Source organism: Streptomyces bungoensis (assembly GCF_001514215.1).
GTDB classification, from domain to species: domain Bacteria; phylum Actinomycetota; class Actinomycetes; order Streptomycetales; family Streptomycetaceae; genus Streptomyces; species Streptomyces bungoensis.
This window is the reverse complement of sequence record NZ_KQ948879.1, coordinates 1-56,227: the sequence shown is the minus strand read 5'-3', so window position 1 is coordinate 56,227 and position 56,227 is coordinate 1. Positions and strand designations below refer to the sequence as shown.

The 56,227-nt window shown below is 73.4% G+C and carries 53 protein-coding genes, 1 pseudogene and 1 riboswitch (1 of these 55 cut by a window edge); of the genes and pseudogenes, 37 read left to right on the top strand and 17 right to left on the bottom strand.

What is annotated here, in order from left to right; genetic code table 11:
* The 8 genes from AQJ66_RS34780 to AQJ66_RS34745 form a co-directional block, all read left to right on the top strand.
* Positions 1 to 367, top strand: partial view of an RsmB/NOP family class I SAM-dependent RNA methyltransferase gene (locus tag AQJ66_RS34780; protein ID WP_061930328.1) — the final stretch only. It extends 1,052 nt beyond the left edge of the window; the window shows 367 of its 1,419 coding nt (coding positions 1,053–1,419); the start codon falls outside the window, past its left edge; its stop codon occupies positions 365 to 367.
* A gap of 145 nt (positions 368 to 512) precedes the next feature.
* Positions 513 to 1,199, top strand: coding sequence for a ribulose-phosphate 3-epimerase (gene rpe / locus AQJ66_RS34775; protein ID WP_061930324.1), 687 nt, complete (start codon positions 513 to 515; stop codon positions 1,197 to 1,199).
* A gap of 90 nt (positions 1,200 to 1,289) precedes the next feature.
* Positions 1,290 to 2,333, top strand: coding sequence for a sugar-binding transcriptional regulator (locus tag AQJ66_RS34770; protein WP_061930321.1), 1,044 nt, complete (start codon positions 1,290 to 1,292; stop codon positions 2,331 to 2,333).
* 209 nt (positions 2,334 to 2,542) lie between these two features.
* A complete protein-coding gene (locus tag AQJ66_RS34765) occupies positions 2,543 to 3,985 on the top strand; it encodes a GuaB1 family IMP dehydrogenase-related protein (protein WP_061930341.1) in 1,443 nt (480 codons plus the stop codon).
* Positions 3,986 to 4,340: 355 nt separating this feature from the next.
* Positions 4,341 to 5,831, top strand: a complete 1,491-nt coding sequence (locus AQJ66_RS34760; protein ID WP_061930318.1) for an amino acid permease — start codon at positions 4,341 to 4,343, stop codon at positions 5,829 to 5,831.
* 27 nt (positions 5,832 to 5,858) lie between these two features.
* A complete protein-coding gene (locus tag AQJ66_RS34755) occupies positions 5,859 to 6,311 on the top strand; it encodes an Lrp/AsnC family transcriptional regulator (RefSeq protein WP_030343799.1) in 453 nt (150 codons plus the stop codon).
* 274 nt (positions 6,312 to 6,585) lie between these two features.
* On the top strand, positions 6,586 to 7,374 hold the full coding sequence (locus tag AQJ66_RS34750) for a carbon-nitrogen hydrolase family protein (protein WP_061930315.1): 789 nt from the start codon (positions 6,586 to 6,588) through the stop codon (positions 7,372 to 7,374).
* A 58-nt stretch (positions 7,375 to 7,432) separates the two neighbouring features.
* The gene (locus AQJ66_RS34745; protein WP_061930312.1) at positions 7,433 to 9,130 is read left to right on the top strand and encodes a flavin monoamine oxidase family protein; all 1,698 of its coding nucleotides are present in this window, start codon (positions 7,433 to 7,435) and stop codon (positions 9,128 to 9,130) included.
* Between the two features lie 22 nt (positions 9,131 to 9,152).
* Here AQJ66_RS34745 and AQJ66_RS34740 read toward each other — a convergent pair whose 3' ends face one another.
* The gene (locus AQJ66_RS34740; RefSeq protein WP_061930310.1) at positions 9,153 to 9,839 is read right to left on the bottom strand and encodes a DUF5995 family protein; all 687 of its coding nucleotides are present in this window, start codon (positions 9,837 to 9,839) and stop codon (positions 9,153 to 9,155) included.
* Positions 9,840 to 9,939: 100 nt separating this feature from the next.
* Positions 9,940 to 11,331 carry a uracil-xanthine permease family protein gene (locus tag AQJ66_RS34735; protein ID WP_061930307.1) on the bottom strand — a complete coding sequence of 464 codons (1,392 nt, stop codon included), beginning with the start codon at positions 11,329 to 11,331 and terminating at the stop codon, positions 9,940 to 9,942.
* Positions 11,332 to 11,523: 192 nt separating this feature from the next.
* Between AQJ66_RS34735 and AQJ66_RS34730 the strand changes: the two genes are divergently transcribed.
* Entirely contained in the window at positions 11,524 to 11,982 is a 459-nt protein-coding gene (locus AQJ66_RS34730; RefSeq protein WP_061930304.1) for an acyl-CoA thioesterase, read from the top strand.
* Here AQJ66_RS34730 and AQJ66_RS34725 read toward each other — a convergent pair.
* Positions 11,942 to 13,156: an MFS transporter gene (locus AQJ66_RS34725; RefSeq protein WP_061930301.1), complete on the bottom strand. Its 1,215-nt coding sequence runs from the start codon at positions 13,154 to 13,156 to the stop codon at positions 11,942 to 11,944. The two genes, AQJ66_RS34730 and AQJ66_RS34725, sit on opposite strands and share 41 nt — an antisense overlap.
* A 133-nt stretch (positions 13,157 to 13,289) precedes the next feature.
* On the opposite strand from AQJ66_RS34725, the pseudogene AQJ66_RS40480 reads away from it, so the two are divergent.
* The 11 genes and pseudogenes from AQJ66_RS40480 to AQJ66_RS34675 form a co-directional block, all read left to right on the top strand.
* Positions 13,290 to 14,192: pseudogene (locus AQJ66_RS40480) on the top strand (ROK family transcriptional regulator); the annotation flags it as partial.
* Positions 14,178 to 15,023 (top strand): ROK family protein, encoded by an 846-nt coding sequence (locus AQJ66_RS41095; RefSeq protein WP_425264328.1) that lies wholly within the window; start codon positions 14,178 to 14,180, stop codon positions 15,021 to 15,023. The pseudogene AQJ66_RS40480 and the gene AQJ66_RS41095, both read left to right, overlap by 15 nt.
* Positions 15,024 to 15,279: 256 nt before the next feature.
* Positions 15,280 to 15,410, top strand: a riboswitch (FMN riboswitch).
* 163 nt (positions 15,411 to 15,573) lie between these two features.
* Complete coding sequence (locus AQJ66_RS34715) at positions 15,574 to 16,179, top strand: riboflavin synthase (protein ID WP_061930296.1); 606 nt, start codon at positions 15,574 to 15,576, stop codon at positions 16,177 to 16,179.
* The gene (locus AQJ66_RS34710) at positions 16,176 to 16,817 is read left to right on the top strand and encodes a nicotinamide mononucleotide transporter family protein (protein WP_061930294.1); all 642 of its coding nucleotides are present in this window, start codon (positions 16,176 to 16,178) and stop codon (positions 16,815 to 16,817) included. The genes AQJ66_RS34715 and AQJ66_RS34710 overlap by 4 nt, the downstream gene beginning before the upstream one ends.
* Positions 16,814 to 18,115, top strand: coding sequence for a bifunctional 3,4-dihydroxy-2-butanone-4-phosphate synthase/GTP cyclohydrolase II (locus AQJ66_RS34705; protein WP_061930291.1), 1,302 nt, complete (start codon positions 16,814 to 16,816; stop codon positions 18,113 to 18,115). The genes AQJ66_RS34710 and AQJ66_RS34705 overlap by 4 nt, the downstream gene beginning before the upstream one ends.
* Positions 18,116 to 18,138: 23 nt before the next feature.
* A complete protein-coding gene (gene ribH / locus AQJ66_RS34700) occupies positions 18,139 to 18,624 on the top strand; it encodes a 6,7-dimethyl-8-ribityllumazine synthase (protein WP_061930288.1) in 486 nt (161 codons plus the stop codon).
* A gap of 34 nt (positions 18,625 to 18,658) precedes the next feature.
* The gene (locus tag AQJ66_RS34695) at positions 18,659 to 18,931 is read left to right on the top strand and encodes a phosphoribosyl-ATP diphosphatase (protein WP_061930286.1); all 273 of its coding nucleotides are present in this window, start codon (positions 18,659 to 18,661) and stop codon (positions 18,929 to 18,931) included.
* A 56-nt stretch (positions 18,932 to 18,987) separates the two neighbouring features.
* Positions 18,988 to 19,836 carry an ATP phosphoribosyltransferase gene (gene hisG / locus AQJ66_RS34690; protein ID WP_061930283.1) on the top strand — a complete coding sequence of 283 codons (849 nt, stop codon included), beginning with the start codon at positions 18,988 to 18,990 and terminating at the stop codon, positions 19,834 to 19,836.
* A gap of 15 nt (positions 19,837 to 19,851) precedes the next feature.
* Positions 19,852 to 20,307: a PH domain-containing protein gene (locus AQJ66_RS34685; protein ID WP_061930280.1), complete on the top strand. Its 456-nt coding sequence runs from the start codon at positions 19,852 to 19,854 to the stop codon at positions 20,305 to 20,307.
* Between the two features lie 224 nt (positions 20,308 to 20,531).
* Positions 20,532 to 21,866: a hemolysin family protein gene (locus tag AQJ66_RS34680; protein ID WP_061930273.1), complete on the top strand. Its 1,335-nt coding sequence runs from the start codon at positions 20,532 to 20,534 to the stop codon at positions 21,864 to 21,866.
* Positions 21,863 to 22,945, top strand: a complete 1,083-nt coding sequence (locus AQJ66_RS34675) for a hemolysin family protein (RefSeq protein ID WP_061930271.1) — start codon at positions 21,863 to 21,865, stop codon at positions 22,943 to 22,945. Before AQJ66_RS34680 ends, AQJ66_RS34675 begins: the two co-directional genes overlap by 4 nt.
* Before the next feature lie 7 nt (positions 22,946 to 22,952).
* Here the strand turns inward: AQJ66_RS34675 and AQJ66_RS34670 are convergent, their stop codons facing one another.
* Positions 22,953 to 24,809, bottom strand: coding sequence for an AAA family ATPase (locus AQJ66_RS34670; RefSeq protein ID WP_061930268.1), 1,857 nt, complete (start codon positions 24,807 to 24,809; stop codon positions 22,953 to 22,955).
* Between the two features lie 430 nt (positions 24,810 to 25,239).
* Positions 25,240 to 25,923: a uridine kinase family protein gene (locus AQJ66_RS34665; RefSeq protein WP_061930264.1), complete on the bottom strand. Its 684-nt coding sequence runs from the start codon at positions 25,921 to 25,923 to the stop codon at positions 25,240 to 25,242.
* 189 nt (positions 25,924 to 26,112) lie between these two features.
* Here AQJ66_RS34665 and AQJ66_RS34660 point away from each other — a divergent pair, with 189 nt between their 5' ends.
* From AQJ66_RS34660 to AQJ66_RS34640, 6 genes are all read left to right on the top strand, one after another.
* Positions 26,113 to 27,069, top strand: a complete 957-nt coding sequence (locus AQJ66_RS34660) for a hypothetical protein (protein WP_061930261.1) — start codon at positions 26,113 to 26,115, stop codon at positions 27,067 to 27,069.
* A 107-nt stretch (positions 27,070 to 27,176) separates the two neighbouring features.
* A complete protein-coding gene (locus AQJ66_RS34655) occupies positions 27,177 to 28,661 on the top strand; it encodes an amino acid permease (protein WP_208611523.1) in 1,485 nt (494 codons plus the stop codon).
* 559 nt (positions 28,662 to 29,220) lie between these two features.
* Positions 29,221 to 30,573: a peptidase C39 family protein gene (locus AQJ66_RS34650; protein WP_061930255.1), complete on the top strand. Its 1,353-nt coding sequence runs from the start codon at positions 29,221 to 29,223 to the stop codon at positions 30,571 to 30,573.
* Between the two features lie 100 nt (positions 30,574 to 30,673).
* Positions 30,674 to 30,814, top strand: coding sequence for an SCO1431 family membrane protein (locus tag AQJ66_RS38630; RefSeq protein ID WP_107119134.1), 141 nt, complete (start codon positions 30,674 to 30,676; stop codon positions 30,812 to 30,814).
* 80 nt (positions 30,815 to 30,894) lie between these two features.
* Positions 30,895 to 31,548: a TetR/AcrR family transcriptional regulator gene (locus AQJ66_RS34645; RefSeq protein WP_061930252.1), complete on the top strand. Its 654-nt coding sequence runs from the start codon at positions 30,895 to 30,897 to the stop codon at positions 31,546 to 31,548.
* A 249-nt stretch (positions 31,549 to 31,797) separates the two neighbouring features.
* Positions 31,798 to 32,970, top strand: a complete 1,173-nt coding sequence (locus AQJ66_RS34640; RefSeq protein ID WP_061930249.1) for an acyl-CoA dehydrogenase family protein — start codon at positions 31,798 to 31,800, stop codon at positions 32,968 to 32,970.
* Between the two features lie 358 nt (positions 32,971 to 33,328).
* On the opposite strand, the gene AQJ66_RS34630 is transcribed toward AQJ66_RS34640, so the two are convergent.
* Positions 33,329 to 33,760 (bottom strand): hypothetical protein, encoded by a 432-nt coding sequence (locus AQJ66_RS34630; RefSeq protein WP_061930244.1) that lies wholly within the window; start codon positions 33,758 to 33,760, stop codon positions 33,329 to 33,331.
* Between the two features lie 234 nt (positions 33,761 to 33,994).
* Here AQJ66_RS34630 and AQJ66_RS34625 point away from each other — a divergent pair, with 234 nt between their 5' ends.
* From AQJ66_RS34625 to fxsA, 4 genes are all read left to right on the top strand, one after another.
* Complete coding sequence (locus AQJ66_RS34625) at positions 33,995 to 34,435, top strand: Lrp/AsnC family transcriptional regulator (RefSeq protein WP_004002750.1); 441 nt, start codon at positions 33,995 to 33,997, stop codon at positions 34,433 to 34,435.
* Between the two features lie 60 nt (positions 34,436 to 34,495).
* Positions 34,496 to 36,106 carry an amidohydrolase gene (locus AQJ66_RS34620; RefSeq protein WP_061930241.1) on the top strand — a complete coding sequence of 537 codons (1,611 nt, stop codon included), beginning with the start codon at positions 34,496 to 34,498 and terminating at the stop codon, positions 36,104 to 36,106.
* 533 nt (positions 36,107 to 36,639) lie between these two features.
* The gene (locus AQJ66_RS34615; protein WP_061930238.1) at positions 36,640 to 37,434 is read left to right on the top strand and encodes a polyprenol monophosphomannose synthase; all 795 of its coding nucleotides are present in this window, start codon (positions 36,640 to 36,642) and stop codon (positions 37,432 to 37,434) included.
* A gap of 64 nt (positions 37,435 to 37,498) precedes the next feature.
* The gene (gene fxsA, locus AQJ66_RS34610) at positions 37,499 to 38,059 is read left to right on the top strand and encodes an FxsA family membrane protein (RefSeq protein WP_061930235.1); all 561 of its coding nucleotides are present in this window, start codon (positions 37,499 to 37,501) and stop codon (positions 38,057 to 38,059) included.
* A 92-nt stretch (positions 38,060 to 38,151) separates the two neighbouring features.
* Here the strand turns inward: fxsA and AQJ66_RS34605 are convergent, their stop codons facing one another.
* The 4 genes from AQJ66_RS34605 to yczE form a co-directional block, all read right to left on the bottom strand.
* Positions 38,152 to 38,526, bottom strand: coding sequence for an RNA polymerase-binding protein RbpA (locus tag AQJ66_RS34605; RefSeq protein ID WP_003977404.1), 375 nt, complete (start codon positions 38,524 to 38,526; stop codon positions 38,152 to 38,154).
* Positions 38,527 to 38,803: 277 nt separating this feature from the next.
* The gene (locus AQJ66_RS34600; RefSeq protein ID WP_061930232.1) at positions 38,804 to 40,150 is read right to left on the bottom strand and encodes an MFS transporter; all 1,347 of its coding nucleotides are present in this window, start codon (positions 40,148 to 40,150) and stop codon (positions 38,804 to 38,806) included.
* A gap of 59 nt (positions 40,151 to 40,209) precedes the next feature.
* The gene (locus tag AQJ66_RS34595; RefSeq protein ID WP_061930229.1) at positions 40,210 to 40,986 is read right to left on the bottom strand and encodes a glycerophosphodiester phosphodiesterase family protein; all 777 of its coding nucleotides are present in this window, start codon (positions 40,984 to 40,986) and stop codon (positions 40,210 to 40,212) included.
* Complete coding sequence (gene yczE / locus AQJ66_RS34590; RefSeq protein WP_061930226.1) at positions 40,983 to 41,636, bottom strand: membrane protein YczE; 654 nt, start codon at positions 41,634 to 41,636, stop codon at positions 40,983 to 40,985. The genes AQJ66_RS34595 and yczE overlap by 4 nt, the downstream gene beginning before the upstream one ends.
* Before the next feature lie 103 nt (positions 41,637 to 41,739).
* Here yczE and AQJ66_RS34585 point away from each other — a divergent pair, with 103 nt between their 5' ends.
* Positions 41,740 to 43,245, top strand: coding sequence for an SCO1417 family PLP biosynthesis transcription factor (locus AQJ66_RS34585; protein WP_061930223.1), 1,506 nt, complete (start codon positions 41,740 to 41,742; stop codon positions 43,243 to 43,245).
* Positions 43,246 to 43,353: 108 nt separating this feature from the next.
* On the opposite strand, the gene AQJ66_RS34580 is transcribed toward AQJ66_RS34585, so the two are convergent.
* Together AQJ66_RS34580 and AQJ66_RS34575 are read right to left on the bottom strand one after the other, a co-directional pair.
* Entirely contained in the window at positions 43,354 to 44,955 is a 1,602-nt protein-coding gene (locus tag AQJ66_RS34580; RefSeq protein WP_061930220.1) for a P-loop NTPase family protein, read from the bottom strand.
* Between the two features lie 40 nt (positions 44,956 to 44,995).
* Positions 44,996 to 45,190: a hypothetical protein gene (locus AQJ66_RS34575; protein WP_061930217.1), complete on the bottom strand. Its 195-nt coding sequence runs from the start codon at positions 45,188 to 45,190 to the stop codon at positions 44,996 to 44,998.
* 265 nt (positions 45,191 to 45,455) lie between these two features.
* Between AQJ66_RS34575 and AQJ66_RS34570 the strand changes: the two genes are divergently transcribed.
* The 5 genes from AQJ66_RS34570 (at position 45,456) to AQJ66_RS34550 (ending at position 51,020) form a co-directional block, all read left to right on the top strand.
* Positions 45,456 to 45,848, top strand: coding sequence for an ankyrin repeat domain-containing protein (locus tag AQJ66_RS34570; protein WP_061930214.1), 393 nt, complete (start codon positions 45,456 to 45,458; stop codon positions 45,846 to 45,848).
* 300 nt (positions 45,849 to 46,148) lie between these two features.
* Positions 46,149 to 47,567: a hypothetical protein gene (locus AQJ66_RS34565; protein WP_061930211.1), complete on the top strand. Its 1,419-nt coding sequence runs from the start codon at positions 46,149 to 46,151 to the stop codon at positions 47,565 to 47,567.
* 188 nt (positions 47,568 to 47,755) lie between these two features.
* Positions 47,756 to 48,886, top strand: coding sequence for a glycosyltransferase family 4 protein (locus tag AQJ66_RS34560; RefSeq protein WP_061930208.1), 1,131 nt, complete (start codon positions 47,756 to 47,758; stop codon positions 48,884 to 48,886).
* Positions 48,883 to 50,064: a glycosyltransferase gene (locus tag AQJ66_RS34555; RefSeq protein WP_061930205.1), complete on the top strand. Its 1,182-nt coding sequence runs from the start codon at positions 48,883 to 48,885 to the stop codon at positions 50,062 to 50,064. Before AQJ66_RS34560 ends, AQJ66_RS34555 begins: the two co-directional genes overlap by 4 nt.
* Positions 50,061 to 51,020, top strand: coding sequence for an SGNH/GDSL hydrolase family protein (locus tag AQJ66_RS34550; protein WP_079060593.1), 960 nt, complete (start codon positions 50,061 to 50,063; stop codon positions 51,018 to 51,020). The genes AQJ66_RS34555 and AQJ66_RS34550 overlap by 4 nt, the downstream gene beginning before the upstream one ends.
* Here the strand turns inward: AQJ66_RS34550 and AQJ66_RS34545 are convergent.
* The 5 genes from AQJ66_RS34545 to AQJ66_RS34525 are packed head-to-tail and all read right to left on the bottom strand — an operon-like array spanning position 50,921 to position 55,364.
* Positions 50,921 to 51,790, bottom strand: coding sequence for a 5-oxoprolinase subunit C family protein (locus AQJ66_RS34545; protein WP_061930203.1), 870 nt, complete (start codon positions 51,788 to 51,790; stop codon positions 50,921 to 50,923). The two genes, AQJ66_RS34550 and AQJ66_RS34545, sit on opposite strands and share 100 nt — an antisense overlap.
* Positions 51,787 to 52,404: a 5-oxoprolinase subunit PxpB gene (gene pxpB / locus AQJ66_RS34540; protein ID WP_061930200.1), complete on the bottom strand. Its 618-nt coding sequence runs from the start codon at positions 52,402 to 52,404 to the stop codon at positions 51,787 to 51,789. The genes AQJ66_RS34545 and pxpB overlap by 4 nt, the downstream gene beginning before the upstream one ends.
* A complete protein-coding gene (locus AQJ66_RS34535) occupies positions 52,401 to 53,159 on the bottom strand; it encodes a LamB/YcsF family protein (protein ID WP_061930197.1) in 759 nt (252 codons plus the stop codon). The genes pxpB and AQJ66_RS34535 overlap by 4 nt, the downstream gene beginning before the upstream one ends.
* 49 nt (positions 53,160 to 53,208) lie before the next feature.
* Positions 53,209 to 54,045: a putative hydro-lyase gene (locus AQJ66_RS34530; protein ID WP_107119132.1), complete on the bottom strand. Its 837-nt coding sequence runs from the start codon at positions 54,043 to 54,045 to the stop codon at positions 53,209 to 53,211.
* Positions 54,045 to 55,364, bottom strand: a complete 1,320-nt coding sequence (locus AQJ66_RS34525) for an MFS transporter (protein WP_061930195.1) — start codon at positions 55,362 to 55,364, stop codon at positions 54,045 to 54,047. The genes AQJ66_RS34530 and AQJ66_RS34525 overlap by 1 nt, the downstream gene beginning before the upstream one ends.
* Positions 55,365 to 55,529: 165 nt before the next feature.
* On the opposite strand from AQJ66_RS34525, the gene AQJ66_RS34520 reads away from it, so the two are divergent.
* A partial coding sequence (locus AQJ66_RS34520) for a GntR family transcriptional regulator (protein WP_061930192.1) occupies positions 55,530 to 56,227 on the top strand: 698 nt, incomplete at its 3' end.

Genomic DNA, 56,227 nt, shown 5'->3' with positions numbered 1-56,227 from the left:
CCGGGTGCTGATGGACGTGCCCTGCACCGGGCTCGGCGCCCTGCGCCGCCGCCCCGAGGCCCGCTGGCGGCGCCGCCCCGAGGACCTGGAGAACTTCGGGCCGCTGCAGCGCGGCCTGCTGCGCACCGCGCTGGACTCCGTGCGGGTCGGCGGAATCGTCGCGTACGCCACCTGCTCGCCGCACCTCGCCGAGACCCGGGCGGTCGTCGCCGACGTGCTCAAGCAGTACCCGGAGACCGAACTGATCGACGCCCGCCCGCTGCTGCCCGGTGTGCCCGCGCTCGGCGAGGGGCCGGACGTGCAGCTGTGGCCGCACCTGCACGGCACCGACGCGATGTACCTGGCGCTGGTCCGGCGGACCGGCTGACGGCAGGCGGTAAGGGGCGGCGGGCCGGGACGGTGCCGACCGGGGCTGTCCACAGGCGTGCGTAAATCGTCGTACAAGTGCGATGAACTGTCTCGCCTGTGGACCGGCGCGAACATCCGTGCCCCGGACATGGCAGGCTTGGGTCATGGCCGTGCAGATCAACCCCAGCATCCTGTCCGCCGACTTCGCCCGCCTCGCGGACGAGGCGCGGGCGGTCGAGGGAGCCGACTGGCTCCATGTCGACGTCATGGACAACCATTTCGTCCCCAACCTCACGCTCGGCGTGCCGGTCGTGGAGTCCCTGGCGCAGGCGACCGGCACCCCGCTGGACTGCCATCTGATGATCGAGAACCCCGACCGCTGGGCTCCGCAGTACGTGGAGGCCGGGGCCTCGTCCGTCACCTTCCACGTGGAGGCGGCCGCCGCGCCCGTGCGGCTCGCCCGGGAGATCCGCGCCAAGGGCGCCCGCGCCTCCATGGCCCTCAAGCCGGCGACGGCGATCGAGCCGTACGAGGACCTGCTGCCCGAACTCGACATGCTGCTGGTCATGACGGTCGAACCGGGCTTCGGCGGCCAGGCCTTCCTCGACATCATGCTCCCGAAGATCCGCCGCGCCCGGCAGCTGATCGACAAGCACGGTCTGCAGCTGTGGCTGCAGGTCGACGGCGGCGTCTCGGCCACGACGATCGAGCGGTGCGCGGAGGCGGGGGCGGACGTCTTCGTGGCCGGCTCGGCCGTGTACGGGGCGCAGGACCCGGCCGACGCGATCCGTGCCCTGCGCGGCCAGGCGGAGACGGCCACCGCCCGGGCGGCCTGGGCATGCGACCACTGAACCACGGCTACGTGAACGCTTGAATGAACGGCGCCCATCGGGGCGGATCAGCAACGCCGAATCTGCAAGGATGAACGGCGAATCCAGAGTGTGAACAGCAGTGAGGAGATCGCCGTGTCGGGTATGTCGGCGGGCCGGTCAGCAGTGCGGATGGGACCCGCTGAGCTGGTGCAGGCGGCGGCCATGGCCCGCCGCTTCTACCTCGAGGGCAAGTCCAAGATCCAGATCGCGGAGGAGTTCGGCGTCAGCCGCTTCAAGGTGGCCCGGGTCCTGGAGACCGCCCTCGAACGGGATCTCGTACGCATCGAGATCCGCGTCCCGGCCGAGCTGGACGCCGAGCGCTCGGACGCGCTCCGCGCCCGCTACGGCCTCAGGCACGCCGTCGTGGTGGAGTCCCCGGCCGAGGCCGAGGAGACCCCCGACCCCGAGAACCTGGGCGAGGTCGCGGCCGACCTGCTCGGCGAGCTCGTCGACGAGGGGGCCGTGCTCGGCCTGGCCTGGGGCCGGTCCACCATCCACATGGCGGCGGCGCTCGACCGGCTGCCGCCCTGCACGGTGGTGCAGCTCACGGGCGTGTACGACGCCGGGACCTCCGAGCGCGGCTCGGTCGAGGCCGTGCGCCGGGCCGCCCAGGTGTCGGGCGGCGACGCCCACCCCATCTACGCGCCCATGCTGCTCCCGGACGCGGCCACCGCCGCCGCGCTGCGTCACCAGACGGGGATCGCCCGGGCCTTCGAGTACTTCGACAAGGTCACGGTCGCCTGTGTGTCCATCGGCTCCTGGGAGCCGGGCATCTCGACCGTGCACGACATGCTCAGCGACGAGGAGCGCGCGCACTACGCCTCCCTGGGTGTCGCCGCCGAGATGGCGGCCCACCTGTTCGACGCCGAGGGGCGCCGGATCGGGCGGGACCTGGGGGAGCGGTGCATCACGGTCAAGGCCGACCAGCTGCGCCGTATCCCGGAGGTCGTGGCGATCGCCGGCGGCCAGCGCAAGGCGGCCGCGATCGACGCGGTGCTGCGCTCCGGGCTGGTCACCAGCCTGGTCACCGACACCTCCGCCGCCGACTACCTGATGACGGCGGGCCCGACGCCGAAGCCCGCGCTCGGCCGGAACGACCCGGACGGGCACTGACGAGGGCGGCCCGTCCCGGCTCGGCCGGGCCGGGCCGCCCTCGCCGGCTCGCTCTCCCCTTTGGAGGAACCTCCCAGTGCCCTCCGGCGGGCCTGGAGGTTCTGTGGGGGCGTTCCGGGCGGGCCGCCATGGGACAATGAAGTACGTGCTCTTTTCCCCTCGGCGCACCCGTCGGGGGGTCACCTCTGATCGACTGGGATGTGCAGCACGTGCGTTTCCTCAATGACATCCAGCCCGCGTACGACCTGACGTACGACGACGTGTTCATGGTGCCGAGCCGCTCCGCGGTGGGCTCGCGTCAGGGCGTGGACCTCGACTCGCCGGACGGCACGGGCACCACCATCCCGCTGGTCGTCGCCAACATGACCGCCGTGGCCGGCCGCCGCATGGCGGAGACCGTGGCCCGGCGCGGCGGCCTGGTGGTCATCCCGCAGGACATCCCGATCGACGTGGTCACGGACGTCGTCTCCTGGGTGAAGAGCCGCCACCTGGTGCTGGACACCCCGATCGTGCTGGCCCCGCACCAGACCGTCGCCGACGCGCTCGCCCTGCTGCCCAAGCGCGCGCACAACGCCGGTGTGGTCGTCGACGAGGAGCAGCGGCCGGTCGGCGTCGTCACCGACGCGGACCTCAGCGGCGTCGACCGCTTCACCCAGCTCGAAGTGGTCATGTCCAAGGACCTGCTGCTGCTGGACGCCGGCATCGACCCGCGCGAGGCCTTCAACACCCTCGACACGCACAACCGCCGCTACGCCCCGGCCGTGGACGAGGACGGCCGGCTCGCCGGCATCCTGACCCGCAAGGGCGCCCTGCGGGCCACGCTGTACACCCCGGCCGTGGACAGGAACGGCAGGCTGCGCGTCGCCGCCGCCGTCGGCATCAACGGCGACGTGGCCGGCAAGGCCAAGCAGCTGCTCGACGCGGGCGTGGACACGCTCGTCATCGACACCGCGCACGGCCACCAGGAGTCGATGATCAGCGCCATCCGGCTGGTGCGCGCGCTCGACCCGCAGGTGCCGATCGCCGCGGGCAACATCGTCTCCGCCGAGGGCGTCAAGGACCTGATCGACGCCGGCGCGGACATCATCAAGGTCGGCGTGGGCCCCGGCGCGATGTGCACCACCCGCATGATGACCGGCGTGGGCCGGCCGCAGTTCTCCGCCGTCCTGGAGTGCGCCGCCGAGGCCCGCAAGTACGGCAAGCACGTCTGGGCCGACGGCGGTGTCCGCCACCCGCGCGACGTGGCGATGGCCCTCGCGGCCGGCGCCTCCAACGTGATGATCGGTTCCTGGTTCTCGGGCACCTACGAGTCGCCGGGCGACCTCCAGCAGGACGCGAACGGCCGCCTGTACAAGGAGTCGTTCGGCATGGCCTCCGCGCGTGCCGTGCGCAACCGCACCTCGGAGGAGTCCGCCTACGACCGTGCCCGCAAGGCGCTGTTCGAGGAGGGCATCTCCACCTCCCGGATGTTCCTCGACCCGGCCCGCCCGGGTGTCGAGGACCTGATCGACTCGATCATCGCGGGCGTCCGCTCCTCCTGCACCTACGCCGGTGCCGCTTCCCTGGAGGAGTTCGCCGAGAAGGCCATCGTCGGCATCCAGAGCGCGGCCGGCTACGCCGAGGGCAAGCCGCTGCACGCCAGCTGGAACTGACCCCCGCGCTCCCTCCCGCAGGGCCCCGCACGGCCCCTGCCCGTCCCGTCTCCCGGGACGGGCGGGGGCCGTCGGCATGGCCGCCCCCAGCCGCGTGCGGGGGGCGGGGAGCCAGGCCGGCGAAGGCGTCGCGCAACGGTCGACAGCCCGGGCGCAACGAATGGGCATCCCTCCCCGATGAACGCAATGATCATGCGGGCATGCGCAAGCTTGCTGCATTACGCCCGTGAAGCCGGGCCCCGTAGGGTGCTGCGCTGTACGCAACGCGGCGGGGACTTCCGCTCGGTGGTCCCTGCCCCGGCAGGCGGCCGCCGGTCTCCGCGCGCACCGACCGGCGGCGACAAGGAGCCAGCGCGTGCTCGACCAAGGCGCACCCCCGCAGAACCCCAGAACGGCCGTCCCCGCGTCCCCGGGCGTCGCCGCGCGCCTCATGCGCCGCAAACCCGTGGAACGCCTGGTCGCGGAGGGCGGCCAGGGTGAGGGCGGGGCGCTGCGGCGCTCGCTCGGGCTGTGGCAGCTGACCATGATCAGCATCGGTGCGACCCTCGGGACCGGCATCTTCGTCGTGCTCGGCGAGGCCGTCCCCAAGGCCGGTCCGGCCGTCACCCTCTCCTTCGTGATCGCGGGCCTCACCGCGCTGTTCTCGGCCCTCTCCTACGCCGAGCTGGCGGGCACCATCCCGGTCTCCGGGTCCTCGTACTCGTACGCATACGCAACCATGGGCGAACTGATCGCCTGGGTCTGCGGCTGGTGCCTGCTCCTGGAGTACGGCGTCTCGGTCGCCGCCGTGGCCGTCGGCTGGGGCGAGTACCTCAACGAGCTGCTGTCCGGCACGATCGGCGTCACCATTCCGGACGCCCTCGCCAACCCGCCGGGCGTCGACGGCGGTGTCTTCAACCTGCCGGCCCTGATCGTCGTGGTCCTCGCGATGGTGTTCCTCCTCGGCGGCGCCAAGGAGTCGGCGCGGGCGAACACCGTCATGGTGTGCGTGAAGATCGCCGCGCTGGTGCTGTTCTGCGCCATCGGCTTCATGGGCTTCAGGTCCGGCAACTACGCGCACTTCATGCCGCTGGGCATGGCGGGCGTCAGCGCGGCCGGCGCCACGCTGTTCTTCTCCTACATCGGCTTCGACGCCGCCTCCACCGCCGGCGAGGAGGCGAAGGACGCCCAGCGCGACCTGCCCCGCGCCATCATGCTGTCCCTGGTCATCGTGACCGCCCTGTACGTGCTGGTCGCCGCCGTCGCCGTCGGCGCCAAGCCGTGGCGGACGTTCGACGACTCCGAGGCCGCCCTCGCCCAGATCATGACGGACGTCACCGGCCAGAGCTTCTGGGGCACCCTGCTGGCCTTCTGCGCGGTCATCGCCATCGCGAGCGTCGTCCTCACCGTGCTCTACGGCCAGACGCGCATCCTCTTCGCCATGTCCCGCGACGGCCTGGTGCCCAAGGTGTTCGCCAGGGTCCACCCGAAGACCGGCGCGCCGCGCGCCAACACGGTGATCGTCTCCCTGTTCTGCGGCGTCCTCGCGGCCGCCGTCCCGCTGGGCCGGCTGGCCGACGCCACGAGCATCGGCACCCTGTTCGCCTTCGCGCTGGTCAACGTGGCCGTGGTGGTGCTGCGCCGGACCCGCCCGGAGATGAACCGCACCTTCCGCGTGCCGCTCTCGCCGGTGCTGCCCGCGCTCGGCTTCGCCTTCTGCGTGTGGATGATGGGCAGCCTGTCCACCGTCACCTGGGTCGTGTTCGGTGTCTGGATGGCCGTCGGGCTCGTGTTCTACTTCCTGTACGGCTACCGCCGTTCCCGCCTCGCGACCGGTGACGACGTCACGGTGGCGGTGCGGAAGTGACCGACCCGGAGAAATGAACCACCCGCCGTGCTGAACGACCTCGACGAACGTATCGTGCACGCCCTCGCCGAGGACGCCCGCCGGTCCTACGCGGACATCGGGCAGATGGTGGGGCTGTCCGCGCCCGCCGTGAAGCGGCGCGTGGACCGGCTGCGGGCCACCGGGGCCATCACCGGGTTCACCGTCCGGGTGGACCCGGCGGCACTCGGCTGGGAGACCGAGGGCTACATCGAGATCTACTGCCGGCGCAACACCTCGCCCGAGACCATCCAGCGGGGCCTGGAGCGCTACCAGGAGGTCGTGGCCGCGTCCACCGTCACCGGCGACGCGGACGCGATCGCCCAGGTCTTCGCCTCCGACATGCGTCACTTCGAACGGGTGCTGGAGCGCATCGCGGGGGAGCCCTTCGTGGAGCGGACCAAGTCCGTGCTGGTGCTCTCCCCCCTCCTGCGCCGCTTCTCCTCCGGGGCGCCGGGCTAGACCCACCTCCCCGGCGCACCTCGTCCGCCGCACCCCGCGCCCCGTGGCCCCACCGCCGCGGGGCGCCGGTGTTTCCCCGCCCGGCACGCCCGACGGGCACCCTCCCCCGGCCGGGCCGCGGCCCGGTCCCGGGACGCGCAACGAATCGCCGTCCGGGGCCCTCGGCACGCAACGAACCGCGCACCGGCGCGCAACGGCTCCTTCTTGTCCGGCCGAGCGCGCCGACCGTACCTTCTAACTGACCCCAGACCACCCTTTTCCGGTGAGGACACGCATGCGCACCGCCCTGCTCCAGAGCTCCGGCCGCCCCGGCTCCACCGTCGAGAACCTCAAGGTCCTCGACGAGGCCGCGGGCCGCGCCGCCGCCGCGGGTGCCGCGCTGCTCGTCGCGCCGGAGATGTTCCTCACCGGCTACGCGATCGGCGACGGCGTGGGCCGCCTCGCCGAGCCCGCCGACGGCGACGCGGCGGACGCGATCGCCTGGCTGGCCTCCCGGCACGGCCTGGCCATCGCCTACGGCTACCCCGAGCGGGACGGCGACACGGTCTACAACTCCGCCCAGCTGATCTCCGCAGACGGCACCCGGCTCGCGAACTACCGCAAGACCCACCTCTTCGGCGGCTTCGAGCGCGACCACTTCACGCCCGGCGACCAGCCCGTCGTCCAGGCCGAGCTGAACGGCCTGACCGTCGGCCTGATGATCTGCTACGACGTCGAGTTCCCGGAGAACGTCCGCGCCCACGCCCTGGCCGGCACCGATCTCCTCGTCGTGCCGACGGCGCAGATGCACCCCTTCCAGTTCGTCGCCGAGTCCCTCGTGCCGGTGCGGGCCTGGGAGAACCAGATGTACGTCGCGTACGTCAACCGGGCCGGTGCGGAGGGCGACTTCGAGTTCGTCGGGCTGTCCGTCCTGGCCGGTCCCGACGGCGTCGCCCGCGCCCGCGCCGGACGCGGCGAGGAACTGGTGTTCGCCGACGCCGACCCCGCCTTCCTGGCGGCCTCCCGCGAGGCGAACCCGTACCTGAAGGACCGCCGCCCCGGCCTGTACGGGTCCCTGGCCTGAATCCCCCGAGCCCCCTGAGCCCCTCCCCGAACCACCCCGCGCAAGGAGTCCGTACCCCATGACCTCCACGGTGCCCAACGCCGTCGAGCACGCCGACGAGCAGCAGCCGCCGATCACCATGTTCGGCCCGGACTTCCCCTACGCCTACGACGACTTCCTCGCCCACCCGGCCGGCCTCGGCCAGGTCCCCGCGACCGAGCACGGCACCGAGGTCGCCGTCATCGGCGGCGGCCTGTCCGGCGTCGTCGCCGCGTACGAGCTGATGAAGATGGGCCTCAAGCCCGTCGTCTACGAGGCCGACCAGCTCGGCGGCCGGCTGCGCACCGTCGGCTTCGAGGGCTGCGACGAGTCGCTGACGGCCGAGATGGGCGCCATGCGCTTCCCGCCGTCCTCCACCGCCCTGCAGCACTACATCGACCTGGTCGGCCTGGAGACCAGGCCGTTCCCGAACCCGCTGGCCGAGGCGACCCCGTCCACCGTGGTCGACCTCAAGGGCGAGTCGCACTACGCCGAGACCATCGACGACCTGCCCCAGGTCTACCGGGACGTCGCCGCGGCCTGGAACAAGTGCCTGGAGGAGGGCGCCGACTTCTCCGACATGAACCGCGCCATGCGCGAGCGGGACGTGCCGCGCATCCGCGAGATCTGGGCGAAGCTGGTCGAGAAGCTCGACAACCAGACCTTCTACGGCTTCCTCTGCGACTCCGAGGCCTTCAAGTCCTTCCGGCACCGCGAGATCTTCGGCCAGGTCGGCTTCGGCACCGGCGGCTGGGACACCGACTTCCCGAACTCCATCCTGGAGATCCTCCGCGTCGTCTACACCGAGGCCGACGACCACCACCGCGGCATCGTCGGCGGCTCCCAGCAGCTGCCGCTCCGGCTCTGGGAGCGCGAGCCGGAGAAGATCGTCCACTGGCCCTACGGCACCTCGCTGAAGTCCCTGCACGTCGACGGCGAACCGCGCCCGGCCGTGACCCGGCTGCACCGCACCGCCGGCAACCGGATCACCGTCACGGACGCGGGCGGCGACATCCGCACGTACCGGGCGGCGATCTTCACCGCCCAGTCCTGGATGCTGCTGTCCAAGATCGCCTGCGACGACTCGCTCTTCCCGATCGACCACTGGACGGCGATCGAGCGCACCCACTACATGGAGTCCAGCAAGCTCTTCGTGCCCGTCGACCGGCCGTTCTGGCTGGACAAGGACGAGGAGACCGGCCGGGACGTCATGTCGATGACGCTCACCGACCGCATGACCCGCGGCACCTACCTGCTGGACGACGGCCCGGACAAGCCCGCCGTCATCTGCCTGTCCTACACCTGGTGCGACGACAGCCTGAAGTGGCTGCCGCTGTCCGCGAACGAGCGGATGGAGGTCATGCTGAAGTCGCTCGGCGAGATCTACCCGAAGGTCGACATCAGGAAGCACGTCATCGGCAACCCGGTGACGGTCTCCTGGGAGAACGAGCCCTACTTCATGGGCGCGTTCAAGGCCAACCTGCCCGGCCACTACCGCTACCAGCGGCGCCTGTTCACGCACTTCATGCAGGACCGGCTGCCCGAGGACAAGCGGGGCATCTTCCTGGCCGGCGACGACATCTCCTGGACGGCCGGCTGGGCCGAGGGCGCCGTGCAGACCGCGCTCAACGCGGTCTGGGGCGTGATGCACCACTTCGGCGGCGCGACCGACGCGACCAACCCCGGCCCCGGTGACGTCTACGAGGACATCGCCCCGGTGGAACTCCCCGAGGACTGAGCGGCAGCCGCCCGGAGGCGGCTCAGTCGGGGAGCGGGGTGAGCAGCATGCGCCCCGCGAAACCGACGGCCGCGTCCAGGCGCTCGGTGAACTCCTCGGCGACGTCCGCGCAGTGGCGCAGCGCCCAGAGCGCCCGGGCCGCGGCCCAGCTGGCCTCCCGGGCGCGCTCCAGGCTCCAGGAGCCCAGCAGATGGGTGAGCGGATCGGCGACCTGGAGCAGGTCGGGGCCCGGCATCAGATCCTCGCGGACCCGCTCCTCCAGCGCGACGAGGAGCTCGCCCACCCGCTCGAACTCGCCCTCCAGGGCGGCCGGTTCGCACCCGAGGGTGCGGCAGGCGTCCACCACGGCGAGCGCCAGGTCGTGCCCGATGTGCGCGTTGACGCCCGCGAGCGCGAACTGCAGGGGCCGTACGCCGGGATGGCGCCGGAACTGGAACAGCGGCCGCCAGCAGGCCGGCGGCCGGTGCCCGCCGGCCACCGCGTCGACCGCCGCCAGGTACCGCTCGGCGAACCGCACGTCCAGCGCGCTCGCCGCCCGCGGGTCGGTGAACTCCCCGGCCGCCAGGCCCCGGACGACCTCCTCGGTGACGGCGAGGTAGACGCGGTTGAACACGGCGACCCCGTCCCGCTCGGGCAACTCCGCGTCGAGGGCCCGCATCCGCGTGAGCACGGTGCCGACGGGGGCGGTGAAGTGTTCCAGCTGCGCCATGGGGGAAGGGTCCCAGTCCCGGACCGCCCCGCACGGCGACCGGCCCGGCGCTTCCCCGGAACGGGGGAACGCGGGGGCGGGCCGGCGGTCCGCCCCGTGCCTACGGCTCGGCGCGCTCGGCGCTCTCGTCGTACGCGGACGTGCCCTCGTCCAGCAGCGGCTCCTGCTGCTTCAGGTGCGCGGGCGCGAAGGCCCGCAGCGCGTGGTAGCCGGTGATGACGACCAGGGTGCCGAGCGCGATGCCGCTGAGCGAGAAGTGGTCGGTGAACTTCAGGGTGACGTTGCCGACGCCGATGATGATGCCCGCGGCGGCCGGCACCAGGTTCAGCGGGTTGCGCAGGTCCACTCCGGCGTGCAGCCAGATCTGCGCGCCGAGCAGGCCGATCATGCCGTACAGGATGACCGTGATGCCGCCGAGGACGCCGCCCGGGATCGCCGCCACGACCGCGCCGAACTTGGGGCAGACGCCGAAGAGCAGCGCGAAGCCGGCGGCGGCCCAGTAGGCGGCGGTGGAGTAGACGCGGGTCGCGGCCATCACGCCGATGTTCTCGGAGTAGGTGGTGTTGGGCGGGCCGCCCACGGCGGTCGACAGCACGGAGGCCACGCCGTCGGCCGAGATCGCCGTGCCGAGCTTGTCGTCCAGTGACTGGCCGGTCATCTCGCCGACCGCCTTGACGTGGCCCGCGTTCTCCGCGATCAGCGCGATGACGACCGGCAGCGCGACCAGGACCGCCGACCACTGGAACGACGGCCCGTGGAAGGAGGGCAGGCCGATCCAGTCGGCCTTGGAGACGCCGGACAGGTCCAGCCGCCAGTGGTCGGTGAGCTTGCCGCTCGCGTCCACCGAGTGGATCCTGCCGAAGATCCGGTCGAAGGCCCAGGAGATGCCGTAGCCGAAGACCAGGCCGAGGAAGATGGCGATGCGCGACCAGAAGCCGCGCAGGCCGACCACGGCCAGGCCGGTGAAGAACATCACCAGCAGCGCCGTCCACTGGTCCTGCGGCCAGTACGTCGACGCCGTCACCGGGGCCAGGTTGAAGCCGATGAGCATCACGACCGCGCCGGTGACGACCGGCGGCATCGCGGCGTGGATGATCCGCGCCCCGAAGCGCTGCACCGCGAGCCCCACCAGGAACAGCACGGCACCGACCACGAGGACCGCGCCGGTCACCGTCGCGCTCGTACCGCCCTGGGCGCGGATGACGGCGGCCACGCCGACGAACGACAGGGAGCAGCCCAGGTAGCTCGGCACCCGGCCGCGGGTGGCGAGCAGGAAGATCACGGTCGCCACGCCCGACATCATGATGGCGAGGTTCGGATCGAGGCCCATCAGCACAGGGGCGACGAACGACGCCCCGAACATCGCCACGACGTGCTGGGCGCCCAGGCCCACCGTGCGCGGCCAGGAGAGCCGTTCGTCGGGGCGTACCACCGCTCCGGGCGCGGGCGTACGCCCGTCACCGTGCAGCTTCCAGCGCACGCCGAGGTCCATGGTGGGGTTTCGCTTTCTTACGTACGTGAAGACGGTCCACCCCATTGTCAGGGGTGCGGTGCCGGGCTGCCGGGGCGGGAGGGGCCGGTCTGACCAGCGGCCTTCCCGGCGGGGGTCTCCTGAGCGGTCGCTTAGACTCGGATGTGCCCGGGGGTGAGCACGCCCCGCCAGCAACGTTCAGGAGCCCCTCTCGTGACCGCCGAAGCCCCGACCGCCCCCACCGTCTCCTACGGCCGGCTGATCCCCGTCACCGTCCACTTCGACGACCTGGACGCGCTCGGGCTCCTGCACAACGCCCGCTACCCGCTGATGGTCGAGCGCGCCTGGACCGAGCTGTGGAGCGGGCACGGCGTCCGCTTCGACGGCGACTGGCAGGCCGCCGGCGACGCCTGCAACGCGGTCCGCGAGCTGCGCATCGGCTACGAGGCCCCGGTGACCCGCCCGGGCACCTACGCCGTCCACCTCTGGCTGGAACGGCTCGGCAACACCGGGCTCACCTACGGCTTCCGCTTCTGCTCGGCCGACGGGACGCAGACGTACGCGCGGGGCTCCCGGGTGCTGGTCCGGCTGGACGCGGCGACGCTGCGGCCCGCCCCCTGGAGCGAGGCCTTCAGGGCCGTGGGCCGGGAACTGCTGCGTCCTGCAGGCTGACCTCGCCGCGGCCCGCCCGCTCGGCGGTGCGCAGCACGCCCGCGAACACGGCCAGCCCGCAGGCCAGCGCCGTGACGACGCAGAACGAGACCATCAGGCTGGTCGCCTGCGCCACTCCGCCGATCAGGCTGGGCGCGACCAGTCCCGAGGTGTACGTGATGGTCGCCACGCCCGCGATGGCCTGGCTGGGGTTGGGCCCCGCGTGCCCGGCCGCCGCGAAGCACAGCGGGACGACCACGGCGATGCCGAGCCCCATCAGCGCGAACCCGGTCATCGCCGTCGCGGCGTTGCCGGCCACGACGACCAGCAGGCCGCCCAGCACGGCCAGCACACCGCCGGCGCGCACGGTGCGGACCGCGCCGAAGCGGTTGACCACCGCGTCCCCGGCTATCCGGGCCACCGCCATGGTCAGCATGAACCCGGTCGTCGACGCGGCCGCCACACCGGCCGAACTGTCGAGCCGATCCCGCAGGAACACCGCCGACCAGTCCAGGCTGGCCCCCTCGGCGAACACCGCGCAGAAGCCGACCGCGCCGATCAGCAGGGCCGAGCGGGGCGGCAGCGCGAAGCGGGGCGGCGGCTCCTCGTCCTCGGTCGGCTGCACGTCGAGGACCCAGCCGCCGGCCAGCACGCCGAGCAGGGTCAGCACGGCCGCCGCGCACGCGAAGTGCACGCGGGCGTCCGAGCCGAGGTGCGCGGCGAGCGTGCCGGCGGCCGAGCCGACGAGCGCGCCCGCGCTCCACATCCCGTGCAGCCCCGACATGATCGACCGGTGGAGCCGCCGCTCGACCTCGACACCCAGCGCGTTCATCGCCACGTCCGCCATGCCCGCGCTCGCGCCGTAGGCGAACATCGCCAGGCACAGCGTGTACAGGTTCGGCGCGAGGGCCGGCAGGATCAGCGAGACCGTCCACAGCGCGATCAGCCCGCGCAGGGCCGTGCGGCTGCCGAAGGTGTGGCTGATCCGGCCCGCGAGCGGCATCGAACAGGACGCGCCGAACGCGCCGAACGCCAGCGCGAACCCCAGTTGGCCGGCGCCGAGCGAGGCGTGGTCCTGGACCCAGGGCACGCGGGTCGCGAAGGATCCGGTCACCGCGCCGTGCACGGCGAACACGGCCGCCACGGCGTACCGGGCGCGCCTGACCTCCTCGCGTGAGAAGTCCGCCTCACTCATGGTCCAGCCCCTCCTGAGGAGTTCCCCGCCGCGCGCTCGCGGCACCGCCGTGAAGTACCGCCGTAAACTATCAGGGACCCTGCCTGATAGATAGTGGATATTCCGGCACCCCGCGTCTGGGAGGATGCCCGTCATGCCCGCATCACCGAGCACCGCCCGGGCCATCAACGACCGGCTGGCCCTGGGGCTGTTGCAGCAGGAGGGCCCGCTGACGGCCGGGCAGCTGAAGCAGCTGACCGGACTGTCCCGGCCGACGGTCGCCGACCTGGTGGAACGGCTCACCGCCTCCGGCCTGGTCACGGTGGTCGGCGAGTCCGGCGAGCAGCGCCGGGGCCCCAACGCGCGGCTCTACGGCATCGTCGCCGACCGTGCCCACCTGGCCGCGCTCGACGTGCGCACCGGGGGCGTCTTCGTGCTGGTGTCCGACCTGGTGGGGCGGGTGCTGGCCGAGGCGTCCGTGCCGATCGGCGGGGACACCGGGACCGGGCCCGCCGTGGACCTGGCGGTGGCGGCGGTGGAGCGGGCGGTGAAGGAGGCCGGCGCGGACCGGCTGCACACCGTCGGCATCGGGGCGCCGGGGCTCATCGATCCCGCCACCGGTGACCTCCGCGACTCCGGCGGCCTGCCCGCCTGGCACCGGCGGCTGGCCGCGACCCTGCAGGAACGCCTGCCCGAGGCCCGGGTCACCGTCGAGAACGAGACGAACCTGGCCGCCCTGGCCGAGCAGCGCGAAGGAGCCGCCCGCGACCGCGACACCTTCGTCCTGCTGTGGCTGGGCCACGGCGTCGGCGCCGCGGTCGTCCTCGACGGCACCCTCCGCCGGGGCGCCTCCGGCGGCACCGGGGAGATCGGCTTCCTCCCCGTCCCCGGCACCGCCTCCCTCCCCTCCTCGACGGACTGCGACGGCGGCTTCCACTCGCTGGCGGCGGCCGCGGCGATCGGTGACCTGGCGAGGGGGCTGGGTCTGCCGACGGCGGCGGTGACGGACGGGCCGGGGGCCGCCGAGGTGGTCCGCGGGGCGGTGGCGACGGTGACGGCGGCCGGCGGAACCCCTGCGGCCGGCTCCGGAACCGGCGTGCGCGACGCCCACGACCGGCCACTGCCGGACGGGGACCGGGCCGACGCCGCGGCGGAGGCCGCCGGCGCGGACGACGCCCGACAGGCCGATGCCCCGTCGTCGGTGCCGGGGGTGCGCGCGGCCGACGTAGCTGCGGCCGGCCCGGCGCCGCGGTCCGCCGTGCGCGGGCGCGCCGGTGCCGCTGCCGCAGCGGCAGGAGCCGCCGGTGCGGTAGGCGCCGAGCTTCTGGTGCCGGAGGTGCACGCGGCGGACGTACGTACGGGGGACCCGGCTCCGGAGTCCGCCACGTGCGGGCCGATCGGTGCGGCGTCCGCCGGGCCCGGAGGGGTCGAGAGGCTCGCGGAGTACGCCGTACAAGCCGATGCCCCGTCGTCGGTGCCGGGGGTGCGCGCGGCCGCCGTGCCTGCGGCCGGCCCGGCGCCGCGGTCCGCCGTGCGCGGGCACGCTGCTGCCGCGTCCGTGGGGCCCCGCGGCGCCGAGAGGCCCGCGCATGCCGGTGCGGACCGTGCCGCCCGGTTCCTCGAAGTCCTCGCCGACCGGATCGCCGTGGGGGCCGCGTCCGTCGTGGCCGTGCTGGACCCGGGGTGTGTGGTGCTCGGCGGGGAGGTCGGGCAGGCAGGGGGGCCGGTGCTCGCGAGGATGGTGGAGGAGCGGCTGCGGCGGATGTCGCCGCTGGCCACCGAGGTGCGCGCCGGGAGCCTCGGCGGCACGGCGGTCCTGCGCGGAGCCCTGCTCACCGCCCGGGACCGGGCCCAGGACGATCTGTTCGCCCCGGCCGACCAGCGTTAGCGGCCGCCCCGCCGCTACCCGCGCAGCTGCCCGATGGGTGACAAGCCCCGGGTGGGACCTGGCGGCCCGGCGGCGGGCAAGGGCCTTCGTCACCGCCGCCGGGACCGCTCGCACCATAAAAGGACTAGACCAGTTCGGTCAATGGTCCGGACTAACGACCCGTCGGAGAAGTCCGGCAAGGATGCTGTGAGCCAATCCACAGCATTCGCCCCCATGGACGGTTGCCGGCCGTGGCACACTGGCCCTGTACCAGAAGCAGCGCACTCCGGGGTCGGTGAAAGTCCGAACCGGCGGTTACAGTCCGCGACCCGGTCGCTTCCAGCGGCCGGTTGACCAGGTGAAATTCCTGGACCGACGGTTAAAGTCCGGATGGGAGGCAGTGCGCGGCGGGTCGGCATGCACGTGTGCGCGCCGCCGTCTCTGGGCTCGTCCGCATCCGGACGGGTCCTTTTCGGCGTCGACACAGTTCCACGGCGTGCTCACCCGTTTCATTCTGTCGTCATCGACAGGCCCCGGAGTCCGTGCCCGAAGAGGCAGGAGGACCCGGGAAGTGTTCACCGGAATCGTCGAAGAGCTGGGTGAGGTCACCGCCGTCGAGAACCTCGGCGACGCCTCCCGCTTCCGGCTCCGCGGCCCCGTCGTGACCGAGGGCGCGCAGCACGGCGACTCCATCGCCGTGAACGGGGTCTGTCTCACCGTCGTCGAGCACGAGGGCGACGAGTTCACCGCCGACGTCATGGCCGAGACCCTGAACCGCTCCAGCCTGGGCGCGCTCACCGTCGGCTCCCGCGTCAACCTCGAGCGCCCCACCGCCGTGGGCGCGCGGCTCGGCGGGCACATCGTGCAGGGCCACGTGGACGGCACCGGCCGGGTCATCGAGCGCAAGCCGTCCGAGAACTGGGAGATCGTCAAGATCTCCCTCCCGGCGGACCTCGCCCGCTACGTCGTGGAGAAGGGCTCCATCACCGTCGACGGCATCAGCCTCACGGTCGTGGACGCCGGCCCCGACTACTTCACCGTCAGCCTGATCCCGACCACCCTCGCCCTGACCACGCTCGGCGTGAAGCAGGCCGGCGACCCGGTCAACCTCGAGGTCGACGTCATCGCCAAGTACGTGGAGCGGCTGCTCGCGGCCGGTCAGGGGGCCGGCCGGTGAACTGGCTCAACTCCGAGGCGTTCACGCTCTTCGGCCAGCGCATCATCTGGTCGGACATGACCGGCAACATACTCGGCCTCATCACCCTGGCCCTCGGCTGGCGCCGCTCCCTGTGGACCTGGCCCGTGCAGTTCCTCTCCGGCCTCGTCCTGTTCGCCGCCTTCTACGGCCACCTCACCGGCAGCGCCGGCAAGCAGGCCGTCGTCATGGCCGTGGCGCTCTACGGCTGGTGGCAGTGGCAGCGGTCCAAGGACCGCGCCGCGGACGGCCACATCGTCCCCCGGTTCGCCACCTGGCGCGAGCGCGTGGCGATGGTGGCCGCGGCCGCCGCCGGCACGGTCGCCGTCGCCCTCCTCTTCCAGGCCTACCCCAGCCTCTCCTGGGACCCCTGGCCGGACGCCTACATCTTCGTCGGCACCATCGTCGCGATGTACGCCCAGGCCAAGGGCATGGTCGAGTTCTGGTTCGCCTGGCTGCTCGTCGACGTCGTCGGCGTGCCCCTCAACTTCGCCAACGGCTACGCATTCTCCGGCTTCGTCTACGTCATCTACGGCGCACTCGTCCTGTGGGGCATGCGCGACTGGTGGCTGCGCTCCCGCAAGAGCGCGCAGCCCGTTCTGGAAGGAGCGCCGGCATGACCTCCGCACCGATCCTCCACCGCACGGACGACATCGAGGACTTCGCCCTCGACCCCGTCGAGCAGGCCGTCGCCGACATCGCGGCCGGCCGCCCGGTCGTGGTCGTGGACGACGAGGACCGGGAGAACGAGGGCGACCTCGTCGTCGCCGCCGAGAAGGCGACCCCCGAGATCGTCGCCTTCATGATGAGCGAGTGCCGCGGCCTGATCTGCGCGCCCATGGAGGGCGAGGAGCTCGACCGGCTGCGGCTGCCGCAGATGGTCGAGGACAACACGGAGTCCATGAAGACCGCCTTCACCGTCTCCGTGGACGCCTCCGCCGCGCACGGCGTGACCACCGGCATCTCGGCCTCCGACCGCGCCACCACCCTCCAGCTGCTCGCGAGCGGCGACGCCCGGCCCGGCGACTTCGTCAAGCCTGGGCACGTCTTCCCGCTGCGCGCCCGGCCCGGCGGCGTCCTGGCCCGCAACGGCCACACCGAGGCCGCCGTCGACCTCGCCCGGCTCGCCGGGCTCCGCCCGGCCGGCGCCATCGTGGAGATCGCCGGCGAGGACGGCCGCATGCTCCGCCTGCCCGAGCTCATCCCGTTCGCCCGCAAGCACGGCCTGACGATCATCTCCATCGAGGACCTGATCGCCTACCGCCGCAGGAGCGAGCCCACCGTCCGCCGCGAGGCCGAGACCCGCCTGCCCACCCGGCACGGCACCTTCACCGCCTACGGCTACCGCTCCACCGTCGACGGCGTCGAGCACGTCGCGCTCGTCCACGGCGACATCGGCGACGGCGAGGACGTCCTGGTCCGCGTGCACTCCGAGTGCCTCACCGGGGACGTCTTCTCCTCCCTGCGCTGCGACTGCGGCCCCCAGCTGGACACCTCCCTGCGGCGGATCCAGGAGGAGGGCAGGGGAGTGCTGGTCTACCTGCGCGGCCACGAGGGACGCGGCATCGGCCTGCTGTCCAAGCTGCGGGCCTACGAACTGCAGGAGCAGGGCCACGACACCCTCGACGCCAACCTCGAACTCGGCCTGCCCGCCGACGCCCGCGACTACGGCGCCGGCGCGCAGATCCTGCGGGACCTCGGCGTGCGCGGGGTCCGCCTGATGACCAACAATCCCGAGAAGAGCGAGGCGCTGCTGCGCCACGGCCTGAAGGTCACCGGCCGTGAGCCGATGCCGGTCCAGGCCGGCGAGCACAACCTGCGCTACCTGCGCACCAAGCGGGACCGGATGGGGCACGACCTGCCCTGGCTCGACACACCGGCCGTGGCGGCCCCCGCGGCCACCTGCGGCAACCAGTAAGCAAGAACGCACTGAGGAGAGACGTGAGCGGCAAGGGTGCACCGGAGCTGTCCGTACGGGGCGCGAGCGACCTCAGGGTCGCCGTCATCGCGGCGCAGTGGCACGAGCAGGTGATGGACGGCCTGGTGAACGGCGCCCTGCGCGCCCTGCACGAACTGGGGATCGACGAGCCGACGCTGATCCGGGTCCCCGGCAGCTTCGAACTCCCGGTCGCCGCCAAGGTCCTGGCGAGCCGCGGCTACGACGCGGTCGTCGCCCTCGGCGTCGTCATCCGCGGCGGCACCCCCCACTTCGACTACGTGTGCCAGGGCGTCACCCAGGGACTCACCCAGGTCTCCGTGGAGACCGGCGTCCCGGTCGGCTTCGGCGTGCTCACCTGCGACACCGACGAGCAGGCCCTGGACCGGGCCGGTCTGGAAGGGTCGAACGAGGACAAGGGACACGAGGCGGTGATCGCGGCTGTGTCGACCGCGGCCACACTTCGCTCAGTATCCGAACCCTGGCACTGAGGCACCGGCCGGAGCGCGTAGGGTAAGGACCACCATGTCCAAGAAGACGTTCGAGGAGCTCTTCACCGAGCTCCAGCACAAGGCCGCCCACGGCGATCCCGCCACTTCCCGCACCGCAGAGCTGGTCGGCAAGGGCGTTCATGCCATCGGCAAGAAGGTCGTCGAAGAGGCCGCCGAGGTCTGGATGGCCGCCGAGTACGAGGGCAGGGAGGCGGCCGCCGAGGAGATCTCGCAACTGCTGTACCACGTCCAGGTGATGATGGTCGCCCGCGGGATCTCCCTGGACGACGTCTACGCCCACCTGTGATCCCCCTGCCGAACACGCCGTAGACCAACCCCCGTCACACGAAGGAAGCCGACCTCATGCTGCGCATCGCCGTCCCGAACAAGGGTTCCCTGTCCGGCCCTGCGGCGGAGATGCTGCATGAGGCCGGCTACCAGCAGCGCCGGGAGTCCAAGGAGCTGCGGATCGTCGACCCGGTGAACGAGGTCGAGTTCTTCTACCTCCGCCCGCGCGACATCGCGATCTACGTCTCCTCCGGCCGCCTCGACATCGGCGTCACCGGCCGCGACCTGCTGGTCGACTCCGGAGCCGGTGCCGAGGAGATCCTGCCGCTCGGCTTCGCCCGCTCCACCTTCCGCTTCGCCGCCAAGCCCGGCACCGCGAGCGGTGTCGAGGACCTCAAGGGCCGGACGGTCGCCACCTCCTACGAGGGCATCGTCGCCGGCCACCTGGCCGACCGCGGCGTCGACGCCTCCGTCGTCCACCTGGACGGCGCCGTCGAGACCGCCATCGAACTGGGCGTCGCCGAGGTCATCGCCGACGTCGTCGAGACCGGCACCAGCCTGCGCAACGCGGGCCTGGAGGTCTTCGGCGAGCCGATCATGAAGTCCGAGGCGATCGTCATCCGCCGCACCGGCGCCGACGCCGAGGAACCCAAGGTCCAGCAGTTCCTGCGCCGCCTCCAGGGCGTCCTGGTCGCCCGGACGTACGTGATGATGGACTACGACTGCCGCGTCGAGCAGCTGGAGAAGGCCGTCGCGCTGACCCCGGGCCTGGAGTCGCCGACCGTCTCCCCGCTGCACAACGAGGGCTGGGTCGCCGTCCGCGCCATGGTCCCCGCCAAGGAGGCCCAGCGGATCATGGACGACCTGTACGAGATCGGCGCCCGCGCCATCCTGACCACGGCCATCCACGCCTGCCGCCTCTGAGGGACCCGCACGACCATGTCCGACCTGCCCACCCTGCCCGTCACCTTCCGGCCCGGCCACACCAGGGCGATCCTGCTCACCGCCGGCGTCGTCATCTTCGTGGTGATCTCCGGGGTCGCGATGCTCCTCGAGCAGCTCGGCCCGGGGGAGCGGCTCAGCTTCGTCGTCACCGGGGCGCTGATCTTCTGGGTGCTGGCCCAGCTCGCCCGGGTGAAGGTCGTCGCCGACGAGTCCGGCGTCACGGTCGTCAACATCACCGGCAAGCGGCGTCTGGCCTGGGCGGAGATCCTCAGGGTGAACCTCCGCCCGGGTGACCCCTGGGTGTTCCTCGACCTCAGCGACGGCACCAGCCTCCCCGCCCTCGGCATCCAGCCCGGCCTGGCCAAACAGCGGGCCATCGCCGACGCGCGCGCCCTGCGGGCCCTCGCCGAGGCGCACACGGCGCCCCCCGGTGGGGAAGATCAGGGCTGAGTCGGGGCCTTCACCCTGCCACGGCGGGCCCTGTCTTGATTAACCTGGTGTGGGAGGCGCTCCTCGCTGCGCCTCCGCCCCTGCGTGCCGCCCGGCGCCCAGGGGTTCCTGCTACCCGAGGAGTGACCCTCTCCGGCGATGGACGGATCGTCCTGTAGTACCTGCGCCGCCCCCTCCCGACATACCGCGGACCGCGTCCGCGCGGACCTGGAGGCGGCGGCATCATGACCACCCCCCTGCTGCTCCTGGCAGCTGCCTTCCTGCTCATCCTCGCCAACGGATTCTTCGTGGCGGCCGAGTTCGGCCTGGTGACGGTCGAGCGCCCGGACGCCGAGCAGGCCGCGGCCGAGGGCGACAAGCGCGCCGACGCGGTCGTGGAGTCGCTGAAGGAACTGTCCTTCCAGCTCTCCGGCACCCAGCTCGGCATCACCATCACCTCCCTCGTCGTCGGCATGCTCGCCGAACCGGCGCTCGCCGGGCTGCTGCACGGCCCGTTCACCGCGATCGGCATCCCCCGGGGCGCCGTCCCCGGTGTCGCCGTGGTCACCGGCATGCTGCTGGCCTCGGCGATCCAGATGGTGGTCGGCGAGCTCGTGCCCAAGAACTGGGCCGTGTCCCGGCCGATGCAGGTCGCGCGCTTCGTCGCCGGGCCGCAAGCACACTTCTCCCGGCTGTTCCGCCCGGTGATCGCCGTGCTCAACACGGTCGCCAACCGGCTGGTGCGCGCCCTCGGCGTCGAACCCGCCGACGAGCTGGCCTCCGCCCGCACCCCGGGGGAGCTGGTGTCCCTGGCCCGGCACTCCGCGCAGGCCGGCGCCCTGGAGCAGGACACCGCCGACCTCTTCGTGCGCACCCTGTCCCTCGGCGACCTGACCGCACAGCACGTCATGACCCCCCGCGTGAAGGTCAGCGCCCTGCAGGACTCGGCGACCGCCGAGGACGTGGTCAACCTGACCCGCGCCACCGGCCTGTCCCGGTTCCCCGTCTACCGGGAGAAGATCGACGAGATCGTCGGGATGGCCCACCTCAAGGACGCCCTGGCGGTCCCCGCGCACGACCGGCTGCGCACCCCCGTGACCCGCATCGCCCGCAAGGCGCTCCTCGTCCCCGAGACCCTGCCGGTGCAGCCCCTGCTCGCGCGGCTGCGCAGCGAGCAGCCCATCGCCGTCGTGGTCGACGAGTACGGCGGCACGGCCGGCGTGGTCACCCTGGAGGACATCGTCGAGGAACTCGTCGGCGAGGTCCGCGACGAGCACGACGCCAAGGACGTGCCCGAGCTCGCCCCGGCACCGCCGGAGGAGGGCCGGCCCGCCTGGGACGTGGACGGCAGCTGCCGGGTCGACACCCTGCGGCGCATCGGCCTCGCCGTGCCCGAGGGGCCGTACGAGACCGTCGCCGGACTCGTCGCCGACCTGCTGGGCCGCATCCCGGCCCCCGGCGACCGGGCCGAGCTGCCCGGCTGGCGGCTGTCCGTCCGCCAGGTCGGCCACTACCGCGCCGAACGCGTCCGCCTGGTCCGCAGCGCCCCGGCCGCGAACGTCATGGAGGCCGCCCGATGAGCGTCCTCCAACTGCTCTTCGCCGCGCTCCTCGTCCTCGCCAACGGCTTCTTCGTCGGCGCCGAGTTCGCGCTCGTCTCCGTCCGCCGCAGCCAGATCGAGCCGCTCGGCACGGCGCGGGCCCGGCAGGTGCTGTACGGGCTCGAGCGGCTGCCGCAGATGATGGCCGCCGCCCAGTTCGGCATCACCGTCTGCTCCCTGACGCTCGGCGCCGTGGCCGAGCCGACGGTGGCGCACCTGCTGGAGCCGCTGTTCGCGGCGGTCCGGCTGCCCGACGGAATGGTCCACCCGCTCGGATACGTCATCGCGCTCGCCGCGGTGGTCTTCTTCCACCTGGTCATCGGCGAGATGGTGCCGAAGAATCTGGCCATGGCCGCACCCGAGAAGGCCGCCCTGTGGCTCAGCCCCGGCCTGGTCGCCTTCGCCCGCCTGTGCAGGCCGATCACCGCGGCGCTCGGCGCCTGCGCCCGGGGCATCCTGCGGCTCTTCCGCGTCGAGCCCCGGGACGAGGTGGAGGCCGTCGTCACCAGCGAGCAGCTGAACCGCCTCCTGGAGGACTCCGGCCAGGCGGGCCTCCTCGACCCCGAGGAGCAGGAGCGCCTGGAGGACGCGCTGGAACTGGGCTCGCGCCCGGTGACGGACGTCCTGCTGCGCCGCGAGTCCCTGGTGACGGTGACCCCGTCGGTCACCCCGGGGGAGATCGTCGCGCTGACGGCACGCACCGGCTACTCCCGTTTCCCCGTGACGGCGGGGAAGGGCTCCTTCATGGGCTACGTGCACGTGAAGGACGTCCTCGACCTGGAGGACTCCGACCGGGCGGTGCCCCAGCACCTGTGGCACCCGATGACCACCCTGCGCTCCGAGCTTCCCCTGGACGACGCCCTCACCGTCATGCGCCGGGCGGCCACCCACCTGGCCCAGGTGGCGGGCGCGAACGGCAAGGTGCTGGGCCTGGTGGCCCTGGAGGACGTGCTCGAACTGCTGGTGGGCGAGGTACGGGATCCGGCGCACCGGGACATGGCCGACGTGCGGCTGACGGAACCGAGGACGAGCGGCGAACCGGAGGAGGCCATGGCGTAGGCCGGTCTCACCAGGACGACGGGTCCTGCGGTCCCCGCCCCGAGAGCACCTCGCCGTACGCCTGCATGAGGTCCGGCAGCCGCAGCGTCGCCAGGTCCCCCCGGGACAGGGCGCCGGGATACACCGAGAGCCGCAGGTCCCGGTACGCGCAGCTCTTCTCGTACAGGGTCCGCAGGAACCGCCCGTTGCCCAGTTCGTCGATCCAGTCCTGGTCGACCACGTGACCGGCGATGGAGCGCAGCTCCTCCAGCGCCTCCTCGTCCCACAGGTCACCGTTCTCGGCGGCGAGCACCTTGCCGATCTCGGTGAGTTCCGGCGGCCGGTACGAGGGGAAGTCCACGCGGGTGGTGAAGCGGGAGGAGAGCCCGGGGTTGGCGGCGAGCAGGCGGTCCATGCCCTCCGGGTAGCCGGCCAGGATCACCACCAGGTGGTCCCGGTTGTCCTCGGCCCGCTTGAGGAGCACCTGCAGCGCCTCGTCGCCGTAGGCGTCCCCCTTGCCGTACCCCGAGTTCGACAGCGAGTACGCCTCGTCCACGAACAGCACCCCGCCGATCGCGGAGTCGATCAGCTCGTTGGCCTTCACGGCCGTCTGGCCCAGGTACTCGCCGACCAGATCGGCCCGCTGCGCCTCCACCAGGTGGTCGCCGCCCAGCAGGCCCAGCGCGTAGAACACCCGTCCGAGGATGCGTGCGACCGTGGTCTTGCCCGTCCCGGACGGCCCCGAGAAGACGAAGTGCCGTTTCGGCGGCTGCACCGGCAGGCCCTGCCCGGCGCGCAGCCGCGCCATGTTCAGCTGCGCCGACAACGCCTTGACCTGGCGCTTGACGGGCTCGAGCCCCACCATGCGCTCCAGCTCGGCGAGCGCCTCCTCGAGTAAGCCGGGATCGGTCGGGCCGGCCGGCAGCGGCCCGGAGCCCGCGCCGCGCCTCACCCGCACCGCCGGGTCCGGGACCGAGGGCAGCGGCCCGGTCGGCAGGTCCGGTTCCGGCAGCCGCAGATCACGGCCCTCGGTGCCGAAGATCGGGTCGAGCATGTCCGGCCCGTCCACGGAGTCCGCGCCCGCACCGGTCAGCGTGATCGCCGCGAGCCCCACCGGATCGTCGTCCCCCTCCGCGATCGCGGCGAGCCGCGCCGAGGTGTCCATGAAGGCGGGGTCGGCCCGGTGGACCGCCCGGTACAGGGGGAGCGCCGCGGCGCTGCGTCCCGTGCCCTCGTGCGCCCGGGCCAGCCAGTACCGCAGCTCCTTGCGCTGCGGCTGCTCGCTGCGGCAGCGCATCAGGGCCGCCGACAGCAGCGGCTCGGCCTGCCCGTACATCTCCAGCCGGACCCGGGCCATGCCGCCGAACAGGCCGGCCTCGATGCCGAGCACGGGGTCGTCGAGCAGCGGGTCGGTGTGCCGCACCAGCTGGTCCCAGTCCTTGACCAGATAGGCGCGGCAGGCGTGCAGGAAGCGGACCTGCGGGTCGGTGTCCACCGGCGGGAGTCCGGCGAGCGCCCGGTCCAGTTCCGGCACGTGCCTGCCGTCCAGCCAGTGCGAGGCGTGCGCCAGCAGCAGATCCCGCGGGCTCTCCAGCACCGGCTGCACCCACCAGCCCAGCCAGTACCAGGAGTTGAGAGCCCGGCGGTGCCGGGCGCGCTGCTCCCCGAAGCGCTCCCGGTGGCGGAACATCCGCAGCAGCGCGGTCGTCGTGTCGACCCGCAGCGCGTGCAGCCCCAGCCAGGCGTCGGCCATCCCCGGATCCATCCGGACCGCGACGCGGAACTCCTCCTCCGCCTGCGGATAGGCACCCATCGTGTAGGCGTCCACACCTCGCATCCAGGCGAGGTCGGCCGGGGCCTCGGGGCCCTGCGTGCCGAAGTCCATCACGTCCCCCACAGACCGTGCCCCCGTTGGTTCACCGCCGGGCCGTCGCCCGGTGGCCGCCGCGGTCGAACCGCTGTGCCGCGGACCGGAGTTGCAGGTGCGCGAGGCAGCCGCCCGATGGTCGCACCGAGGGCATCGTACCCGGGGTACGACCGCGTGCCGAAGGGTGCCGCGCAGGACGTTCGACGAGGTGGGGGCGGACGGGGCGCACGGCGGGCGGTGACCGAGGGTGAGCGGATCGGTGCGCGTGGCGTCCGGAAAGCGGGCCGCGGGCAGAACGAAGCCCCCGATCACGGGGGAACAACCGGGGGCTTCGCGTCTGAGGGCGGCTCCCAGGGGCCGCACATGGGGAACGTAAGCCCTGTACGGCCGTTGGGTCAAGCGTCGTCGAAGGGCTCAAACAAGTTCCCCCGCAAGGGCCTTCACAGCTTCAGCACATTGCGGACGGCCCCTCACCCAGCGTGACGGACCGGTCCGCTCCAAGCGTCATCGCGGGCCCCGGCAGCACCTCGTAACCCGCCGGTGTCTCGTGCACCAGGAGGTCGGCACGGGGGCGCGAGGGGTCGTCGGCGAAGTGCGCGCGCTCGGCCTCCACCCACCCGGTCCAGAACTCGCGCTGCTCCACGCCGTCCCTGCGCCTGCCCCGCGCCCAGGACTCCTCGGCGGGCAACTCCATCCACAGCAGCAGCGCCAGATGCGGGCGCAGCGCGCGGCGTCCGGCGCCGACGCCCTCGACCAGTATCACGGGGTCGGGCGGGAGCGGACGCGGCGGACCGAAGGCGCGGGCCCGCCAGTCGTAGGGGGCGTACCGCGCGGACTCGCCGCGGGAGAACGGGGCGATGACCTCGGCCAGCAGCCGGCCCGTCCAGTCGAAGAGCTGCTCGTGGCTCGCGATGTCGTCCAGGTGCAGCACCGGCGCCCCGCCCAGCGCGCGGGCCAGCCGGCCGGCGAACGTCGACTTGCCGGAACCGGCGTGTCCGTCGACGCCGATCAGCCGGACCGGTCCGCAGGACGCGGGGAGCCCGCGCAGCCGGGCGGCGAGGTCGTGAATGGCGTATCCCGAGGTGTGGTGCGGTGTGAGGCGTTTTCCGGAAACAGTGTAGTAGCAGCCCATAGAGGCGGGGTCCCTGGGGCCGGAGAAAAAGTCACTCCTTGAACTAACTGCTGACCTCCGGTCAATGGGTCGATTCGCATCCCAATCCGCTGACCGAAATGCGAATTGGGGCGTTCCCGGTGTGGCGGGTGCTGAGTAAGGTGCCTCCTGCACAACCGCGACGCTCGGTACGGGGACGGACAGGGGAACATGGCCGCGGAGTTATTCGAAGGGCACTACGTCTGGCATCCGGCGGCCGACGACCGAGTCCTGGCGAGCGTATGCGTCGATGTGCGGGCAGGTCGTTGCCGCAGCGCCTGCGAAGCGCTCGCCGAGACCCGTTCCGACTTCGCCCTGCGCGCCCACCGCTCGCTGGTGCTGGCCTCCGAGGCCGCCGGCACCGACCTGGTCGAGCGCTGGCTGGCCGAGGAGCCCAGCCCTGAGGCGGCGCTGATGTGGGCCCGGGTCGCCGTGCAGCGTGCCGTCCGGGCCGCCGACGCGCACGACGAGCGCGCCGAGGCGCTGGAGCGGATCGCGCTGGCCGCCTGCGACCGGGCCGCCGCCCTGGCCCCCGGAGACCCGACCCCCTGGGTCGCCAAGCTCGCCATGGCCCGGCTGCACCGGCTGCGCGACCCCGCCCCGCAGGGGCTGCTCACCGCTCCGCCCGGGCCCTGGCGGCTGTTCGCGCACATCCTGACGCTGGACCCGTGGCACCGCGAGGCCCACCACCGCTTCCTGTCGTTCTTCTTCACCCGCCACGGCGGCTCGGTCAACGCGGCCTGGGACGTGGCCGCCTTCCTCAGCCAGCGGGCCCCCGCCGACTCCGCCCTCCGGCTGCTGCCCCTGGTGGCCCTGGTGGAGAGCTACGACGCGAGCCGGCTGCTCGCCGACCACGTGTGGGAGCAGCCGCAGTGGCGTTCCACCGCCCTGGCGGTCTACCGCAACTGGCTGCCGACGGTGGCCCGTTACCGCCACACCCCGGTGCTCGACCTGGCCTACCTCGCGCACGCGCTGGTCATGGCCCAGCGCGAGTTCGAGGCCCGGGCGGTGTTCACGGCGATGGGCCCCTACGCCTCGCGCATGCCGTGGAGCGTCTTCGGCGACCCCGCCGAGCAGCTCTCCCGGGCCCGCCGCGCCTGCGGCCTGCCCGTCCCGGGAGCCACCTGACCCGCCTGACCCGCACGTGCCCCACCCCCCACCGAGAGAAAGGCCGAACTGTGTCGGAACGGACGCCGGCTCCACGGGCGAAGGCCCACCGGAGAGAAGACCCGGTCATGCTCGACGACGACGCCACCCTGCACGCGATGGGTTATCCGCGGAAACTCACCCGCCGTTTCAAGGCGTTCGACAACTTTGCCATCTCCTTCACCATCATCAATATCCTCTCGGGTATTTTCTCCTCGTTCGGATACGGCATGAACGCGGGCGGCCCCCGCATTCTCGTGTTCGGCTGGATAGGCGTCTCCGTCATGGTGCTGTTCATCGGGGCGGCGATGGCGGAAGTCGCCTCCGCCTATCCGACGAGCGGCGCGCTGTATTTCTCCGCCGGCAAACTCGCCAGACGGCACAAGGGCGCCTGGTCCTGGTTCACCGGCTGGCTGAACTTCGTGGGCCAGATCGGCGGCACCGCCGCCACCGGCTATGCGGCGGCCACCTTCATCCAGGCGTTCATCGCCCTGCAGTGGTCCTCTTACCGGCCGACCGCGCACCAGACGGTCCTGATCACGGCATTGATCATCGTGCTGCAGGGGCTGGCGAACACCTACACCGTCCAGCTCGTCGCCGTACTGAACCGGATTTCCGTGTGGTGGCTGCTGATCGGACTCGTGGTGATCGTGAGCACACTCGTCGTGATGCCCGACCACCACCAGTCCGCGTCCTTCGTCACGCATTTCGAGAACAACACGGGTTTCTCCAGCGGGCTTTACGGCGGCATGCTCGGCCTGCTGGTCACGAGCTGGACGTTCACCGGGTTCGACGGCAGCTTCCACATGTCGGAGGAAACGGTCCACGCTACCGTCAACGCGCCGAAGGGGATCACCCGCTCCATCGGCTATTCGGCGATCACCGGCCTGATCCTCATGCTCGCCCTCGTGTACAGCATCGGCGACTACGCCGAGGTGGCCGGTTCGACTGCGCCGCCCGTCCAGATCCTCATAGACGGACTCGGTCTCGGCACCGCCAAGGCGATGCTCCTCATCGTGATCGGCGCGATGCTCTTCTGCGGCCTGGCCAACCTCACCAGCAACACCCGGCAGATCTTCGCGTTCTCCCGGGACGGCGCCATGCCCGGCTCCCGCTGGTGGCACACGGTCTCGCTGCGCACCCGTACGCCGGTCAAGGCGGTGTGGCTCGCGGTGGCCTGCTCGCTGGCCCTGGTGCTGCCCGGATGGTGGTCGCACACGGCGTTCACCGCCATCGTCAGCGTCAACGTGGTCGGGCTCTTCCTGGCCTACGCGGTGCCGATCTTCCTGCGGCTGCGCCTCGGCGCCGACTTCCAGCCGGGGCCGTGGCACCTGGGCCGCTGGGGCCGGCCGATCGGCTGGGTCGCGGTGGTCTGGATCGCGCTCAGCAGCGTCCTGTTCATGCTGCCCCAGGCCTCTCCGGTCACCGTCGACTCCTTCAACTACGCGCCGATCGCGCTGGCCGCCGTACTGCTCGTGGCCACGGTGTGGTGGTTCGCCACGGCCCGCCGCCGCTTCCAGGGCCCGGTCAGCTACGGCCGCCCCGACGAGGTCGCGGCGATGGACCTCATCTGAACGCGGGCCGGCAGACCCCGGCCCGGCTCGACCGGCCCTTGGGCCCGGGCCCGGCCGGGGCCGTGGCCCGCGCCCGGGCCGGCCGGCGCTCCCCGGACACCGGCACACCCGCCGTGCCCGGGGCGTCGTCCGGCTGATGTGGCCATGCTCCCGGCGCGCGGGCCGTGGTCCGGGTCGGGCGGTCCGGTGAGCACGGAACGCGAATAGGCCGGTGCCCGCGCTTGTGGCTGGGTCCGGGGCCGGCTCGGGTCCGGGGCCGTCTTTGCTCGAGAGACGGTGTGGTCGGGCCACATCCCGCGTGTGGGCGTGTCGCCATGCGCGCCCACAGCCCCGGGTCCGACGTCCCGCGCAGCGGTCGTCCGGCCGTACGGTCCCGGCCCGGGGCGGTTCAGCCCCGGGTAGGGCAGCCAACCGCGCAGGTCCCGCCAGTGGCTGAGACCAATATTGGTGGCGCGCCATGTGCCGAAGTGCTGGCAGGGGCATGCCGTGTGCCCCCATAGTTGGCCCACGCACCTGCATCCGAGCAGCCACGACCGGTCACCTGGGGGTAACCGCGCCCATGAGCACAGGCCAGCAGCCGTCCCGTAGAACCGTCCTCACCGCCGCCGTGGTCGCGGCGGTCGCCTCGGGAGCCGTTCCCGCGTCGGCGCGCGCCGCCGACGACCCCGCCCCGGCGCCGTCCCGTCCCGTCGACTACCACGCCTGGACCACGTACCACGACTGGCGCCGCGGCACCGCCGAGGGCGTCCGGGCCGTCGCCGGGCCGCGTCCCGGCGTCGAGATCGGCACCCCGGCAGGACGCACCGACTACACCGACCCGCACACCGGGCTGACGGCCGCCTGGGACTACGCCACCTGGACCTCTCCCGTGCACCGGCTGACCGTGCCCGCGACCGAGGTCATCGCCTCCTGGAACGCGCACACGCCCGACGGCACCTGGCTCCAGGCCGAACTGCAGGGCACCTACTCCGACGGCACCGCCACCCCCTGGTACGTGATGGGCCGCTGGGCGGCCGGCGACCAGGACATCAGGCGGACCTCGGTGGACGGCCAGAGCGACGGCAAGAGCTCCATCTGGACCGACACCTTCGCCGTCGACGACGCGAGCACGGGCCTGCGCCTGACCGACTACCGGCTGCGCCTCACCCTCTACCGCAGGCCGGACACCCACCTCACGCCGACCGTCTGGCGGCTCGGCGCGATGGGCTCCGACATCCCGGACCGCTTCACCGTCCCGGCCTCCACGCCGGGCCTCAGCCGGGAACTGGCCGTACCGCGCTACTCGCAGGAGATCCACAAGGGCCAGTACCCCGAGTACGACGGCGGCGGCGAGGCCTGGTGCAGCCCCACCTCCTCGCAAATGATCATCGAGTACTGGGGCGGCCGGCTCACCCCCGAGCAGCTGTCCTGGGTCGACCCGTCCTATGCCGACCCGCAGGTCGACCACGCGGCCCGTCACACCTACGACTACCAGTACGAGGGCTGCGGCAACTGGCCGTTCAACGCCGCCTACGCCGCCACCTTCAAGGGCCTGCAGGCAGTGATCACCCGGCTCGCCTCGCTCACCGACCTGGAGACCCTGATCGCGGCCGGCATCCCGGCCATAACGTCCCAGTCGTTCCTCAAGACCGAGCTGACCGGCGCCGGCTACGGCACCTCCGGCCACCTCATGACGGTGATCGGCTTCACCGCGGACGGGGACGTGATCGCCAACGACCCGGCCTCGCCGAGCGACGAGGCGGTACGGCGGGTGTACCTGCGCCGCGAGTTCGAGAACATCTGGCTCAGGACCAAGCGGTACAACGCCTCCGGCAAGGTGGTCTCCGGCACCGGGGGAGTCTGCTACCTCTACTTCCCGGCCCACCCGACCCCGCGCCAGAGCCGGGCACTCGCGGCCGTGGGGGTGTGCTGACCGGGCCCGTGTGAGGAACCTCTCCGCCGTACGCGCCGCCGCGGGTGGCAAGGTGGAACGCAGGGGGACCAGTCCGTACGCCCTACCTCTGCGAGAAGCCATGACCGCACACCCGGCCACCGCCACCCGCGTCCGCACCGGCGGCCCCCGCGAAGACGGCCCGGAGATCCTCGAGCACGTCCTGGGCTGGGTCCTCGTCGCGGTGCTCGCGATGCTCGTGACCCGGCTCGGCCTCATCTGAGCGGCCCCCGCACGGTATTGGCATGTTCTGACATACTGCGGACGTCCCACCGACCTCCCAGACCAGGGTCGAAATTGAATATGCCGCAGCAGCGTGCCGCCGTCCGCCCCCGGGTGCGCGGCACCGAGCGCTCTCTCGCGCGTCGCACCGAACTCATCGCCATCGGGCGGAAGTTGTTCGCCGACACCCCCTACGACGCGCTGTCCATGGACGACATAGCCCGGCAGGCGCATGTCGCCAAAGGGCTGATCTACTACTACTTCCAGTCCAAGCGCGGCTACTACCTGTCGATCATCCAGGACTCCGCCGCGGATCTGGTGACCTTCGCCGCGCGGGGGCGCGAACTGCCGGCCGTGGACCGCGTCCACCGCACCATCGACAGCTACCTGCGCTTCGCCGAGCAGCACCAGGCCGCCTACCGCACCATCGTCAGCGGCGGTGTCGGCTTCGACGCCGAGGTGCACGCCATCCGGGACGGCGTGCGCGAGGCGATCGTCAGCATCATCGCCGAGGGTGCGTACGGGCGCGACGACGTCGCCGCGGCCGCCCGCATCGGCCTGCTGTCCTGGGTGTGCAGCGTCGAGGGCGCCACCCTCGACTGGATCGGCCGTCCCGAACTCTCCCGCGAGACCCTGTGCGAGTTGCTGACGAAGACCCTCGGCGGCGTCCTGCGCGCGATCGAGGAACTGGACCCGTCCCACCCGGCGCCGCCCCCGGCCCGCCGCGGCGTCTGAGGTCCTGCCCACGGCCTGCCTCATCCGCCGATCTGTTGCGCGCGCCGGGTGCCCGGGCTTTCCTGAAGTAAGCGGTCGTTAACTGGTGACGGGAGGGTGCCGATCGGGCATACTCACGGCACAGCCGCTGGTCAGCAGCTTCCGAGACCCGGAAGCGGGCGCCTTCGGCCGAATCCGAACGATGAGGCGGAGCCGCCCCCACCCAAGGCGCACCTCCGTCGATGCGCCCGAACAGGGAGGAGCGACGCCATGTCCGACCGCGACCCGCAGCCGGTGGAGCGTCAACTGGCCACGGAGGAGGCGCGCGATCTGCTCGCGCTCGTCCGTGAGATCGCCCAGCGCGAGATAGCGCCGAAGGCGGCCGAGGAAGAGGACGCCGGGCGCTTCCCGCGCGAGGTCTTCACCCTGCTCTCGGAGTCGGGCCTGCTGGGCCTGCCCTACGACGCGGAGCACGGCGGCGGGGACCAGCCCTACGAGGTGTACCTCCAGGTCCTGGAGGAGCTGGCCGCGGCCCGGCTCACCGTCGGCCTCGGCGTCAGCGTGCACACGCTCGCCTCCTACGCCCTCGCCGCCCACGGCTCGAAGGAGCAGCAGGTCGAGCACCTGCCCGCGATGCTCGGCGGCGGGCTGCTCGGCGCCTACTGCCTCTCCGAGCCGTCCTCCGGCTCGGACGCGGCCTCCTTGCGCACGAGGGCCGTCCGGGACGGCGACGAGTGGGTGATCACCGGCACGAAGGCCTGGATCACGCACGGCGGCATCGCCGACTTCTACACCGTGATGGCCCGCACCGGCGAGGACGGCCCGCGCGGCATCACCGCCTTCCTGGTGCCCGGTGACGCCGAGGGCCTGAGCGCCGGGGTGCCCGAGAAGAAGATGGGCATGAAGGGCAGCCCGACCGCCCAGGTCCACTTCGACGGGGTGCGCGTCACCGACGACCGGCGCATCGGCGAGGAGGGGCAGGGCTTCGCCATCGCCCTGGCCGCCCTCGACTCCGGGCGGCTCGGCATAGCCGCCTGCGCCATCGGCGTGGCCCAGGCGGCGCTGGACGAGGCGGTCGCCTACGCCACCCAGCGCCGGCAGTTCGGCCGGCCCATCGCCGACTTCCAGGGCCTGCGCTTCATGATCGCCGACATGGCGACCCAGATCGAGGCGGGCCGCGCGCTGTACCTGGCGGCCGCCCGGCTGCGGGACGCGGGCCTGCCCTTCGCCAAGCAGGCCGCGATGGCCAAGCTGCACTGCACCGACACGGCCATGAAGGTCACCACGGACGCCGTGCAGATCCTCGGGGGCTACGGCTACACCGCCGACTTCCCGGCCGAGCGCTACCTGCGCGAGGCCAAGGTCCTGCAGATCGTCGAGGGCACCAACCAGATCCAGCGCATGGTCATCGCCCGTCACGTGGCAGGGCCGGAGGGTCGCTGAACTCCCCTCGCAGGACCGTCGGGGCCGCCAGCCTGATCCACTCCGGGTCGTGGCGGCCCGGCAGGGTGCGGCCCCGGTCGGCCCAGACACGCATCAGATCGCGGTAGATGGGCGGATCCTGCGGGGCAGGAGGCGCCACCGGCGCGGTGGGGCGGGGGACGAAGACGCGGCGCCGACGCCCGGTGACCGAGTACGTGGGGGTCATACCGGGGGAACGCGACGGCGGCGCCTCAGGTCACCGCCCACCGGAATCGCGCGTGAGTTCACCGGCGTCGGCTTCCGGGCTCACGGTCCCGCACCACGGCAGTCGGTACGCCCTGGTGCGGGCTCTGTCACGGGAAGGCGCGGAGGCGGAGCCTCAGGCGGCCTGGCGGCGCATCGCCCGCATCGGGCGTGACCCCGGACCGCCGACGTGCGAGAAGGGCTGCGTCCGCCAGTTCAGGCCCTGGGGGAGCGTCAGCAGCAGGGCGGTGTCCTGCTCCTGCGGGGCGACGGACTCGTCCGCCGGGCGGGCGTCGGCCGCCGCGCGGCCCGTGCCCGCGCACACCGTGAGCCCGAACGGGTTCCACGGCGAGGCGCACAGCGCGTGCTCCGGCAGGATCTCCTCGTCCGCCAGCAGCGCGATCGGCTGCGCGCAGTCCGGGCAGATCACCCGGTACATCTCCAAGGTGTCGTACGCGTCGAACTCCTCGGGCTCCAGGGCGTCGGATTCGACGCCCTCCGGCTCGGGCTCGACGACCGGCTGCTGCCGCTTGGACACGGAACGACCACGGCGATTGACACTCTGCATGGGATTCTCCCCCTAAGGCTGGGCCGTGAAGGCGCTGCGGCCTCGACCACAGCAAGCACTTCCCGCCCGCTTCGGGAGGTAATCACGAGGACATCACGGAGCCTGTTCGAAAGGTGTGGCGTTCGTCACATGCCGTGCGCAGGTGCCCGATGCGGAGGTTTTTGCCCCGAACCCGGTGTGACCTGCGCTGCCGAGCTATCCGTGGAGATCAGCGGCACTGTAGGTTGTGGCGCCATGGAGGAGCTGGACCGACAGATCGTGCAGCTGCTCGTCAAGGACGGGCGGATGAGCTACACAGACCTGGGCAAGGCCACGGGCCTGTCCACGTCGGCCGTGCACCAGCGGGTGCGCCGGCTCGAACAGCGTGGCGTCATCCGCGGGTACGCCGCGGTCGTCGACCCCGAGGCCGTCGGGCTGCCGATGACCGCCTTCATCTCGGTGAAACCCTTCGACCCCAGCGCCCCCGACGACATCGCGGACCGGCTCGCGGGCGTCCCCGAGATCGAGGCCTGCCACAGCGTCGCCGGGGACGAGAACTACATCCTCAAGGTGCGGGTGGCCACCCCGCACGAGCTGGAGGAACTGCTCGCCCGGCTGCGCTCCCTGGCGGGGGTGTCGACCCGGACGACGGTGGTCCTGTCGACGCCGTACGAGGCGCGCCCGCCGCGGATCTGACGGCGGCGGCCCGCCGCCCCGGGTGCGGCTCCGCCGCCGCGGCGCGAGAGACTGTCGGCCATGAGTGAGCGCACCGCCGAGCCCCTGAAGACCGTCCTCCTGCGCCGTGGTGAGGTGCACAGCCCCGCCGACCCGTTCGCGACGGCGATGGTCGTCGAGGCCGGTCAAGTCGCCTGGGTCGGCTCCGAGGGCGCCGCCGACGCCTTCGCCGACGGCGTGGACGAGGTGGTCGACCTCGACGGCGCCCTGGTCACCCCCGCCTTCACCGACGCCCATGTGCACACCACCGCCACGGGCCTCGCCCTCACCGGCCTCGACCTGTCCGGCGCGCCCACGCTGGAGGCGGCCCTCGCCCGCGTCCGGGACTTCGCCGCCGCCCGCCCGGCCGACCGCGTCCTGCTGGGCCACGGCTGGGACGCCGCCCGCTGGCCCGGCGGCCGCCCGCCGACGCGCGCGGAGCTGGACGAAGCCACCGGCGGCCGCCCGCTGTACCTCTCCCGCATCGACGTGCACTCGGCGGTCGTGACCACGGCCCTGCTCGACCTGGTGCCCGGTCTCCGGCCGGCGGACGGCCCCCTGACCGCCGACGACCACCACGCCGTACGGGCGGCCGCCCTCGCCGCCGTCACCCCCGCCCAGCGCGCCGAGGCCCAGCGCGCCGCCCTCGCCCACGCCGCCTCGCTCGGCATCGGCACCGTGCACGAGTGCGGTGGCCCGCGGATCTCCTCCGAGGACGACTTCACGGACCTGCTGCGGCTTGCCGCCGAGCTGCCCGGCCCCCGGGTGGTCGGCTACTGGGCCGAGGCCGGCGACGGCGTGGCCAGGGCCCGCGAGCTCGGCGCGCTCGGCGCCGCCGGCGACCTCTTCGTCGACGGCGCCCTCGGCTCCCACACCGCCTGCCTGCACGAGCGGTACGCCGACGCCGGCCACACCGGTACCGCCTACCTGGACGCCGACGCCGTCGCCGCCCATGTCGTGGCCTGCACCGAGGCGGGTCTCCAGGCGGGCTTCCACGCCATCGGCGACGCCGCCGTGACCACGGTCGTCGACGGCGTGCGGGCGGCCGCCGAGAAGACCGGCCTCGCCCGCGTACGGGCCGCCCGGCACCGCGTCGAGCACGCGGAGATGCTCACCCCCGAGACCGTGGCCGCCTTCGCCGAGCTGGGCCTGATCGCCTCCGTTCAGCCCGCCTTCGACGCGCTGTGGGGCGGCGAGGACGGCATGTACGCCCGGCGCCTCGGCGCCGACCGGGCTCGCACCCTCAACCCCTTCGCCGCGCTGCTGCGGGCCGGCGTGCCCCTCGCCTTCGGCTCCGACAGTCCCGTCACCCCGCTCGACCCCTGGGGCACGGTGCGGGCCGCCGCCTTCCACCACACCCCCGAGCACCGCGTCTCCGTCCGGGCCGCGTTCACCGCCCACACGCGCGGCGGCTGGCGGGCCGTGGGCCGCGACGACGCCGGCGTCCTGGTGCCCGGCGCCCCCGCCGACTACGCCGTCTGGCGCACCGGCGACCTGGTCGTCCAGGCCCCCGACGACCGGGTGGCCCGCTGGTCGACCGACCCCCGCTCCGGCACCCCCGGCCTGCCCGACCTGACCCCCGGCCGGGACCTGCCGGTCTGCCTGCGCACCGTCGTGGGCGGACGGACGGTGTTCGTACGGCCGGGCGAGTGATCTCCCGGGGTGGCGCGGCGGCGCCCGGGGCCCGCCGCCGCGTCGCCCGACCTGCGCATCCTCCGCACCCACCGCCGGGGAACGGCTGTCTGCGCAGGTCAGGTGGTTGTTGACAGTCGGCGGCCGGGGGCCGGTAGGTTCGGCCGCGTCCACCACCGGACGCCCGACCGGGGAGTGTTCGCGCACGCGTCGCAGCGCCGCTGGGTCAGGGGCGGTGTGCCGCACCGGGGCACCGTCGCTGGGAGCCAGGCTCAGCGCCCGCGCCGGCGAGGGACCCTCCAGCCGGTCGGCCAGGTGTGACCCGGGTGGGGCCCGGGTGCTCAGTAGACAACGGCTTTCGGACGATCCGCAGCCAGCGGGTCCCAGGTCGGCCCGAAGGGCGCCGGGCCCCCATCCGTCGCGTACGAAGGTGCCGAAAAGCACGTTCTTACCCCACTCTTGTGGAATCGACACCACAGTACGAACGTGCTGTCACATCACGGCAGGCGGCGGCCACTATGGTGGACCTCTGCGTACGACATGAAGGGGCAGCAGTGAACGACGGCGACGGGACTCTCGCGGCCAGAGCCCAGGGGAGGCAGTTCGGCCCGCTCGGCACGACCTTGGTGATCATTCCGACCTACAACGAGGCGGAGAACGTCAAGACCATCGTCGGCCGGGTCCGCAAGGCCGTCCCCGAGGCACACGTGCTGGTGGCGGACGACAACAGCCCCGACGGCACCGGAAAGCTCGCCGACGAGCTGGCCGCCGAGGACGACCACGTCCAGGTGCTGCACCGCAAGGGCAAGGAGGGCCTGGGCGCCGCCTACCTGGCGGGCTTCCGCTGGGGCCTGGAGCGCGGCTACGGCGTACTCGTCGAGATGGACGCCGACGGCTCCCACCAGCCCGAGGAACTGCCCCGGCTGCTCACCGCGCTCAAGGGCGCCGACCTGGTGCTCGGCTCCCGCTGGGTGCCCGGCGGCCGCGTGGTGAACTGGCCCAAGTCCCGCGAGTTCATCTCCCGCGGCGGCAGCCTCTACTCCCGCCTGGCCCTCGACCTGCCGCTGCGCGACATCACCGGTGGCTACCGCGCCTTCCGGCGCGAGACGCTGGAGGGGCTGGGCCTGGCGGAGGTCGCCTCGCAGGGCTACTGCTTCCAGGTCGACCTGGCCCGCCGCGCCGTCAAGGCCGGCTACCACGTGGTCGAGGTCCCCATCACCTTCGTCGAGCGCGAGCTGGGCGACTCCAAGATGAGCCGCGACATCCTCGTCGAGGCGCTGTGGCGGGTCACCGCCTGGGGCGTCGGCGACCGGGTCGGCAGGCTCAAGGGCAAGGGCGGCAAGCGCTAGGTCCGGGGCAGGGGCCCGGAAGCCCCTTATCCCGCGCTGAGCCGCGTCCAGGCACACTGGGAGCATGACGACTGGCGCTCCCACCTCCGCGACCACCGCCCGGCCCCGGCGGCCCCGGCGCTCCCGGCTGCGCAGGTATCTGCCGCTCGGCGTCGCCGCCTGGCTGGTGCTGGAGATCTGGCTGCTGACGCGGGTGGCGGGCGGCGCGGGCGGTTTCACCGTGGTCCTGCTCCTGGTGGCGGGCGCCGTCGCCGGTTCCGTGGTCATCAAGCGGGCCGGCCGCCGCGCCTTCCAGAACCTCAACGAGGCCCTCCGGCACGGAGGGTCACCGGCCCGCGGCGGCGGCAACGGCCTGACGATGCTCGGCGGCCTGCTGCTGATGATCCCGGGCCTGATCTCCGACGCCGCCGGTCTGCTCCTGCTGCTGCCGCCGGTGCAGAAGGCCGTCGCCCGCTCCACGGAGAGCGCCCTGCGGCAGCGGCTGCGCCGGGCCGCCCCGGGCTCCCTGGGCGACGCCTTCCAGCAGGCACGCATCCACCGGCCCGACGGCAAGGTGGTCCAGGGCGAGGTCATCCGCGAGCAGCGCCCCGAGCCGGGGGAGCAGCGGCCTCCGCTGACCCGGTAGGCGGGGCGCGCACAACGAAAACCGCGGGCGCCGTACGTGACAGGTCACGTACGGCGCCCGCGGTTACTCGTGTGTCGCCCGGCGGCTTCCCGCTAGGCGGACTTGCGGCTGTCCCGGGGGTGAACTGCGATGTTCATCGCCCCCGAACGCAGGACCGCCAGACGCTCCTCGAGGACCTCTTCGAGCTCCTCGCGGGTGCGCCGCTCCATCAGCATGTCCCAGTGGGTACGCGCGGGCTTGGCCTTCTTCTCTTCCGGGCCGTCGCCGTCCACCAGGAGTGCCTGGGCCCCGCAGACCTTGCACTCCCACTCCGGCGGGATCTCCGCCTCGACCGAGAAGGGCATCTCGAACCGGTGCCCCTTCTCGCATGCGTACTCCACGGCCTGGCGCGGAGCCAGGTCGATACCGCGGTCCGTCTCGTAGCTGGTCACTACGAGGCGCGTACCGCGAAGAGCTCGCTCACTCATGAATCGTGCCTCCCGGGCTTGTCGCCCACAGGACAGGTGTCGCTGTCGTCGTCATCCGGTCAACGTCCGGTCGGCGGTAAAGATTCCCGTTCCGAGTCCCGTTCCGGGTCATGCGTCGCCGTCGTAGCCGCCCCTTGTTGTACCCACAGGCGCCCGGTTTGTCACATCTGATAACAGATGTCACCCAGCGTTCCGGCATCTTTGACGCGCAGTAACGGTACGCCTGGCAGGCCAAACGCGTACACTACCGCCCTTTCGTGCTGAGCGCTAAATCCAGTTAGATCCTCTCCGGCACCGGGTTCCCCGCCGCGGCGATCGCACGCCGTACCGGAACCCGCGTGAGCAGGGCGAATCCGACGACGAAGAAGGCCACCAGCGAGACGATCGCCGACCGATAACTTCCGGTCAGCTGGTAGGTCACGCCGAACAGCAGCGGTCCGAGCCAGCTCATCCCGCGGTCGCTCATCTCGTAGGCCGAGAAGTACTCCGCCTCCTTGCCCGGCGGCACCAGGTGGGAGAACAACGACCGGGACAGCGCCTGGCTGCCGCCGAGGACCAGGCCGATCCCGCCAGCCAGCACGAAGAACCCCACCGGGGCCCGGGCGGGCAGGAAGTAGCCGGCGGCCAGCGTGAGCGTCCAGGCCACCAGCGAGCCGAGGATCGTCCGCTTCGCCCCGTAGGCACGCGACAGGCGCCCCATCGCCAGCGCGCCCGCCACGGCCAGCACCTGCACCAGCAGCACCGCGACGATCAGCGTCGACTGATCGAGCCGCAGCTCCTCGGAGCCGTACACCGAGGCCTGGGAGATCACCGTCTGGATGCCGTCGTTGTAGACCAGGTAGGCCAGCAGGAAGGCGAGCGTGAGCGGATGCCGCCGCATGTCCCGCACGGTGGCGCCCAGCTGCCGCAGCCCGGGGGCGGTGGCGCCCGCCACGCGCGCCTGACGGTCGCGCAGCCGGCGCAGCGGTACGAGCGTGAAGGCGCCCCACCACAGCCCGGCGGAGGCCAGGCAGATCCTGACCGCGGCCGTCTCGCTCAGGCCGAAGGAGCCGTGCGCGGTGTAGAGGACGAGGTCGGCCACCAGGACCAGGGAGCCCGCCGCGTAGCCGAAGGCCCAGCCGCGCGAGGAGACCGCGTCGCGTTCCTCGGGCGGGGCGATCTGCGGCAGGTAGGAGTTGTAGAGCATCATCGCGACGGACTGCGCCGCGTTGGCCACGACGAGCAGCGCCCCGCCCAGCAGGTACCGGTCGCCGTCCAGCAGGAACATGCCCGCCGTCGCGGCCGCCCCCGTGTAGGCCGCCGCCCCCAGCAGCGGCTTCTTGCGGCCCGTACGGTCGGCGGCACTGCCCACCAGGGGCATGACCAGCACCGCGAGGATCACCGACAGGGACACCGAGTAGGCGAAGAAGGAGCCCGCCCGCACCGGCAGGCCCAGGGGGTGCACATAGCCGTCGGCGTCCGCCGCGTTCTCGGCCACCGAGGTGAGGTAGGGGCCCAGGAACACGGTCAGCACGCTCGTCGAGTAGACCGAGCACGCCCAGTCGTAGAAGTACCAGCCGCGCTGCTCGCGGCGCAGCCCCCCGGCCTCGTCGGCCGTCCCCGCCCGCACGGTGTCGGTGCCCACCCGTGCCCTCGCTTCCCGCAGAAGTGCCGTGCGAAGGCAGGGCCCGGCGCGACGGGCGCTCAGACCCAGGCGCCGCGGTCCTCCATGACCTTGCGCAGCGTGTCGATGTGATCGGTCATGATGCCATCGACGCCCAGGTCCAGGAGCCGGTGCATCCGCTCCGGCTCGTTGACGGTCCACACGTGCACCTGCAGCCCGCGCGCGTGGGCGGCGCGGACGAACCGGTGATCGACCACCGGGATGCCCGACTGCGCCTCGGGCACCTGCGCGGCGACCGCGGACCGGCGCACCGCGGCCGGCAGCCCCCAGGAGCGCAGCCGCAGGCCGATCACCCCGCGCGTGCCGAACGAGGTGGCCAGCCGCGGCCCGGCCAGCCGCTGCGCCCGCAGCACCCGCGCCTCGGAGAACGAGCCCACGCACACCCGGTCCCAGGCGCCCGCGCGCTCGACCAGCTCCAGCAGGGGCCGCAGGGCCGGCTCCGCCTTGACGTCCACGTTCCAGCGCACCCCGGGGAAGGTCTCCAGCAGCTCCTCGAAGAGCGGCACCGGTTCGCTGCCGCCCACGCGCGCGTGCCGCACCTCGGCCCACGGCAGGTCGGCGATCCGGCCGGCCCCGTCGGTGACCCGGTCCAGGGTCGCGTCGTGGAAGGCGACGAGCCGGCCGTCCGCCGTGGCGTGCACATCGGTCTCGATGTACCGGTAGCCGAGCTCCACCGCGCGCCGGAACTGCCCCACGGTGTTCTCCAGCCCGTCGGCGGCCCCGCCGCGGTGGGCGAACGCGATCGGGCCCGGGTGGTCCAGGTAGGGGTGGCGTGCCGGTGGCGTCGTGGTGGTCACGGACGCAGTATCGCCCGCCCCGGTGACGGCGCGGCAACCACCGTGCCGCGCTCCGATGCCGCCGGGGCGGCGAACACCCGCAGGAACAGCTGGGCCACCGGGCCGATGGCCAGCGCGTACAGCAGGGTGCCGACGCCGATGGTGCCGCCCAGCGCGAAGCCGGTGACCACCACCGCGACCTCGACCACCGTCCGCATCAGCCGGATCGAGCGGCCGGTGCGCCGGTGCAGCCCCGTCATCAGCCCGTCGCGCGGACCCGGCCCGAAGTCCGCCGCGATGTACAGCCCGGTCGCCGCGCCGTTCAGCACGACGCCCGCCACCAGCAGCGGGATCCGCACGGCGAGGCCGTGCGCGTCCGGGACCAGGGCGAGGGTGCCGTCCAGGGCGAGACCGACTACGAAGACGTTGGACACCGTGCCGAGCCCGGGCCGCTGGCGCAGCGGGATCCACAGCAGCAGCACCACCGCCCCCACGACGATCGACACCGTGCCGATCGACAGTCCGGTGAGTTCCGCGAGCCCCTGGTGCAGCACGTTCCACGGCTCGAGGCCGAGATGCGCCTCCACGAGCAGTGCGGAACTCGCGCCGTAGAGCGCGAGTCCCGCGTACAGCTGGATCAACCGTCTCGCGAGACGGCCACGAGTGGACACGGACGTACCCCCCTGGGTGGTGGCGGTGGCCTGACGCGTGACACTCTGTGGCGTGGGATGGATCGCCATCCATGGCCAATTCGGGGAAGGTGGACTGATCGTCATGGCGCAATGGACCTCGGCGGTGGGGGCCGCGCAGCTCGCCCGGCTGCTCACCTCCCAGCAGGAGCGCCCGGCACCCGGCACGCGCCGTCCGCCCGCCTACCGCGCCCTCGCCGACGGCATCCGGCTGCTGGTCCTGGAGGGCCGGGTGCCGGTGGCCGCGCGCCTGCCCGCGGAACGCGAGCTGGCGCTGGCCCTGTCCGTCAGCCGCACCACGGTCGCCGCCGCCTACGAGGCGCTGCGCACCGAGGGCTTCCTGGAGTCCCGGCGCGGCGCGGGCAGCTGGACGGCCGTACCGGCGGGCAACCCGCTGCCCGCGCGCGGCCTGGAGCCGCTGCCGCCCGAGGCCCTCGGCTCGGTGATCGACCTGGGCTGCGCCTCGCTCCCGGCCCCCGAGCCCTGGCTGACCCGGGCGGTCCAGGGCGCGCTGGAGGAACTGCCGCCGTACGCCCACACGCACGGCGACTACCCCGCGGGCCTGCCCGCCCTGCGCTCGATGATCGCCGAGCGGTACACCGCGCGCGGGATCCCCACGATGCCCGAGCAGATCATGGTGACGACCGGCGCCATGGGCGCCATGGACGCGATCTGCCACCTCTTCGCGGGCCGCGGCGAACGCGTCGCCGTCGAGTCGCCCTCCTACGCCAACATCCTCCAGCTGATGCGGGAGGCGGGAGCGCGGCTGGTGCCGGTCGCGATGGCCGAGGGGCTCTCCGGCTGGGACCTCGACCGCTGGCGCCAGGTGCTCCGCGAGGCGGCGCCCCGGCTCGCCTACGTCGTCGCCGACTTCCACAACCCGACCGGCGCGCTCGCCGACGAGGACCAGCGGCGCCGGCTCGTCGACGCGGCCCGCTCGGCCGGGACCGTCCTGGTCGCCGACGAGACGATGACCGAGCTGTGGCTGGACGAGTCCCTCGGGGACGCCGGCATGCCCCGTCCGGTGTGCGGGTTCGACCCGGCCGGGTCCACCGTCATCACGGTCGGCTCGGCGAGCAAGGCGTTCTGGGCGGGCATGCGCATCGGCTGGGTGCGCGCCGCCCCGGACGTCATCCGCAGTCTCGTCGCCGCGCGCGCGTACGCAGACCTCGGCACCCCCGTCCTGGAACAGCTGGCGGTGAACTGGCTGTTCAGCACCGGCGGCTGGGAGCAGGCCGTGGAGCTGCGCCGCAGGCAGGCCCGGGAGAACCGGGACGCGCTGGTGGCCGCGGTGCGCCGGGAGCTGCCCGGCTGGGAGTTCGAGGTGCCCCGGGGCGGCCTGACCCTGTGGGTCCGCGCGGGCGGCCTCTCCGGCTCCCGGCTGGCCGAGGCGGGGGAGCGGGTCGGTGTCCGCGTGCCCTCCGGTCCCCGCTTCGGCGTCGACGGCGCCTTCGAGGGGTACGTGCGCCTTCCCTTCACGGTGGCGGGGGCGGTCGCGGACGAGGCGGCGTCCCGCCTCTCGGCAGCGGCCCGCCTGGTCGAGACGGGCGCCACGGGCGGCGCGGAGGGGCCGCGCACGTTCGTGGCGTAAGCGGTCCCCTCGGGGGCGGGGCTCGGGTCCGGCTGTGTTTCTTCGGCTGCGGGTTCGTTGTGGCTGGTCGCGCAGTTCCCCGCGCCCCTGGTGGGGCAGCCGCCGGTGCTAGGAATGCTCGGCTGCCACCGCCTTCGCGGTCGGTGGTGCCGTTTCCGCCGGCTCGGTGGTGATCGCCTCCACCGGTGTCGTCCGCGGGGGCAGCAGGGCCAGTACCGCCTCCCGGTCCGTCTCGCTCGTGGCGTCGTCGTACGGGTCCGGGGTGCGCGGCACCTGGAGCCGGTGCACGGGGCCGTGTCCGAGCCGCGCGTACCCCCGTCCGGCCGGCACCTGGGCCGGCGGTGTCGTGTGCGGCGGCAGGCCCAGCACCGCCTCCACCTGTTCGGGCGCCGCGGGCCCCAGGACGACCCGCGCGCGCGTGTGCTGCCGTACCGCCTCGCACAGCGTCTCCGCGCTGTCGAACTGCTCCGCCACGACGACGGTCACGTTCGCCGCGCGCCCGTGCCGCAGTGGCATCTGCAGCAGCACCTGCGGGTCCTTGCGGTGCTCCGCCTCGGCGAGGTGGGTGAAGACGGTCGGGCGGTCCAGGAGGAGCCACAGCGGGCGCCGGGTGTCGCCGGGCGGCGGGTCGCCCGCCTGGCGGGCCCGGTTGACGGCGATGAGCCGCCGCTCGGTCTCCTGCGCGGCCCACTCGAGGCTGGCCAGCGCCCCGGCCGGCGCGCACTCCACGGCCAGCACGCCGTCCCGGCCGGTCAGGCACGCGTACTCGCCGGTGCCGCCGCCGTCGACGATGAGGACGTCGCCGTGCTGCAGGGCCTGCAGGGCGATCGAGCGCAGCAGTGTGGAGGTACCGCTGCCGGGGTGTCCCATGGCCAGCAGGTGCGGCTCGGTGGAGCGGACGCCGGTGCGCCAGACGACCGGCGGCACGTCGCGCCGGTCCCGCCCGTAGGACAGCGGCAGCGTGCGCTGCACCTCGCCGGGGTCGGTGAAGCCGAGGACCGTCTCGCCCGGCGTGGCGACGAAGCGCTGGGCGGCGATGTCCGTGGGCAGGGGAGCGAGGACGGTGACCGTCAGCCGGTTGCCCGCCTCGTCCCAGTCGAAGTGGTACTCACGGCCCCGCCCGGCCTTGGCGGTGAGCAGCTGCTCGATCCGCGCGCGTGCCACGGCCTCGCCGTCCGGGAAGTAGGCGGGGTAGCGGATCACGAGGTGGCCGAAGCGTCCGGTGTCGTCGAACTCGTGCTCCTCGACCACCTTCTCCCACTCCCCGCCGTGGGTGTAGAGCGGTGCCGGGTCCTCGGGGACGGAGAAGTGCGGCACCAGGGCCTCGTACACCGCCCGGAGCCGCTCGGCCTGCGACTCGTCCGGCCCCTCGGGAGCCGGTGGGGTGCGGTCGCGGCCCTGCCAGGCGGACGCCGCCATGAGGGTGATGACGGCGAGCAGCGGGCCGTATGGCGCCAGGACCACGACCAGGACGACGGAGGCCGCGAGGAACAGCAGCGGCCCGCGCTTGTCCTTCGGCGTCTCGGCCCACCTGCGCCGCCCGGCCGAGGCCAGCCGGCGCAGACCGCGCGAGATGGTGATCAGCGGGTGGAGGACGTCGGTGGCGCTGTCGGCCGCCGTCCGGGCCAGCTCCCGGCTCCGGGCGATCTGCGTCCGGGCGATCTGCGCGCTGTCTTTGCTCAGAATGCGGGGGAGAGGGCGCCGGGCCACTGCTGTCTCCTGATGGTGCGTGCGGGCGGGAGGTGCGGCTTCAGAATTTGATGCCGCCGAGGAGGCTCGCCAGACTCTCGCCTCCGGCCTTGATGCTCGGTGCGATCGCCGTGCTCGACAGGTAGAAGCCGAAGAGGGCCGAGACGCAGGCGTGCGAGCCCTTGAGCCCGTCCTTGCGGAAGAAGAGGAAGACGATGGTGCCGAGCAGGACCACGCCGGACATGGAGAGGATCATTTGGGGTCTCCTGGTGTCGATAGGGGACAGTCACCATGAGTACTTCCAGAATCACAGGATGTGTCTATACGACAAAAGGTGCAACCGGGTGAATCTCGGGCCTTTTCACTCGGGCGGCGGAGCCACCGGTAGGCCGGTTGAGGAGGGCGCTTGCGCCCGGCGGGGGCTGCAGTGATCTTTACCTCGGGCACTTCGGGTCATGTGAGGCGCGAGCCAGTACCCTTGCGATTCACCTGAACGGTTGCAACGAGAGGCGGTCCGGCCGATGAGCGAAGCCCCCGACCCCGAGGTCGTGGAGCTGGCCACCAAGGTCTTCGACCTGGCCCGGCGAGGGCAGACCGAGGCGCTGGTCGCGTACGTCGACGCGGGCGTCCCGGCCAACCTCACCAACGACCGCGGCGACTGCCTGGTGATGCTCGCCGCGTACCACGGCCACGCCGACGCGGTGCGCGCCCTGCTCGCCCGGGGCGCGGAGGCGGACCGGGTCAACGACCGGGGCCAGACCCCGCTCGCCGGGGCCGTCTTCAAGGGGGAGACCGACGTCATCAAGGCCCTCCTGGAGGGCGGCGCCGACCCCGCCGCGGGGACCCCCTCGGCCGTCGACACGGCGCGCATGTTCGGCCGGGCCGAACTGCTGCAACTGTTCGGCGCGCACTGACGGACATGTCCTGACCAGTTACGGCACGGAAAACGGGGGAGGCGGTACGGGGCCGCCGGAAATACGGTCGCGACAGCACACAGCGCGGGTCATCATGACGACGTGATTCACGGACGCGATGGCCGGGCAGGTGTTGCCGCACCGCGCGGACCGTGACGCGGTCCGCATGGGCCACCGACGAGAGGCAGAGAGAGATGGTCTACAGCAAGCAAGAGACGGCGGGCGCTCCGACGTTGTGTCACGCGGCCAGGTAATGCGTGTTTCCCGGTTGCGTCGACGCTTGATGTGAGGCTGTTTCCCATGTTCGATCCGGTCATAGCGCCCAGCGGTACGCTGCTCGGCCTGCTCCAGCGCGGCCGCGGCGACGGCACGCTGCACGCACTCACCGCCCCGCGCGCGGAGGCGCTCGCGGCCCTCGACCACTGCGTGCTGCGCGACCCCCGTCACGACTGGCAGGTGGAGAACCGCTCCCTGTACTACGCCCGGCTCTACCTCGACCTGAACGGCGAGCTGGACGCCATCGAGGCGCACCTGTTCTGCGCGGAGGACGTCCTCGACGGCGAGGAGTCCCGCACCGGCCTCGCCCTGGCCGTCCTCGGGCACCTCGCCTCCTACGGCAGGCGCGACGCGCTCGCCCTGCTGCGCAGGTACGCCGCACAGGGCGCCAACTGGGCCTGGGCCCTGGACGAGCTGGCCCTGCGCGACGAGGACGCGGCGCTGCGCGCCCTCGCGGCGCCGGTCCTGGCCCGCTTCCCCGCCGACCCGGAGGGCGAGGCCGAGCTGGCCGCCGCCGTGCGCGACGCCTTCGAGCCGCGGCCCTGGCGGCTGTGGGCCGAGGATCCCCGGGAGTCGATCGCCACGCGCGTGCGTGCCGCCCAGGAAGCCGGCTGTTTCGACCGCTGGCAGCGCCAGATGCGGCCCACCGGGCCGCGCCCCGGGTGGAGCGTGGCCGCCGTCCTCGAGTGGGCCCAGCAGGGCGTCGAACGCGGCGCCGCCCTGCACGTGCCGGCCGCCCGATGTCTGGCCGCGGTGGCCGGCCCCGAGGACCGGCCGGAGATCGTCCAGGCCGCCGGGAACGGCACCGACGGCGCGCGCTGCACGGCGCTGCGCTACCTCGCCGACAGCAACGACCCCGACGCCCTGCACCTGATCGAGGCCGCGGTCGCCGACGGATCGGCGCCCGTGGTGGAGGCCGCCGTCGACGCCTTCGAACGCATGCGCAGCATCGCCGCCGTCGACCGCGCGCGCCGCTGGGCCCAGCGCCCCGACGCACTCGGCGCCGCCGCCGGACGCGTGCTCGCCTGCCGCGGCGGGGCCCAGGACAGCGACCTCGTCCTCGGCGCCCTGCGCGAGGCCGTACGCGGCGAGGGGCCGGACGCGCCCACCCTCTGGAGCCTCGTCGACGGCACCGGCCGGCTCGGCATCGCCTGCGCCGCCCCGGTGCTGCGCCACATCTACCGCGAGACGGCCTCCTCCCACCTCCGCGGCCGCGCCGCCCGCGCCCTGGCCGCCACCGACCCCTCCTTCGCCACCGGCTTCGCCGTCGAATGCCTGTGGGACTGCGAGGAGACCACCCGCGAACTCGCCGCCCGGCACGCCGAGACCGGTGACGCCCGCGTCGTGGAACGGCTCCGCCGCCTCGCCTCCGACCCGGCCGAGGAGGACGAGGTGCAGACGGCGGTCCGCAGCCGCTTCGGACCGGACGCGCAGACCATGTGACCACCCGGGGCGCCGCCGCGCACCCGCGGGCGGGACCGCCCGCGGGTGAACCCCGGGTGACCCGGAGACCTGACCCGCATGGCCGCGGTGCGACCTGCCCGGGTGCGCGGTCCAACGCTCATGGGACGTTCCCCGGCCGGAAAGATCGACGTTGACGCGGCCACGTCCGGCCCGGCGACAACACCCGTATGCGTGTCGTCATCGTGACCGAATCCTTTCCCCCCGATGTGAACGGCGTCGCCCACTGCGCGCTGCAGACCGCCCGGCACCTCGTGGATCGCGGTCACCTCCCGCTCGTCGTCGCCCCGGCCACCGCGCCCGGCACCGAGGCCGACGCCCTCGAGGCGCCGTGCCCCGTCGTCCGGGTCCCCTCCCTCCCGCTCCCCGGCTACCCCCAGGTCCGCGTCGCCCTCCCCAGCCGGCGCCTCGCCGCGGCGCTCACCGAGCACCGCGCCGACCTGGTCCACCTGGCCAGCCCCTTCGTCCTCGGCGTCCGCGGCATGGCCGCCGCCGCCCGGCTCGGCGTCCCCGCCGTCGCCGTCTACCAGACCGACCTCGCCGGGTACGCCCGGACGTACATGGGAGCCGGCGAGGCAGCCGCCTGGCGCCGGATCCGCTCCGTGCACGCCGCCGCCGACCGCACCCTCGCCCCCTCCGGCGCCGCCCTGCGCGACCTCGAGGACCACGGGGTGCCCCGGGTACGGCTGTGGCCGCGCGGCGTCGACACCGTGCGCTTCCGGCCCAGCCGCCGCGACGAGGCGCTGCGCCGCACCCTAGCCCCCGACGGCGAGCTGATCGTCGGCTACGTCGGCCGGCTCGCCCCCGAGAAGCAGGTCGAACTCCTCGCCGGAGTCTGCGGCCTCGACGGCGTGCGGGTCGTGGTGGTCGGCGACGGGCCCAGCCGCTCCCACCTCACCGAGGCCCTGCCCGGCGCCGTCTTCCTCGGCCGGCGCACCGGCGACGAGCTCGCCCGGATCTTCGCCTCGCTGGACGTGTTCGCGCACACCGGCCCGTTCGAGACCTTCTGCCAGACCGTCCAGGAAGCCATGGCAAGCGGCGTGCCGGTGGTCGCGCCCGCCGCCGGCGGTCCGCTCGACCTGGTGGCCCACGGCCGCACCGGCCTGCTCGTGCCGCCGCGCGACGCGGACGCCGTACGGGAGGCCGTCGGCGCCCTCGCCGCCGACCCGGCCCGCCGGGCCGCCTACGGGACCGCCGGACGCGCCCTGGTCGAGGGCCGCACCTGGGCCGCCGTCGGCGACCAGCTCATCGGGCACTACCAGGACGTGCTCGCCGCGCGCAGGACGGCGGTGGCGGCATGACCGGCGCACCCCTGCGCATCGTCCGGCTCGCCAACTTCGTCACCCCGGCCTCCGGCGGCCTGCGCACCGCCCTGCGCGAACTGGGCAGGGGCCTGCGGGAGGCGGGCCACGAGCCGGTACTGGTCGTCCCCGGCGAGCGGCACACCGACCGCGACACCGAGCAGGGCCGGGTCATCACCCTGCCCGGCCCCGTGCTGCCCGGCACCGGCGGCTACCGGGTCCTGACCGACCGGCGGCGCCTGGCGGCCCTGCTGGAGCAGCTGGCCCCCGACCGCCTGGAGGTATCCGACCGCACGACCCTGCGCTGGACCGGCCGCTGGGCCCGCCGCGCGCGCGTGCCCGCCGTGATGGTCTCCCACGAGAGCGCCGAGGGCGTGCTGCGCACCTGGGGCCTGCCGGAGCCGGTCGCCCGCCGGACGGCCGACACCCTGAACACCCGTACCGCGCACGTCTACGCGCGCGTGGTGTGCACCACGGAGTTCGCCGAGCGCGAGTTCGTCCGCATCGGCGCGCGCAACGTCGTACGCGCGCCGCTGGGCGTCGACCTGACGGCGAGCCACCCCGCCCTGTACGACCCGGGGCTGCGCGCCCGCCACGCGCGCGGGGACGAGGCGCTGCTCGTGCTGTGCTCCCGGCTGTCCGTGGAGAAGCGGCCCGGCACGGCCCTGAGCGCACTGGAGGCCCTGCTGCGCCGGAGGCGGCGGGCGGTGCTGGTGGTGGCCGGGGACGGGCCGCTGCGGCCGCGGCTGGCGCAGCGGGCCCGCGAGCGCGGTCTGCCGGTGACCTTCCTGGGCCACGTCGGAGACCGGGCCGCCCTCGGCGCGCTCCAGGCGAGCGCCGACGTGTGCCTGGCCCCCGGGCCCGCCGAGACCTTCGGGCTGGCCGCGCTGGAGGCCATGGCCTGCGGGACGCCCGTGGTGGCGAGCGCGTCCTCGGCACTGCCCGAGGTGATCGGGCCGTCCGGGGTGGCGGCGGCCGACCACGCGGAGGCGTTCGCGGACGCCGTCGAACTGCTCCTGTCCCGGCCCGAGCAGCGGCGGCGGCAGGCCGCACGCGAGCGTGCCGAGTGCTTCCGCTGGGAGACCGCGGTGCGGGCGTTCCTCGCCGCCCACGACGCCCCGGCGTCCGGGCATCCCGACACGCAGGCCGGGGCCGCGGCCCGGGAGGGCGTGGCATGAGACCCGTCCGCTTCGTGGCGCTCGGGGACTCGCTGACGGAGGGCGTCGGCGACCCCGCGGGCGCGGGCGCGGGCCGGCGGGGCTGGGCGGCCCGGCTGGCCGGCGCCCTCGCCGCCGGGGACGCCCAGGGCGTCGAGTTCACCAACCTCGCCGTCAGCGGGGCGCAGACGCGGGACGTGCTCCACCGGCAGACCCCGGCCGGTCTGGCGCTGCGCCCCGACCTGGCGTCCGTGGTCGTCGGCGTCAACGACACCCTGCGCAGCACCTTCGACATCCGCGCCGTGGCCGCCCGGCTCGACCAGGTGTACGGCGCGTTCAGCGGCCGGGGCGCCACCCTGCTGACCGCCTGCCTGCCCGATCCCGGAGCGATGCTGGGACTGCCCGGCGCGCTCGCGCGCCCGCTGGCCCGGCGGCAGCGGGCGGTCAACGACGTCGTCCACGCGCTGTCCGACCGGTACGGGGCCGTGCACCTGCACCTCTCGGAGGGTGCCTGGGTCGCCGACCGCGCCCTGTGGAGCGCGGACCGGCTGCACCCGGGCGAGCGCGGCCACCGGCAGCTCGCCGTCCGCTTCCACGCCCTGCTCGCCGAGGCGGGCCTGGCGACCGGGCCGCCCCCGTCCCCCGAACCCCGGTCGCCCGCTCCAGGCCGCTCGGCGAACCTGTGGTGGCTCGCCACCGCGGGCACCGGCTGGGTCGCCCGGCGGTGCACCGATCTGCTGCCCCAGTTGCTGTGGCTGGCGGCCGGCGAACTGCGGCACGACGCGCGGGGCACGGGCGCCCGTCTCGACCTGTGCGCGGCGGCGGCGGTGTCCGAGGCGCTCGCCGCCCTGCCCGCCGCTCCGAAGGGCACGGGGGCTCAGCGCCGCCGTACCGCCACGAACCGCACGGCGGTGCCCGGGACCGCCTGCGCGGCGGCCGGCAGGTCGGCGGCGCGGACGACGGCGATCACCGGGTAGCCGCCCGTGGTGGGGTGGTCGGCGAGGAAGACCACCGGGCGGCCGTCCGGCGGCACCTGGACCGCGCCCAGCACCATCCCCTCGCTGGGGAGTTCGCCGGTCCGGGCCCGCTCCAGGGCCGGGCCCTCGGTGCGCAGGCCGATGCGGTTGCTCGCCGAGGACACCCGGTACGCGCGCGTGGTCAGCTCCCGGACCGCGCGCCCGGTGAACCAGTCGTCACGCGGGCCCGGCGTCACCCGGAGCACCAGTTCGGCCGGCGGGCGCGGCTGCGGCGCCGCGTCCACGCGCGCGGGCGGCCCCGCCGGGGTGCCGAGCGGCAGCACGGTGCCGTCCGTGAGGGGCGGCGGCCCGAGGCCGGACAGCAGGTCGGTGGACCGGCTGCCGAGGACCGGCTCCGGGGCGATCCCGCCGGAGACGGCGACGTAGGCGCGCACGCCGGCCACGGCCGCCCCCACCTCCAGCAGTTCACCGGCGGGTACGACCACCGGGGCACCCCAGGCGGCCGGGCGGCCGCCCACCGCGACCGGGCAGAACGCGCCCCCGACGGCGACGGTCACCGTCGAACGGGGGCGCAGCGCACAGCCGTTGAGGGTGGTCTCCAGGACGGCCGCGTCCGGGGCGTTGCCGGCCAGCCGGTTGACCAGGGCGGCCGCGGGCGGGTCGAGCGCCCCCGAGCGGGGCACACCGAGGTGCGCGTGCCCGGGCCGTCCCCGGTCCTGGACGGTGGTCAGGGCCCCGGCCCGCACGACGACGAGCGCTCGGTCGCTCACGCGTCCCCCACCGGTACGAAGCGCACGCGCGTGCCCGGGGAGAGCAGCGCGGCCGGTACGCGCGCGTGGTCCCACAGCACCGCCTCCGTCGTGCCGATCAGCTGCCAGCCGCCGGGGGAGGAGCGCGGGTACACGCCCGTGTACGGCCCCGCCAGCGCGACGGAGCCGGCCGGGACCGCCGTGCGCGGGGTGGCGCGGCGCGGCACGTCGTAGCGGGCGGGCAGCCCGGTGAGGTAGCCGAAGCCGGGCGCGAAGCCGCAGAAGGCCACCGTGAACTCGGTCGCCGCGTGGATCCGGGCCACCTCGCGCGCGGACACCTTCCAGTGCGCGGCGACCTCGGCGAGGTCCGGGCCGTCGTAGCGGACGGGCAGCTCGACCAGCTCCCGCGCGCGCGGGGCGGCGGCCGGCGCGTCCCAGGCGGTCAGTTCCGACGCCCGGCGGACCGGGTCGTCCAGGCCGTCGAGCAGGACCGTACGGGCCGCCGGGACGATCTCCCGGACGCTCAGCGAGCCCTCCGCGCGGCGGCGCAGCAGCTCCGCGTGCAGGGCCTGCGCCTCGGCGCCGGAGGCGGCCTCCACCAGCAGCGCGTCGTCGCCTACGGGAAGCACCCTCATGCGAAGGCCTCCACCCGCACGCCCGCCGCCACCAGCCGCTCGCGCACCCGGCGGGCCAGCTCCACGGCGCCGGGGGTGTCGCCGTGCAGGCACAGCGAGCGGGCGCGCACCCGGATATCGGCGCCGGAGTGCGAGGCGACCGCGCCGTCGCGCGCGATGCTCACCGAGCGCTCCACGACGGCGTCCGGGTCCGTCACCACGGCGCCGTCCCGGCCCCGCGGCACCAGCGTGCCCTCGTCGGTGTAGGCACGGTCGGCGAACGCCTCCGTGACGGGTGGCAGACCCGCCTTGGCGGCCAGTTCCAGCAGGCGCGATCCGGGCAGGCCCAGCACCGGCAGCGAGGCGTCGGCCAGGAGTACGCCGTCGACCACCGCGCCGGCCTGTTCCTCGTCGTGCACCACCCGGTTGTAGAGCGCGCCGTGCGGCTTGACGTAGGCCACGCGCGCGCCCGCCGCCCGCGCGAACACCTCCAGGGCGCCGATCTGGTAGGCGACCTCGGCCGCCAGCTCGGCGGGCGGTACGTCCATCGCGCGCCGCCCGAACCCGGCGAGGTCCCGGTAGGAGACCTGCGCGCCGATCGTCACCCCGCGCGCGGCGGCCAGCTCGCACACCCGCCGCATGGTGGCCGCGTCCCCGGCGTGGAACCCGCAGGCCACGTTGGCGCTGGTGACGACGGACAGCAGCCGCTCGTCGTCGGTCAGCCGCCAGCGGCCGAAGCCCTCGCCGAGGTCGGCGTTCAGATCGATCGCGGTCATGGTCTTCTCTGTCTCCGGTCCTCGTCGGTTGGACGGCGCGTGGCCGGTGTCAGCCGGCACCGGCCACGCGGTACTGCTCGTCGCGGGCGTCGGTCAGGAACATCTGCCCCGGTGCGTGCGTGAGGGCGAACGGCGGGCGCGAGGCCATCACGGCCGCCTGAGGGGTCACCCCGCACGCCCAGAACACCGGGATGTCGTCGGGCGCGGCGGCCACCGGCTCGCCGAAGTCGGGGCGGCCGAGGTCCTCGATGCCGAGGGCCGCGGGGTCGCCGCAGTGCACCGGACCGCCGTGCACGGCCGGCAGCAGGCTGCTCTCACGGATCGCGGCGCCCAGGTGCTCCGGTGGCACCGGGCGCATCGACACCACCATCGGCCCCCGCAGCCGGCCCGCCGGACGGCACTGCCGGCCGGTCACGTACATCGGCACGTTGCGGCCCTGCTCCACGTGCCTGATCGGGACTCCCGCCGTGCTCAGCGCCCACTCGAAGGTGAAGCTGCAGCCGAGCAGGAAGGCGACCAGATCGTCACGCCAGTACGCGCGCACGTCCGTCGGCTCCTCGACCAGCTCGCCGTCCCGCCACACCCGGTAGCGCGGCAGGTCGGTGCGCAGGTCCGCGCCGTCCGCGAGCACGGTCGTCCAGGAGCCCGCGTCCGTGACGTCGAGCACCGGGCAGGGCTTCGGATTGCGCTGGCAGAACAGCAGCATGTCGTACGCCCAGTCGGCCGGCACAGCGATCAGGTTGGCCTGCGTGTGGCCCGCCGCGACGCCCGCGGTGGGTCCCGCCAGGCCCTCGCGGAAGCGCAGCCGCGCCGTTTCCGGGCTCCACGCGCGCGCGTGCGGGTCCGCCAGGATCACGGGCCGGTCCTCGGTACGGTGCACCCGCATCACGCCAGCTCCTTCCCGCGCGTCTCGGGCAGCCCGAGCAGGGCCAGCGCCGCGAGGCCGTAACCGAGGGCGCCGAACACCAGCGCACCGCCCACGCCCCAGCTGTCGGCCAGGTAGCCGACGACGGTCGGGAACACCGCGCCCACCGCGCGCCCGGTGTTGTACGTGAAGCCCTGCCCGGTGCCGCGCACCGCCGTCGGGTACAGCTCGCTCAGATAGGACCCGAAGCCGCTGAAGATCGCCGACATGCAGAAGCCCAGCGGGAAGCCGAGCACCAGCAGCAGGGTGTCGGCGCCGTGCGGGATGTTCGCGTAGGCGAGGACGCACACCGCGGACAGCAGCGCGAACAGCCAGATGTTGCGGCGCCGCCCGAGCCGGTCGGTGAGGTGGCCGCCGGTCAGGTAGCCGAGGAAGGCACCGGAGATCAGGAACGTCAGATAGCCGCCGGTGCCCACCACCGACAGGCCGCGCTCGGTCTTCAGGTACGTCGGCACCCAGGTCGCCAGCGTGTAGTAGCCGCCCTGGACGCCCGTGGACAGCAGGCTCGCGAAGACCGTCGTGCGCAGCAGTCCCGGCTCGCCGTCCCGGCCGGGGCGGAAGATGGCCGCGAACGAGCCGCGGCGCGGGCTCTGTTCACGGACCGCCGTCGCCTCGGGCGCGTCGTGCACCCGGCGGCGCAGCCACACCACGAGCAGCGCGGGCAGCGCCCCGGTCCAGAACATGACGCGCCAGGCCAGGTCGTCGCCGGCGAACGAGAAGACCAGCGTGTAGACGACCGCGGCCAGCGCCCAGCCGACCGCCCAGGAACTCTGGATCGCGCCGAGCGTACGGCCCCGGTGCCGCGCGCTCGCGTACTCGGCGACGAGGATGGCGCCGACCGCCCACTCGCCGCCGAAGCCGAGGCCCTGGAGGGCGCGGAAGACCAGCAGCGTCCCGTAGTCGGGCGCGAAGCCGCAGGCGACGGTGAAGACGGCGTACGTGACCACCGTGATCATCAGTGCCCGGACCCGGCCCACCCGGTCCGCGACCACACCCGCCGCGGCACCGCCGATCGCCGAGACCACCAGCGTGACGGTGGTGAACAGGCCGGTCTGGCCGCTGTCCAGGCCGAAGTACGCCGCGAGCGCCACCATGCTCAGTGGCAGCGTGAAGTAGTCGTAGGAATCCAGGGCATAGCCGCCGAAAGCGCCGGCGAACGCGCGCCGGCCGCCGGGGCCGAGGGCGCGCAGCCAGCCGAACGGCCCGTCGGCGGCGGGGCGTTCACCTTGCGCCGGTGGTGCGCCGGGGGTCGCGGAGCGGGGCGGAGGGGTCGTGCTCATGGGCACCTCGCAGAGGAAGGGGACGGAGGGTGCGGGTAACTGAGCAGTGCCGTAAGGGAGATGGACCGTGCGGAGGCGGGCCGTGTGAAGCACCGTAGAGGATCGTTCAACGATCCTTCAATACCCGCGTTGTCTCGTCCCCAGGTGTGCGATTGAATTCCGGGCATGGCAGAGCAGCTGACGGGACTGGCCGACGACCGCGCCCTCCTGGGGCGCACCAGCACCGCCGAACGGGTCTCCGACATCCTCAGAAGCCGCATCGCCGAGGGCTATTTCCCGCCGGGCACCCGGCTGTCCGAGGACGCCATCGGCGGCGCCCTCGGGGTCTCCCGCAACACGCTGCGCGAGGCGTTCCGGCTGCTCACCCACGAGCGCCTGCTCGTCCACGAACTCAACCGGGGCGTGTTCGTCAGGGTCCTGACGGTCGAGGACGTCGAGGACATCTACCGCACCCGGGCCCTGGTCGAGTGCGCGGTCGTCCGCGGTCTGGGCGAGCCGCCCTACGCGCTCGACCGCCTCGACGCCGCCGTCACCGAGGGCCGGCTGGCCGCCCACGAGAATGACTGGAAAGCACTCGGTACCGCCAACATCCACTTCCACCGCGAACTGGTCGCGCTGGCGGGCAGCGAACGCACCGACGAACTGATGCGCAGCGTCTTCGCCGAACTGCGGCTCGCCTTCCACGTCGTGGACGACCCGCGGCGCCTCCACGAGCCGTACCTCGCCCGCAACGGCCAGATCCTGCAGGCCCTGCAGGCCGGGGACCGGCGCGGGGCGGAGCGGCTCTTGGACACCTACCTCTCCGACTCCCTGGAGCGGGTCGTCGAGGTCTACCGGCGCCGGGTCGGCGAGGAAAGCGCCCC

Coding starts and splice junctions, on each gene's coding strand:
- AQJ66_RS34585 (WP_061930223.1), top strand. CDS start 41,740: ATGGCGCAATGGACCTCGGCGGTGGGGGCCGCGCAGCTCGCCCGGCTG.
- AQJ66_RS34650 (WP_061930255.1), top strand. CDS start 29,221: ATGAGCACAGGCCAGCAGCCGTCCCGTAGAACCGTCCTCACCGCCGCC.
- AQJ66_RS34535 (WP_061930197.1), bottom strand. CDS start 53,159: ATGACCGCGATCGATCTGAACGCCGACCTCGGCGAGGGCTTCGGCCGC.
- AQJ66_RS34620 (WP_061930241.1), top strand. CDS start 34,496: ATGAGTGAGCGCACCGCCGAGCCCCTGAAGACCGTCCTCCTGCGCCGT.
- AQJ66_RS34575 (WP_061930217.1), bottom strand. CDS start 45,190: ATGATCCTCTCCATGTCCGGCGTGGTCCTGCTCGGCACCATCGTCTTC.
- AQJ66_RS34655 (WP_208611523.1), top strand. CDS start 27,177: ATGCTCGACGACGACGCCACCCTGCACGCGATGGGTTATCCGCGGAAA.
- AQJ66_RS38630 (WP_107119134.1), top strand. CDS start 30,674: ATGACCGCACACCCGGCCACCGCCACCCGCGTCCGCACCGGCGGCCCC.
- AQJ66_RS34745 (WP_061930312.1), top strand. CDS start 7,433: ATGACCTCCACGGTGCCCAACGCCGTCGAGCACGCCGACGAGCAGCAG.
- hisG (WP_061930283.1), top strand. CDS start 18,988: ATGCTGCGCATCGCCGTCCCGAACAAGGGTTCCCTGTCCGGCCCTGCG.
- AQJ66_RS34740 (WP_061930310.1), bottom strand. CDS start 9,839: ATGGCGCAGCTGGAACACTTCACCGCCCCCGTCGGCACCGTGCTCACG.
- AQJ66_RS34625 (WP_004002750.1), top strand. CDS start 33,995: ATGGAGGAGCTGGACCGACAGATCGTGCAGCTGCTCGTCAAGGACGGG.
- AQJ66_RS34560 (WP_061930208.1), top strand. CDS start 47,756: ATGCGTGTCGTCATCGTGACCGAATCCTTTCCCCCCGATGTGAACGGC.
- AQJ66_RS34530 (WP_107119132.1), bottom strand. CDS start 54,045: ATGCGGGTGCACCGTACCGAGGACCGGCCCGTGATCCTGGCGGACCCG.
- AQJ66_RS34735 (WP_061930307.1), bottom strand. CDS start 11,331: ATGGACCTCGGCGTGCGCTGGAAGCTGCACGGTGACGGGCGTACGCCC.
- AQJ66_RS34680 (WP_061930273.1), top strand. CDS start 20,532: ATGACCACCCCCCTGCTGCTCCTGGCAGCTGCCTTCCTGCTCATCCTC.
- AQJ66_RS34605 (WP_003977404.1), bottom strand. CDS start 38,526: ATGAGTGAGCGAGCTCTTCGCGGTACGCGCCTCGTAGTGACCAGCTAC.
- AQJ66_RS34555 (WP_061930205.1), top strand. CDS start 48,883: ATGACCGGCGCACCCCTGCGCATCGTCCGGCTCGCCAACTTCGTCACC.
- AQJ66_RS34685 (WP_061930280.1), top strand. CDS start 19,852: ATGTCCGACCTGCCCACCCTGCCCGTCACCTTCCGGCCCGGCCACACC.
- AQJ66_RS34630 (WP_061930244.1), bottom strand. CDS start 33,760: ATGCAGAGTGTCAATCGCCGTGGTCGTTCCGTGTCCAAGCGGCAGCAG.
- rpe (WP_061930324.1), top strand. CDS start 513: ATGGCCGTGCAGATCAACCCCAGCATCCTGTCCGCCGACTTCGCCCGC.
- AQJ66_RS34665 (WP_061930264.1), bottom strand. CDS start 25,923: ATGGGCTGCTACTACACTGTTTCCGGAAAACGCCTCACACCGCACCAC.
- AQJ66_RS34645 (WP_061930252.1), top strand. CDS start 30,895: ATGCCGCAGCAGCGTGCCGCCGTCCGCCCCCGGGTGCGCGGCACCGAG.
- AQJ66_RS34705 (WP_061930291.1), top strand. CDS start 16,814: ATGACCTCCGCACCGATCCTCCACCGCACGGACGACATCGAGGACTTC.
- pxpB (WP_061930200.1), bottom strand. CDS start 52,404: ATGAGGGTGCTTCCCGTAGGCGACGACGCGCTGCTGGTGGAGGCCGCC.
- AQJ66_RS34750 (WP_061930315.1), top strand. CDS start 6,586: ATGCGCACCGCCCTGCTCCAGAGCTCCGGCCGCCCCGGCTCCACCGTC.
- AQJ66_RS34660 (WP_061930261.1), top strand. CDS start 26,113: ATGGCCGCGGAGTTATTCGAAGGGCACTACGTCTGGCATCCGGCGGCC.
- AQJ66_RS34695 (WP_061930286.1), top strand. CDS start 18,659: ATGTCCAAGAAGACGTTCGAGGAGCTCTTCACCGAGCTCCAGCACAAG.
- AQJ66_RS34570 (WP_061930214.1), top strand. CDS start 45,456: ATGAGCGAAGCCCCCGACCCCGAGGTCGTGGAGCTGGCCACCAAGGTC.
- AQJ66_RS34670 (WP_061930268.1), bottom strand. CDS start 24,809: ATGGACTTCGGCACGCAGGGCCCCGAGGCCCCGGCCGACCTCGCCTGG.
- AQJ66_RS34675 (WP_061930271.1), top strand. CDS start 21,863: ATGAGCGTCCTCCAACTGCTCTTCGCCGCGCTCCTCGTCCTCGCCAAC.
- AQJ66_RS34725 (WP_061930301.1), bottom strand. CDS start 13,156: ATGAGTGAGGCGGACTTCTCACGCGAGGAGGTCAGGCGCGCCCGGTAC.
- AQJ66_RS34525 (WP_061930195.1), bottom strand. CDS start 55,364: ATGAGCACGACCCCTCCGCCCCGCTCCGCGACCCCCGGCGCACCACCG.
- AQJ66_RS34565 (WP_061930211.1), top strand. CDS start 46,149: ATGTTCGATCCGGTCATAGCGCCCAGCGGTACGCTGCTCGGCCTGCTC.
- AQJ66_RS34550 (WP_079060593.1), top strand. CDS start 50,061: ATGAGACCCGTCCGCTTCGTGGCGCTCGGGGACTCGCTGACGGAGGGC.
- fxsA (WP_061930235.1), top strand. CDS start 37,499: ATGACGACTGGCGCTCCCACCTCCGCGACCACCGCCCGGCCCCGGCGG.
- AQJ66_RS34640 (WP_061930249.1), top strand. CDS start 31,798: ATGTCCGACCGCGACCCGCAGCCGGTGGAGCGTCAACTGGCCACGGAG.